General features: G+C 48.4%; 55 protein-coding genes, 1 tRNA gene and 1 pseudogene (1 of these 57 only partly in view). 28 read left to right on the top strand and 29 right to left on the bottom strand.

The window, feature by feature from the left end:
- Positions 1 to 924, bottom strand: partial view of an AbrB family transcriptional regulator gene (locus ACOI06_RS08000; protein WP_420661998.1) — the 5' portion only. It extends 120 nt beyond the left edge of the window; the window shows 924 of its 1044 coding nt (coding positions 1-924); its start codon is at positions 922 to 924; its stop codon lies off the left edge, out of view.
- 59 nt (positions 925 to 983) lie between these two features.
- On the opposite strand from ACOI06_RS08000, the gene ACOI06_RS07995 reads away from it, so the two are divergent.
- Positions 984 to 2153, top strand: coding sequence for a methionine aminotransferase (locus ACOI06_RS07995; RefSeq protein WP_420661997.1), 1170 nt, complete (start codon positions 984 to 986; stop codon positions 2151 to 2153).
- A 1175-nt stretch (positions 2154 to 3328) separates the two neighbouring features.
- Here ACOI06_RS07995 and mnmE read toward each other — a convergent pair.
- The 5 genes from mnmE to rpmH all read right to left on the bottom strand — a co-directional run bounded on the left by mnmE (position 3329) and on the right by rpmH (position 7274).
- The gene (gene mnmE, locus ACOI06_RS07990) at positions 3329 to 4696 is read right to left on the bottom strand and encodes a tRNA uridine-5-carboxymethylaminomethyl(34) synthesis GTPase MnmE (RefSeq protein WP_420661996.1); all 1368 of its coding nucleotides are present in this window, start codon (positions 4694 to 4696) and stop codon (positions 3329 to 3331) included.
- Between the two features lie 29 nt (positions 4697 to 4725).
- Positions 4726 to 6387 (bottom strand): membrane protein insertase YidC, encoded by a 1662-nt coding sequence (gene yidC / locus ACOI06_RS07985; RefSeq protein WP_420661995.1) that lies wholly within the window; start codon positions 6385 to 6387, stop codon positions 4726 to 4728.
- A gap of 59 nt (positions 6388 to 6446) precedes the next feature.
- Positions 6447 to 6677 (bottom strand): membrane protein insertion efficiency factor YidD, encoded by a 231-nt coding sequence (gene yidD, locus ACOI06_RS07980; protein ID WP_420661994.1) that lies wholly within the window; start codon positions 6675 to 6677, stop codon positions 6447 to 6449.
- Complete coding sequence (locus ACOI06_RS07975) at positions 6674 to 7057, bottom strand: ribonuclease P protein component (protein WP_420661993.1); 384 nt, start codon at positions 7055 to 7057, stop codon at positions 6674 to 6676. The genes yidD and ACOI06_RS07975 overlap by 4 nt, the downstream gene beginning before the upstream one ends.
- Positions 7058 to 7139: 82 nt before the next feature.
- Positions 7140 to 7274, bottom strand: coding sequence for a 50S ribosomal protein L34 (rpmH, locus tag ACOI06_RS07970; RefSeq protein WP_420661992.1), 135 nt, complete (start codon positions 7272 to 7274; stop codon positions 7140 to 7142).
- 183 nt (positions 7275 to 7457) lie between these two features.
- Between rpmH and dnaA the strand changes: the two genes are divergently transcribed.
- From dnaA to ACOI06_RS07945, 5 genes are all read left to right on the top strand, one after another.
- The gene (gene dnaA, locus ACOI06_RS07965; protein ID WP_420661991.1) at positions 7458 to 8852 is read left to right on the top strand and encodes a chromosomal replication initiator protein DnaA; all 1395 of its coding nucleotides are present in this window, start codon (positions 7458 to 7460) and stop codon (positions 8850 to 8852) included.
- A 4-nt stretch (positions 8853 to 8856) separates the two neighbouring features.
- A complete protein-coding gene (gene dnaN / locus ACOI06_RS07960) occupies positions 8857 to 10014 on the top strand; it encodes a DNA polymerase III subunit beta (protein ID WP_420661990.1) in 1158 nt (385 codons plus the stop codon).
- 5 nt (positions 10015 to 10019) lie between these two features.
- Positions 10020 to 12473 (top strand): DNA topoisomerase (ATP-hydrolyzing) subunit B, encoded by a 2454-nt coding sequence (gyrB, locus tag ACOI06_RS07955; RefSeq protein ID WP_420661989.1) that lies wholly within the window; start codon positions 10020 to 10022, stop codon positions 12471 to 12473.
- A gap of 181 nt (positions 12474 to 12654) precedes the next feature.
- Complete coding sequence (locus ACOI06_RS07950) at positions 12655 to 13008, top strand: hypothetical protein (RefSeq protein WP_420662011.1); 354 nt, start codon at positions 12655 to 12657, stop codon at positions 13006 to 13008.
- An 87-nt stretch (positions 13009 to 13095) separates the two neighbouring features.
- On the top strand, positions 13096 to 14190 hold the full coding sequence (locus tag ACOI06_RS07945; protein WP_420661988.1) for a DEAD/DEAH box helicase: 1095 nt from the start codon (positions 13096 to 13098) through the stop codon (positions 14188 to 14190).
- 49 nt (positions 14191 to 14239) lie between these two features.
- On the opposite strand, the gene tnpC is transcribed toward ACOI06_RS07945, so the two are convergent.
- The 3 genes from tnpC to tnpA all read right to left on the bottom strand — a co-directional run bounded on the left by tnpC (position 14240) and on the right by tnpA (position 16595).
- Complete coding sequence (gene tnpC / locus ACOI06_RS07940) at positions 14240 to 15844, bottom strand: IS66 family transposase (protein WP_420661987.1); 1605 nt, start codon at positions 15842 to 15844, stop codon at positions 14240 to 14242.
- A gap of 77 nt (positions 15845 to 15921) precedes the next feature.
- Positions 15922 to 16266 (bottom strand): IS66 family insertion sequence element accessory protein TnpB, encoded by a 345-nt coding sequence (gene tnpB, locus ACOI06_RS07935; RefSeq protein WP_420661986.1) that lies wholly within the window; start codon positions 16264 to 16266, stop codon positions 15922 to 15924.
- Positions 16266 to 16595, bottom strand: coding sequence for an IS66 family insertion sequence element accessory protein TnpA (gene tnpA / locus ACOI06_RS07930; protein ID WP_420661985.1), 330 nt, complete (start codon positions 16593 to 16595; stop codon positions 16266 to 16268). Before tnpA ends, tnpB begins: the two co-directional genes overlap by 1 nt.
- A 646-nt stretch (positions 16596 to 17241) precedes the next feature.
- Between tnpA and ACOI06_RS07925 the strand changes: the two genes are divergently transcribed.
- The 3 genes from ACOI06_RS07925 to ACOI06_RS07915 all read left to right on the top strand — a co-directional run bounded on the left by ACOI06_RS07925 (position 17242) and on the right by ACOI06_RS07915 (position 18371).
- The gene (locus ACOI06_RS07925; RefSeq protein ID WP_420661984.1) at positions 17242 to 17652 is read left to right on the top strand and encodes a hypothetical protein; all 411 of its coding nucleotides are present in this window, start codon (positions 17242 to 17244) and stop codon (positions 17650 to 17652) included.
- Positions 17649 to 18002, top strand: coding sequence for a hypothetical protein (locus tag ACOI06_RS07920; RefSeq protein WP_420661983.1), 354 nt, complete (start codon positions 17649 to 17651; stop codon positions 18000 to 18002). Before ACOI06_RS07925 ends, ACOI06_RS07920 begins: the two co-directional genes overlap by 4 nt.
- 120 nt (positions 18003 to 18122) lie before the next feature.
- Complete coding sequence (locus ACOI06_RS07915) at positions 18123 to 18371, top strand: type II toxin-antitoxin system Phd/YefM family antitoxin (protein WP_420662010.1); 249 nt, start codon at positions 18123 to 18125, stop codon at positions 18369 to 18371.
- Here ACOI06_RS07915 and ACOI06_RS07910 read toward each other — a convergent pair.
- The 3 genes from ACOI06_RS07910 to ACOI06_RS07900 form a co-directional block, all read right to left on the bottom strand.
- Positions 18352 to 18738, bottom strand: coding sequence for a hypothetical protein (locus tag ACOI06_RS07910; RefSeq protein WP_420661982.1), 387 nt, complete (start codon positions 18736 to 18738; stop codon positions 18352 to 18354). The genes ACOI06_RS07915 and ACOI06_RS07910 overlap by 20 nt on opposite strands.
- A 78-nt stretch (positions 18739 to 18816) precedes the next feature.
- The gene (locus ACOI06_RS07905) at positions 18817 to 19362 is read right to left on the bottom strand and encodes a hypothetical protein (protein ID WP_420661981.1); all 546 of its coding nucleotides are present in this window, start codon (positions 19360 to 19362) and stop codon (positions 18817 to 18819) included.
- Positions 19363 to 19718: 356 nt separating this feature from the next.
- Positions 19719 to 21085, bottom strand: a protein-coding gene (locus tag ACOI06_RS07900; RefSeq protein ID WP_420661980.1) for an IS3 family transposase whose coding sequence is annotated in 2 segments (ribosomal slippage) — positions 19719 to 20573 and positions 20576 to 21085 — 1365 coding nt in all. Because the reading frame shifts where the segments join, the coding sequence is not laid out codon by codon here.
- Between the two features lie 64 nt (positions 21086 to 21149).
- On the opposite strand from ACOI06_RS07900, the gene ACOI06_RS07895 reads away from it, so the two are divergent.
- Positions 21150 to 21320 carry a hypothetical protein gene (locus tag ACOI06_RS07895; protein ID WP_420661979.1) on the top strand — a complete coding sequence of 57 codons (171 nt, stop codon included), beginning with the start codon at positions 21150 to 21152 and terminating at the stop codon, positions 21318 to 21320.
- 741 nt (positions 21321 to 22061) lie between these two features.
- Here ACOI06_RS07895 and ACOI06_RS07890 read toward each other — a convergent pair.
- The 3 genes from ACOI06_RS07890 to ACOI06_RS07880 all read right to left on the bottom strand — a co-directional run bounded on the left by ACOI06_RS07890 (position 22062) and on the right by ACOI06_RS07880 (position 23121).
- The gene (locus tag ACOI06_RS07890; RefSeq protein WP_420661978.1) at positions 22062 to 22331 is read right to left on the bottom strand and encodes an antitoxin of toxin-antitoxin stability system; all 270 of its coding nucleotides are present in this window, start codon (positions 22329 to 22331) and stop codon (positions 22062 to 22064) included.
- Positions 22332 to 22495: 164 nt separating this feature from the next.
- Positions 22496 to 22756, bottom strand: coding sequence for a YkgJ family cysteine cluster protein (locus tag ACOI06_RS07885; protein ID WP_420661977.1), 261 nt, complete (start codon positions 22754 to 22756; stop codon positions 22496 to 22498).
- An 11-nt stretch (positions 22757 to 22767) separates the two neighbouring features.
- Positions 22768 to 23121, bottom strand: a complete 354-nt coding sequence (locus tag ACOI06_RS07880; protein ID WP_420661976.1) for a DUF1840 domain-containing protein — start codon at positions 23119 to 23121, stop codon at positions 22768 to 22770.
- Positions 23122 to 23231: 110 nt separating this feature from the next.
- Between ACOI06_RS07880 and argS the strand changes: the two genes are divergently transcribed.
- The 3 genes from argS to ACOI06_RS07865 all read left to right on the top strand — a co-directional run bounded on the left by argS (position 23232) and on the right by ACOI06_RS07865 (position 26189).
- Positions 23232 to 24920, top strand: a complete 1689-nt coding sequence (gene argS / locus ACOI06_RS07875) for an arginine--tRNA ligase (RefSeq protein ID WP_420661975.1) — start codon at positions 23232 to 23234, stop codon at positions 24918 to 24920.
- A gap of 12 nt (positions 24921 to 24932) precedes the next feature.
- Positions 24933 to 25532: an SPOR domain-containing protein gene (locus tag ACOI06_RS07870; RefSeq protein ID WP_420661974.1), complete on the top strand. Its 600-nt coding sequence runs from the start codon at positions 24933 to 24935 to the stop codon at positions 25530 to 25532.
- A 108-nt stretch (positions 25533 to 25640) separates the two neighbouring features.
- Positions 25641 to 26189, top strand: a complete 549-nt coding sequence (locus ACOI06_RS07865; protein ID WP_420662009.1) for a thiol:disulfide interchange protein DsbA/DsbL — start codon at positions 25641 to 25643, stop codon at positions 26187 to 26189.
- A 180-nt stretch (positions 26190 to 26369) separates the two neighbouring features.
- Here ACOI06_RS07865 and metC read toward each other — a convergent pair whose 3' ends face one another.
- Positions 26370 to 27560 carry a cystathionine beta-lyase gene (metC, locus tag ACOI06_RS07860; protein WP_420661973.1) on the bottom strand — a complete coding sequence of 397 codons (1191 nt, stop codon included), beginning with the start codon at positions 27558 to 27560 and terminating at the stop codon, positions 26370 to 26372.
- Positions 27557 to 28615, bottom strand: coding sequence for an MBL fold metallo-hydrolase (locus ACOI06_RS07855; RefSeq protein ID WP_420661972.1), 1059 nt, complete (start codon positions 28613 to 28615; stop codon positions 27557 to 27559). Before ACOI06_RS07855 ends, metC begins: the two co-directional genes overlap by 4 nt.
- Before the next feature lie 337 nt (positions 28616 to 28952).
- Here ACOI06_RS07855 and ACOI06_RS07850 point away from each other — a divergent pair, with 337 nt between their 5' ends.
- The 5 genes and pseudogenes from ACOI06_RS07850 (at position 28953) to ACOI06_RS07830 (ending at position 34130) form a co-directional block, all read left to right on the top strand.
- Positions 28953 to 29414, top strand: a complete 462-nt coding sequence (locus ACOI06_RS07850) for a DUF494 family protein (RefSeq protein WP_420661971.1) — start codon at positions 28953 to 28955, stop codon at positions 29412 to 29414.
- Between the two features lie 212 nt (positions 29415 to 29626).
- Complete coding sequence (locus ACOI06_RS07845; RefSeq protein ID WP_420661970.1) at positions 29627 to 32227, top strand: DNA topoisomerase III; 2601 nt, start codon at positions 29627 to 29629, stop codon at positions 32225 to 32227.
- 114 nt (positions 32228 to 32341) lie between these two features.
- The gene (gene panB / locus ACOI06_RS07840; protein WP_420661969.1) at positions 32342 to 33169 is read left to right on the top strand and encodes a 3-methyl-2-oxobutanoate hydroxymethyltransferase; all 828 of its coding nucleotides are present in this window, start codon (positions 32342 to 32344) and stop codon (positions 33167 to 33169) included.
- Positions 33162 to 33659 (top strand): annotated as a pseudogene (locus tag ACOI06_RS07835) (SET domain-containing protein); the annotation flags it as partial. The gene panB and the pseudogene ACOI06_RS07835, both read left to right, overlap by 8 nt.
- A gap of 48 nt (positions 33660 to 33707) precedes the next feature.
- Positions 33708 to 34130 (top strand): SET domain-containing protein, encoded by a 423-nt coding sequence (locus ACOI06_RS07830; RefSeq protein ID WP_420662008.1) that lies wholly within the window; start codon positions 33708 to 33710, stop codon positions 34128 to 34130.
- A gap of 48 nt (positions 34131 to 34178) precedes the next feature.
- Here the strand turns inward: ACOI06_RS07830 and ACOI06_RS07825 are convergent, their stop codons facing one another.
- Positions 34179 to 34670 (bottom strand): hypothetical protein, encoded by a 492-nt coding sequence (locus ACOI06_RS07825; RefSeq protein WP_420661968.1) that lies wholly within the window; start codon positions 34668 to 34670, stop codon positions 34179 to 34181.
- 163 nt (positions 34671 to 34833) lie between these two features.
- On the opposite strand from ACOI06_RS07825, the gene ACOI06_RS07820 reads away from it, so the two are divergent.
- The gene (locus ACOI06_RS07820) at positions 34834 to 35652 is read left to right on the top strand and encodes a ferritin-like domain-containing protein (RefSeq protein ID WP_420661967.1); all 819 of its coding nucleotides are present in this window, start codon (positions 34834 to 34836) and stop codon (positions 35650 to 35652) included.
- A 27-nt stretch (positions 35653 to 35679) separates the two neighbouring features.
- On the opposite strand, the gene leuA is transcribed toward ACOI06_RS07820, so the two are convergent.
- The 4 genes from leuA to ACOI06_RS07800 all read right to left on the bottom strand — a co-directional run bounded on the left by leuA (position 35680) and on the right by ACOI06_RS07800 (position 40853).
- Positions 35680 to 37392, bottom strand: a complete 1713-nt coding sequence (gene leuA / locus ACOI06_RS07815; RefSeq protein WP_420661966.1) for a 2-isopropylmalate synthase — start codon at positions 37390 to 37392, stop codon at positions 35680 to 35682.
- Between the two features lie 402 nt (positions 37393 to 37794).
- On the bottom strand, positions 37795 to 38460 hold the full coding sequence (locus ACOI06_RS07810; protein WP_420661965.1) for a hypothetical protein: 666 nt from the start codon (positions 38458 to 38460) through the stop codon (positions 37795 to 37797).
- 87 nt (positions 38461 to 38547) lie between these two features.
- Positions 38548 to 39177 (bottom strand): hypothetical protein, encoded by a 630-nt coding sequence (locus ACOI06_RS07805; RefSeq protein ID WP_420661964.1) that lies wholly within the window; start codon positions 39175 to 39177, stop codon positions 38548 to 38550.
- 59 nt (positions 39178 to 39236) lie between these two features.
- Positions 39237 to 40853 carry a peptide chain release factor 3 gene (locus ACOI06_RS07800; protein WP_420661963.1) on the bottom strand — a complete coding sequence of 539 codons (1617 nt, stop codon included), beginning with the start codon at positions 40851 to 40853 and terminating at the stop codon, positions 39237 to 39239.
- Between the two features lie 429 nt (positions 40854 to 41282).
- Between ACOI06_RS07800 and ACOI06_RS07795 the strand changes: the two genes are divergently transcribed.
- From ACOI06_RS07795 to ACOI06_RS07780, 4 genes are all read left to right on the top strand, one after another.
- The gene (locus tag ACOI06_RS07795) at positions 41283 to 44528 is read left to right on the top strand and encodes an EAL domain-containing protein (protein WP_420661962.1); all 3246 of its coding nucleotides are present in this window, start codon (positions 41283 to 41285) and stop codon (positions 44526 to 44528) included.
- An 86-nt stretch (positions 44529 to 44614) separates the two neighbouring features.
- Positions 44615 to 45472, top strand: a complete 858-nt coding sequence (locus ACOI06_RS07790; RefSeq protein WP_420661961.1) for a sulfurtransferase — start codon at positions 44615 to 44617, stop codon at positions 45470 to 45472.
- Between the two features lie 28 nt (positions 45473 to 45500).
- The gene (gene hutG / locus ACOI06_RS07785; protein ID WP_420661960.1) at positions 45501 to 46295 is read left to right on the top strand and encodes an N-formylglutamate deformylase; all 795 of its coding nucleotides are present in this window, start codon (positions 45501 to 45503) and stop codon (positions 46293 to 46295) included.
- Between the two features lie 11 nt (positions 46296 to 46306).
- Positions 46307 to 47284, top strand: a complete 978-nt coding sequence (locus tag ACOI06_RS07780; protein ID WP_420661959.1) for an NAD(P)-dependent oxidoreductase — start codon at positions 46307 to 46309, stop codon at positions 47282 to 47284.
- 10 nt (positions 47285 to 47294) lie between these two features.
- On the opposite strand, the gene ACOI06_RS07775 is transcribed toward ACOI06_RS07780, so the two are convergent.
- Positions 47295 to 47603, bottom strand: coding sequence for an ATPase with chaperone activity (locus tag ACOI06_RS07775; RefSeq protein WP_420661958.1), 309 nt, complete (start codon positions 47601 to 47603; stop codon positions 47295 to 47297).
- 176 nt (positions 47604 to 47779) lie between these two features.
- Between ACOI06_RS07775 and ACOI06_RS07770 the strand changes: the two genes are divergently transcribed.
- Positions 47780 to 48751: an NAD(P)H-dependent flavin oxidoreductase gene (locus ACOI06_RS07770; RefSeq protein ID WP_420661956.1), complete on the top strand. Its 972-nt coding sequence runs from the start codon at positions 47780 to 47782 to the stop codon at positions 48749 to 48751.
- Positions 48752 to 48815: 64 nt separating this feature from the next.
- Here the strand turns inward: ACOI06_RS07770 and ACOI06_RS07765 are convergent, their stop codons facing one another.
- Positions 48816 to 49154 carry a hypothetical protein gene (locus ACOI06_RS07765; protein ID WP_420661955.1) on the bottom strand — a complete coding sequence of 113 codons (339 nt, stop codon included), beginning with the start codon at positions 49152 to 49154 and terminating at the stop codon, positions 48816 to 48818.
- A gap of 102 nt (positions 49155 to 49256) precedes the next feature.
- Here ACOI06_RS07765 and ACOI06_RS07760 point away from each other — a divergent pair, with 102 nt between their 5' ends.
- The 3 genes from ACOI06_RS07760 (at position 49257) to ACOI06_RS07750 (ending at position 53578) form a co-directional block, all read left to right on the top strand.
- Positions 49257 to 50618: a DUF2868 domain-containing protein gene (locus tag ACOI06_RS07760; protein ID WP_420661954.1), complete on the top strand. Its 1362-nt coding sequence runs from the start codon at positions 49257 to 49259 to the stop codon at positions 50616 to 50618.
- Positions 50615 to 52078: a GTPase/DUF3482 domain-containing protein gene (locus tag ACOI06_RS07755; RefSeq protein ID WP_420661953.1), complete on the top strand. Its 1464-nt coding sequence runs from the start codon at positions 50615 to 50617 to the stop codon at positions 52076 to 52078. Before ACOI06_RS07760 ends, ACOI06_RS07755 begins: the two co-directional genes overlap by 4 nt.
- A 159-nt stretch (positions 52079 to 52237) precedes the next feature.
- Positions 52238 to 53578, top strand: a complete 1341-nt coding sequence (locus ACOI06_RS07750) for a DEAD/DEAH box helicase (RefSeq protein ID WP_420661952.1) — start codon at positions 52238 to 52240, stop codon at positions 53576 to 53578.
- 69 nt (positions 53579 to 53647) lie between these two features.
- On the opposite strand, the gene ACOI06_RS07745 is transcribed toward ACOI06_RS07750, so the two are convergent.
- Positions 53648 to 55030, bottom strand: a complete 1383-nt coding sequence (locus ACOI06_RS07745; RefSeq protein WP_420661950.1) for a diguanylate cyclase domain-containing protein — start codon at positions 55028 to 55030, stop codon at positions 53648 to 53650.
- A 183-nt stretch (positions 55031 to 55213) separates the two neighbouring features.
- Here ACOI06_RS07745 and ACOI06_RS07740 point away from each other — a divergent pair, with 183 nt between their 5' ends.
- A complete protein-coding gene (locus ACOI06_RS07740) occupies positions 55214 to 55795 on the top strand; it encodes a transferase hexapeptide repeat family protein (RefSeq protein ID WP_420661949.1) in 582 nt (193 codons plus the stop codon).
- Between the two features lie 80 nt (positions 55796 to 55875).
- Here ACOI06_RS07740 and ACOI06_RS07735 read toward each other — a convergent pair whose 3' ends face one another.
- The 4 genes from ACOI06_RS07735 to ACOI06_RS07720 form a co-directional block, all read right to left on the bottom strand.
- Positions 55876 to 56004 (bottom strand): hypothetical protein, encoded by a 129-nt coding sequence (locus tag ACOI06_RS07735; protein ID WP_420661948.1) that lies wholly within the window; start codon positions 56002 to 56004, stop codon positions 55876 to 55878.
- Positions 56005 to 56336: 332 nt separating this feature from the next.
- A tRNA-Thr gene (locus tag ACOI06_RS07730) sits at positions 56337 to 56412 on the bottom strand.
- Between the two features lie 33 nt (positions 56413 to 56445).
- On the bottom strand, positions 56446 to 56841 hold the full coding sequence (locus ACOI06_RS07725; protein ID WP_420662007.1) for a ClpXP protease specificity-enhancing factor: 396 nt from the start codon (positions 56839 to 56841) through the stop codon (positions 56446 to 56448).
- A 59-nt stretch (positions 56842 to 56900) separates the two neighbouring features.
- A complete protein-coding gene (locus ACOI06_RS07720; RefSeq protein WP_420661947.1) occupies positions 56901 to 57512 on the bottom strand; it encodes a glutathione S-transferase N-terminal domain-containing protein in 612 nt (203 codons plus the stop codon).
- Positions 57513 to 57535: the final 23 nt, after the last annotated feature.

Below are 57535 nucleotides of genomic sequence, written 5' to 3'. Positions count from 1 at the left end.
GGCTGTAATTGTCATTTCTGCCAAACCACCCGGTGCCATACCTAGCCAGATTGTCGCAAGTGGAATATCCGTGACCAATGTGATGACGTAGCCTACCAGCATCGCCAATAACAATGAAATCACCGAGAAGATAACCACACCGAGTAAAAACCTAGGTGCCGCTTTAAAAAAATCTGGTCGATACTTGTCACCTAAGTTCCAGCCAATTAATAGCTGCCCAAGGTTTACCATGTAATTTGGCATCGATGTAAAAGTTACGCCAGACAAAGTCAATCCAGCCGCTGCAGCCAAAGGTCCGAGTACCCAGGCATTGGGAATTCGTAGAAGCGCAAATACAGCGCCGGCTGCTACTGTCGCCAATATCAATATAGGGAACTGATCATAATCTACCAGTCGTTGTGTTAGAGCACTCGAATCTGAACCCGTAATTCCCCAAAGCATATAACCAAAGGGGATGAGCACGACAACAGTCAACACCCTCACACTATGTGCACTGGCTACTAAATCAGCTCTAGCGTCGTATCTTTCAGCTAGCGTACTCATTTCACTAGCTCCACCAATTGCAGCTGCAAACCAGGCAGTTTTGAAATCAGTACGACCCACCCTTTGAATGATCTTTGATCCAAAAAAACTTAGTACAACAGGAACAACCATTCCTATGGCAATCGCAATCCAATACCTAGCGACTAAATCGAGGATTTCGGTTGAGAAGTATAAACCTAAAGATGCGCCAATGACCCATTGCCCAGCCGACCTAAAGGGTCCATAAGCTGAAATGGGTCCATTGAGTAAGCGAACTGCAGCAACTGCTGTTAGAGGCCCTAACAGCCAAGGCAGAGGCATATTCAAGTACTGAGCAATCAAAGCGCCTAGAAATGCAGTTAACGCACCTATTAAGCGTTGAATCAACACATTATCTAACATTAGGTTACAAACTTATCTATTATCGAGTTAATAAAAACTTATTCTGAACAGGAACAAACATGCATCTCACATCAAAATTACCTGAAATCGGTACAACGATTTTTACTGTGATGAGCAAAATGGCAGCTGATCATCAAGCGATCAACTTAGGTCAGGGATTTCCAGATTTCGACCCTGATCCTAAATTGATCAATATGGTTTCTGAAGCCATGAAAAATGGGCATAACCAGTACCCCTTTATGCCTGGTATTGAACCCTTGCGAGACGTCATCGCCGATAAAGTCAATACGTTGTATGGACATCAATACAACAAAGACACCGAAATCACGATCACCAGTGGGGCAACGCAGGCCATTATGGCTGCCATCATGGCTGTTGTTCATGCGGGTGATGAAGTGATCGTTGTTGAGCCGAGTTATGACAGCTACGTACCTGCAATTCGTTTATCTGGTGGTATCCCTGTTTTTGTTCAAATGATTCCACCTGAAAATCAGGATCAAGCTTTCCGCATTGACTGGAACATGATTGCCGATGCAATCACTGAAAAAACAAAATTATTGATTCTGAATTTTCCTCACAATCCTACTGGCGCTGTACTGACAGCCTCTGATTTTGATGCTCTTGAGGAAATCATTGAAAACACAAATATCTTTCTGTTATCCGATGAAGTCTACGAGCACATTGTATTCGAACCGCAGGGTCATCTCAGTCTTTCAAGCCGAGAATCTTTAGCAAAGAGAACATTTGTCATTTCATCATTTGGGAAAACAACACATACAACCGGTTGGAAGGTTGGCTATTGCTGTGCACCAGCCAATATGACGACTGAGCTTAGAAAAGTTCATCAATTTATGGTGTTTACAGTGCCCTCACCTTTTCAGCATGCTTTAGCTCATTACACAAAAGACGCAAGCACATATGAAAACTTACCTGATTTTTATAGAGAAAAAAGAAATCGTCTGTATGAAGGTTTGTTGAAGACGCGCTTCAAACCGTATGTTTGCCCAAGCACTTTCTTTTTATTAGCAGATTATTCAGAAATCTCAGATCTCAATGAAGCTAAATTTTCTCAATGGTTAACCAAGACACACGGTGTTGCTGTGATCCCTGTCAGCGCTTTTTACAAAGATCCTGATGATCCCCTCTCTAACCATCAACTGGTTCGTTTCTGTTTTGCTAAAAAAAATGAAACCCTTGATATGGCTTTAGAACGTTTGTCTTCAGTTTAGTTTTTAATAAATATCTTTATATAAAAATAGTAGTAATAATAAATGCTGTGGATAACTCGTATAGTTGTCAAAAATCCTTTTAAAACAGACAACTATACGAATATTCTATTGTGAAGAACATCTGTTGATCTATGTGGATGAAGTTGAATAAGTTTGAGGTTATCCTTCAAAATGACTTTTATGCACAAGATATGCACAACTTATCCACAGAGTTATTCAAAAAATCCAGACATTCATATGATTTTATGTATGAACTTTTGATTAACGATGCCTTCTTCTAGTCACAAGTAACAATTGAATCGATTGTTCACAACTCTTCTCAATGCCGTACAACTGACTTCGTTGTTTTTGTAACTCACAAACACTAATCGCTGTGATTTTTACGTTCAGCTACTTCACAGTGATCGGAACGTATTCTTGAATTCAAAGTCAGCAGTTGAAAATAAATTTTGTATCCATTCATTATTTGGTACCAGAAGTTGCATTGACAATAAGCAAAGCATTATCAGCTTGGTTTAAAGATTTGTGAATTTGGAACTACATGACTTGTTTTTTGGTTTGACATCCAGATTAAAAAAACAGAGATAAAGCTTGTTGTTCACAGTCAGAAAAGTTTTTAGATTTCCACAATCTTTATACTAATTCTTTTATATATAAATAGTAGTAATAATAAGAGACTGTGGATAAGTAGAACTATTCATTTTTTCGGTTATAAAACAGATAGTTGTGAGTGATTTTGGTTGTGTAAAAGATGTGACATGCGCTGTGGATGAATGTGAACAACAATTCAGACTTATGAGAATTGTGTACTTATCCAGATTTGAATCACAGCTTATCCACAAAGTTATCCACAGGCTATTTTTCTGTTTGACGAGCAAAAGATCTGCGTGAAGAATCAGTTCTGATCAGCAAAGTAAATTGAAAATCAAATTTCTTGTCAAAGTGTAGACTTAACTAACAGGCGTTTCAGAATTGTGTTCGTTAAGAATCGATAGTACGCACTTTACCCATCGATTGAAGTGGCTGTGAGTATGAACTTAATTTGGATGAGTATTTCGGTGATTGTGACTACTGATTCTGATATCGTCACCATCAATTCTGATGATTGTGACCACTACACTTATGCGTTTGATGAGATTAAGCGTATTTTTAATGGCAGCGGTTGTTATAGGACTTTACTTTCCAATGCAGAAGCTTGAGAAAATCCGACCTAATAAGTCATCAGAAGTCATTTTTCCTGTGATTTCTCCCAGGGCATCATGACTTAAACGCAATTCCTCAGCCAATAGATCCAGTGCTGAATCATCAAGCTGTGCGTATTCATTTGCGATCTCAAGATGCTCGATTGCAATCACCATAGCTTCGATATGCCGTTTTCGACCAAGCCACGGGGAAGCTTCTCCTAAAGTCCGACCACAAGCGCTCAGAATGGCTTGTTTAAGGACGTCTAGACCGAGCCCGGTCTTTGCGGATACTGAGATTGAATCCCTCGGTTGTTTTGTTTGATGATCGTCATCAGAATGCTTGAACGATGAATCAGATGGGGTGACCAAATCTGATTTGTTATAGACCCTGAGTACGACTTTGTCTTCCAGATTTTTGATGTCTTCGTGCGTGGCAAGCATTGAGTGCGGGTTTCTGCTATCCATGACGTCTAGGATGACGTCTGCTTCGGTAATCTCTTTGAGGCTACGTTGGATGCCCATTTGCTCAATTTGATCGCTGGTGTCGCGTAAACCTGCTGTATCTGCAACTGTGATGGGAACACCATCAAGATCTAGCGTGTCTCGGATTGCATCTCGAGTTGTTCCTGGGATGTCTGTCACGATGGCGACATCACGATGAAACAACGCGTTCATCAAGCTGGATTTTCCGACATTGGGTTCACCGGCTAGAACAACTTTCAGGCCTTCATTGAGAAAGCTGCTTTGTCTGGCGATTTGAACTGTCTCTTGTAATGAAGTCAGTACCTTTAGTAAGCGTGGTCGGATTTCATATTTTTCAATAAAATCGATTTCTTCTTCGGGAAAATCCAATGTCGCTTCAACCAGAACTCGAAGCGTAATCAGTTCTTCGGTTAATGCATTGATCTGTTCAGAAAAAACGCCACTAAGGGATGCTGCAGCAGCCTTTGCAGCCGCACCTGAATTGGCATTAATGAGATCAGCAATCGCTTCAGCTTGTGCGAGGTCGATCTTGTCATTGAGAAAAGCACGGAGTGTGAATTCACCGGCATTGGCCAGTCTCATGCCATAAGGACGTCCAACCTCTAGGCAACGATCCAGAAGAAGGCGTAAAACAGCAGGACCACCATGTCCCTGAAGTTCTAGAACATCTTCCCCCGTGTAGGCATTGGGAGCCACAAAATATAAGGCAATGCCGTAATCAAGTGCGATACCGTTTTTGTCATGAAAGGGGAGATAGTGCGCGTGACGTGGAGTTAATGCTTGCCCAAAAAAATCCATGATGAAAGATTTTAGATTGGGACCGGATACGCGCACAATGCCAACCCCCCCTCTTCCCATTGCTGTTGCAATGGCCACAATTGGGGGGGTATCAGTGTACTCAGTGTTTAGCGTTTCGCTTGCTGACTGAGATCCTTCATTCGTTTGGTGATAAGCCACTGTTGTGCAATCGAGAGAATGTTGTTAACGCACCAGTACAAAACCAGACCGGCAGGGAAGAAGAACATCATTCCACCAAACACGAGTGGCATGATCATCATGACTTTTGCCTGTGTTGGATCTGGTGGCGTTGGGTTGAGTTTAATTTGCAAGAACATGGTGGCCATCATGACGGCAGGCAAGATGAACAGCGGATCTCTGACGGACAAGTCATCAACCCAAAGCACCCAAGGCGCACCACGCATTTCCACGCTAGCCAGAAGCACCCAATAAAGCGAAATAAAGACCGGAATCTGAATCAGCATTGGCAGACATCCACCCAGCGGGTTGATTTTCTCTGTCCGATACATTTCCATCATCGCTGCGTTCATCTTTTGACGATCATCGCCATATTGCTCTTTGAGTGCTTGCAAACGAGGAGCGACCTGCTTCATCTTCGCCATAGAACGATAACTGGCTGAAGACAAGGGATAGAACACGATCTTGATGAGAACGGTAAGGGCCACAATAGTCCAACCCCAGTTCCCCAAAAGGGAATGAATCCAGGTCATCAGCACAAAAAGTGGTCTGGCAATAATGGTGAGCCAGCCATAGTCAACAACCAAGCCCAGTTCGGGGGCAAGCTCGTTAAGTTGATCCTGATCCTGGGGACCCACCCATAGTTTGGCAGGAACGGTCTGAGATTGTTGAGGAGCAATGGAACCGACAGACTCAATACTACGAATGGCAAAGAGATCAGAATTTCCAATATTGGCCATGTCGTAGCTACGTTCTGTGCCTTGACGGGGTACCCATGCGGTCACAAAGTAGTGCTGAATCATTGCAAACCAACCATTGTTGGTTTCTTTGATGTAATCCGCTTTCTTTTTAGCAATGTCAGAAAAGTCGACTTTCTGAAACTTATCTTCTTCAGAATAGACAGCCGCACCGGTAAAGGTGCTGTAGAAACCGGATGTTGTTTCTGGAGTGCTGTCGTCACGTGTGATTTGCAGATAGAGTGACGGCGTGACAGGGTTATCAGTTAGGTTTTCAATCTGGTGATCGACATCAATTGCATAAGATCCCTTCTTGAAAGTGAAGCTTTTGGTGACACGAACACCGTCTGATTCTGCCTCAAAACGAACTGTGAGCGTATCCCCTTGCATGGAAGTGGGACCTTCAAGTAAGCGGAATGGAATCAGATGAGTAGGATAGTTTTGTCCATCAGGCGCACCCACAATCCCTGTTTGCACGATATAGGTGTGCTCGTCATTGTTGTCGAGCAGGACAAATGGAACAGCGCGATTATTTGTTTCAGGGAACTTCAGAAGCTCTGCCTTGACCAGTTGTGCCCCAATTAAATCGAATTCCATGCGCAATACATCAGTAGTGATGGTCACAATTTCAGATTGGGTTGCTTGGGCAGGGATGGGCGCTACTGCAGGTTGTCCATTGGCTTGTGCGGCATTAGGCACACCAGGTTGGCTTTTGTCAGTAGTTTGTGATTGCGAAGCTTGCTGGGGTTCCACTCCAATAAGAGGTGTACCACCTTGATGCACTTGCCAGTTGTTCCACAGCATGAACAACGAGAAAGCAAAGATCACCAGTAATATTGTGCGACGAATGTCCATTCTAGATCTGCTGCCTGTGAGAAATTCATGAAAACATGCCAGTGTAGCCTTAATGAGCGCTAATGATCGTGATGTTCGTGATCAGGGACTGGATCATGTCCGCCTTCATGCCATGGATTACATCGGAAAATGCGTTTGATCATCAACCAACTCCCCTTCAAAGTGCCGTGCTTCTTTAATGCTTCAATGGCATAGTTTGAACAGGAGGGGGTAAAACGACATTGTGAACCGATCCATGGACTTAAGAAAAACTGATAGACACGGATCAATTTGATAAGAAGCCAGTTCAAGACGACCTCAGCACATGTCTGATGAGTTTTTCACAGTCCTGTCTGACACTTTCCTTAAGGAGAGTGAGTGACTGTTCTTGTGGTTTTTTGTATAACCGAAAGACGTAAAAACCAGGAGCAAGGTCATGTCGGTGATGACGAAAGCATTCGCGGATAACGCGTTTGGCCGCATTACGACTAACCGCTTTTTTTAGTAAACGCTTTGGAATGATAAGACCAAGCTTTGCGATAGGCGCAAGAGTGCCTTGGGATGGATCTGTTTCAGAAATCAGCTTTTGATTCAGAATCAGGATCAACCCTTTTGCTTTAGGTCTGGTTTTTAATGATGCGCCAAACTCTTCCGGACACAACATTCTTGCGGCACGCGGGAAATCTTGCATGACGCGATCTTTATTGCTATTCAACGTCGATAGACTGTCTGGTTTGCCTGGTTAGACAAATTGATTGACAGCCCCCGAGTCTTTAAACTGCCAGACGCTTACGACCTTTGGCGCGACGGGCTCTGATGACAGCACGGCCACCGCGTGTTTTCATGCGGACCAGAAATCCGTGGGTACGCTTACGGCGTGTAACTGATGGTTGAAATGTTCTTTTCATGACATTACTCGAAAAAAATAATTCCCGATCATGGGAAAGCCCGACATTTCAACACATTCCCATTAGATAGTCAACTAATACACAGTACTATGAAAACACCCCATCGAAAGTTCGCTTAAGCTGGTGGGCTGTGGATAACTTTTCTCCAACAGGGTAAAATCGAGGTTTAATCGGGCAAAAGTAATGGAAGAATTTTGGCAATCCTGTCTGGATTTGTTTGCGCAGGAACTCCCCCCTCAACAGATGAACGCGTGGATCAAGTCGTTGACGCCTGTTGAATTTGATCAGTCAGAGTTAACTGCGCGCTTTGCTGTGCCAAATCGCTTCAAGCTTGAGTGGATTAAAAAGAATTTTACAGGACGTATTGAAGAGATGGCCGTTGATTTTTACGGCCAGCCGATCACGATTGTGTTGGAACTCGCGACTCAAAACAATGTCAGACCGATCGACCGGCGTACCCCTTTGGCCGCGAAAATTCAAGCAGCCGAAACAACCCGAGTCGAAAAAACAGAATCACCAGCCAAACCCGTTGTGCCAGAGCGTCCTGCGCTTGACCCTTCACGTCTGAATGCCAACCTGACCTTTGAGACGTTGGTGACAGGTAAAGCCAACCAGCTCGCTCGAGCAGCTGCACTTCAGGTTTCAGAAAACCCAGGTCGCTCTTACAACCCGTTATTTCTGTACGGTGGTGTTGGACTGGGCAAGACTCACTTGATCCATGCGATTGGGAATTATCTGGTTCAAACACGTGCTGATGTCCGTGTTCGATATGTACATGCAGAACAGTATGTTTCAGACGTTGTGAAGGCCTACCAGAGAAAGGCTTTTGAAGACTTTAAGCGTTACTATCATTCGCTAGACCTTTTGCTGATTGATGATATTCAGTTTTTTTCCGGTAAAAACCGCACTCAAGAAGAGTTTTTCTATGCGTTTGAAGCGATGGTTGCGCAACATAAGCAGATCATCATTACCAGTGATACCTATCCAAGAGAGTTAGCTGGAATTGATGAGCGTTTGAAGTCGCGTTTTGATTCAGGTTTGACGGTTGCCATTGAGCCGCCTGAGTTGGAAATGCGGGTTGCAATTCTATTGAGAAAGGCAGAAGTTGAAGGCGTTGAAATGCCGGAAGAAGTGGCATTTTTTATTGCTAAAAACTTGCGCAGTAACGTGCGGGAGCTCGAAGGTGCTTTGCATAAAGTCCTGGCTTATAGCCGCTTTCATGGCAGCAATGCGCTGACTGTTGAGCTCTGTCGTGAGGCGCTTAAGGATTTGCTGTCTGTTTTTAACGGACAAATTACCGTTGAAAACATTCAAAAAACAGTTGCAGATTTTTACAAGATCAAAGTGGCGGATATGTATTCCAAACGGCGCCCTGCCAATATTGCCGTTCCAAGACAAATTGCGATGTATCTGGCCAAGGAACTGACTCAGAAGAGTTTGCCAGAAATTGGTGATTTATTTGGAGGACGGGATCACACAACGGTCTTGCATGCAGTAAAAAAAATTTCGGACTTGCGACTTAAGCAAACAGAGTTGAATCATGAGTTGCACGTTCTTGAACAAACATTGAAAGGATAATTGAATGCAATTATTAACAGCTGAGAGAGACGATCTTCTTAAACCGTTGTTAATGGGATCAGGTATTGTCGAAAGACGTCACACTATGCCGATTCTTGCAAACGTGTTGATTAGTCGAAATGGCTCGAACGTGACGTTTACAACGACTGATCTGGAAGTCCAGATTCAGTCTGAAACACAAATTGACAACGCAGAACCGATCGAAGCATCGGTGACCGTCAATATTCGTAAACTACTAGACATTCTGAGAGCGTTGCCCAGCAGCGGTGCGGTTAATTTTGTGCTCGATGGATCCCGCTTGAATATTCAAAGTGGACGAAGCCGTTTTGTCTTGCAGACTGTGGAAGCTGAAGCATTTCCGAAACTCAAAGAGCTGCAAGACGTTGTTCACGAGTTTACGGTTCCATCGAATCGCTTAAAGCATCTGATTAACATGACGCACTATGCGATGGCACATCAGGACATTCGTTACTATTTGAATGGTACTTTGCTGGCATTGGAAGGCAATGTGTTGCATGTTGTCGCCACAGACGCACACCGTCTGGCTCACCACGCTACAGAAGTTACACCCGTTGAAGTGGTTCAAACTGAAACGCTAGGTGAGTTAAATGCAGGACCTGCACCCGCAGAAATCATCTTGCCCAGAAAAACGATTCTGGAGTTACAGCGCATGCTGCCAGATTCCGATGAAATCATTCGTGTGCAGATAGGTCTGGGTCAGATTCGTTTCTTGTTTGGTTCGGTTGAGCTGATTTCTAAACTGGTCGAAGGCAAATTCCCAGAATATAAACGTGTCATTGATGTTCAGCACGAGCACCACTTTGAAATGGATCGAGAGCGTCTGCTCGCCAGTCTGGTGCGTGTGGCGATCGTGAATGCCCATGAAAAATTGCGTAGTGCAAAGATTCAAATTCAAAACAATCAAATGAGTGTGTCTACCTTTAACTCTGAGCAAGAAAATGCACAAGAAGAGCTCGAAGTTGACTATGCACATGAACTGGTCGACTTAGGTTTGAACGTGACCTATCTCCAGGAATTCCTACAAAACGCGAAGTCTCACACAGTTCGTTGGTCGGTCAGCCCTCAGATGAACACCCCCCTTCTCCTCGGTGTACCTGGTGAAGATTCCTTTCAGTACATCGTTATGCCAATGCGGATCTAGTCAATATGTCAGAAACTGAAAACACACAAATGAGCCAACCCGATTACGGTGCCGAATCTATCAAAGTCCTCAAAGGACTTGAGGCCGTTCGAAAAAGACCCGGGATGTATATTGGCGATACGTCCGATGGCACGGGTCTTCACCACATGGTTTTTGAGGTGGTCGATAACGCAATTGACGAAGCTTTGGCAGGTCATTGCGATGAAATTGTCGTGACCATCCATGCAGATAATTCTATTTCCGTGACAGATAATGGCCGTGGTATTCCGACGGACATTCATAAGGATGATGAGTTTCAGCGCAGCGCCGCTGAAATCGTGATGACAGAGCTGCACGCTGGCGGTAAGTTTGACCAAAACTCTTATAAAGTGTCTGGCGGCTTGCACGGTGTGGGGGTTTCTTGCGTTAACGCCTTGTCTTCTTGGTTGCGTTTGAAAATTCGCCGTCAGGGCAAAGTTCATGAGCTTGAGTTTCGCCGTGGTGAACGCGTTGAGCCGTTGAAGGTCACGGGCGAGACAGATCGTCAGGGTACAGAAGTCCGGTTTCTGGCCGATGATCAGATTTTTAACAACATTGATTACCACTACGAAATTCTTTCAAAACGATTGCGTGAGCTGTCGTTCTTGAATAATGGCGTCAACATTAAGTTGGTAGATGAAAGACAGGGTAAGGAAGAGGATTTTGCGTTTTCTGGTGGTGTGAAAGGATTTGTTCAATACATCAACCGCAACAAAACAGTTTTGCATCCTGATGTCTTTAACGTCTCCACAGAGTCTGAGGCGGGGGGCACACTGGTGGGTGTTGAAGTCGCCATGCAGTGGAATGATAGTTATGGTGAGCAGGTTCTTTGCTTTACAAATAACATTCCACAAAGAGACGGTGGGTCACACTTAACTGGCTTGCGTGCAGCCATGACCCGCGTGATCAATAAATACATTAATGATCACGATTTGGCAAAAAGAGCCAAGGTGGATACGTCGGGTGATGACATGCGCGAAGGTCTTTCTTGCGTGTTGTCCGTTAAGGTTCCTGAGCCTAAGTTTAGTAGTCAAACCAAAGATAAGCTGGTTTCGAGTGAAGTTCGACCTGCTGTTGAAGAAGCTGTTTCCAGAACTTTAGAAACTTGGCTTTTAGAAAACCCAGCCGATGCACGTGCGGTTTGCGCCAAGGTTGTGGAAGCAGCTAGAGCTCGTGAGGCCGCCAGACGTGCACGTGAAATGACACGTCGTAAAAGCGTTCTGGAAGGTGCAGGTTTGCCTGGAAAACTGGCGGATTGCCAAGAAAAAGATCCAGCACTATGTGAAATTTATATTGTTGAGGGTGACTCGGCTGGTGGTTCCGCAAAACAAGGACGTGATCGTAAGTTCCAGGCCATTCTCCCATTGCGCGGCAAGGTACTGAACGTTGAAAAAGCGCGTTTTGATCGCTTGATTGCCAGTGAGCAGATTGCTACATTGATTCAAGCGCTTGGAACCAGCATTGGAACGGACTTTGATATTTCACGACTGCGTTATCACCGCATCATCATCATGACTGACGCGGACGTGGATGGTGCACATATTCGTACCCTCTTGCTGACATTGTTCTACCGTCAGATGCCAGAACTGGTCGAGCGTGGACATATCTATATCGCCCAGCCCCCGCTGTATCGTGTGAAGGCAGGTCGCGATGAGCGCTATCTGAAGGATGAAGCTGAAGAAATGCAGTTCATGCTGCAACTGGCTGTTAAAGATGCAGGCATTTTGCCGGCTGAGGGTCAGGAAGAGCTTGTGGGCGAAACCTTTGAAGAACTGACACGTCAGTATGTGCTGGCTGAGACAGTCATTGGACGCTTAAGCCGATTCATGGATGCATCGGTTTTGTGGGCCATGATGGAAGGTGTTGAACTTGATTTGACCAATGAATCGACAGCCCAACAAAGTGCAGTCAACCTACAAGCTGCCTTGCACGATGAAAGCGATCCTGATGTATTGACTGCTCGTGCTGAATATGACGCAGTGTCAGAAGGCTGGCGTCTGGTGGTGGAGCGTATGCACCACGGCAATATCAAACAGTCTTTTGTCACACCTGAGTTCATGCAGGGTGCGGATTACAAAGTGCTTGAAAACGCCGCATTGACGTTTAAAGGCCTGATTGGCAAGGGCGCGATTGTTTTCCGGGGTGTTGGTGATAAACGCAAAGAGAAAGCAGTCGAAAGCTTTGATGAAGCGATGGCATGGTTGCATACAGAAGCAGAACGTGGCGTCTCTAAACAGCGCTACAAAGGTCTGGGTGAGATGAACCCGGATCAGCTGTGGGATACCACCATGAACCCTGAAGTTCGTCGTCTCTGGCGCGTTCAGATTGAAGATGCCATTGCGGCTGATGAAATCTTTACAACCTTGATGGGTGACGATGTAGAACCCAGAAGAGCTTTTATTGAAACGAACGCCCTACAGGCCTCGAACATCGACATCTAAAATCGCTGTAGAAACACTCATAAGGTGAGAATCTGGGCGCCATAAGTTGAGAAACTTATGGCGCCCGTTTTTTGATAGCTTACGTTAATGGGTGTGGAAGCAGGATCGAAACTGAAAGAATGGGAGAGTAATTTTCGGAGGTTTCTGGTTCGAGGGGCGGAGTCAGTCTGGAGGCTTTTGAATGAGCCGCAGTGTGAGGCTGGCAAAGAATCTTCAAGTCCGCGCCAGTCCAAGTTTTTGTCCACCTCCCGTGGCTCATTATTACTTTGCGTCCAAGGCCGGACGTTATGCCCACGCGCGCCAGTTCAAGCTTATGCGCCGCGCCATCAAGCACCAACGCACCATTGTGGGGCGGGTTGCTCGCGAGATTGACCGCAAAGCCGGTGCGATGGGTCAGGCGGCAGTGCTCATGTTGATGACCTTTTTGCCAATACAGAAGCTGCCCCGTCCAGTGAATCGCCAGAAACGCAAGGCTTCAGCGACGGACTCGCCTTGGGGCGCCTCGACATGCAAAACCTTGGTAGACTCGATGTAACCTGTGGATACAGAGTTTTTGGTAGACAGTCCCCTTTGTTCTACTCGACGGGATATTAACTTTATGGCCAGGGAGGCACCAAGGCTAATGGACGTTTTTGAATTCAGGAACAAGTTAGTCGGAGACTACCAAAACTTTACGCGCTCCTTCATTCAGCCCAAAGCTGATGACATCCGTGCTTTTCTAGATGCAGAATACGATGCAGGCCGCTACTGGCCCTCTCCACTTATTCAGATTAATCCATCTTACGTCACGATGGGCACTGTGGATTCCCTTGCTTCAGAGGGCATACTGCATCCGAAGACAGCTGCCATTTTTCGCTTCGGCAAGAGCGCTACTTCCACGGGCGTACCGGCAACACTATACAAACATCAGCGTGAGGCAATTGACTGCTGCCAGCGGCATGAGCCCTATGTGCTGACGACTGGAACTGGATCCGGAAAGTCGTTTTCGTATTTCATTCCCATGATCGATGCGATCATCCGGGAAAAACATTCCGATCCCACGCCACGCATCAGAGCAATCGTCATTTATCCGATGAACGCTTTGGCTAATAGTCAGAAGGAAGAGCTGGAAAAATTCCTTTCTGACTTCTCTGATGATGCCCGCCCGGTCACGTATGCCCGTTACACCGGTCAGGAAGGTCAGGATGAGCGTGACCGCATCATGCAGAATCCGCCAGATATCATTTTGACAAACTATATGATGCTGGAACTCCTGATGACCCGACAGAACGAACGGGACAAGGCCGTTATCCGCCATTCTCGGGGGCTCCAGTTTCTTGTTCTCGACGAAATACATACCTACCGCGGCCGTCAGGGTGCCGATGTGGCCATGCTTGTGCGTCGCGTGCGGGAGCGCATGAATCTCGATCTGATCTGTATTGGTACCTCCGCCACCATGGCAACCGAGGGCACACGGGAAGTGCGCCAAGCCAGGGTAGCAGAGGTAGTCTCCAAGATGTTCGGTCAGAAGGTGCCTTCCGCAAACGTCATTGGCGAAACGTTGCAGCGGCAGATCCCCAACGATATGCCAGATGCAGCAGAGCTTGCGCAAGTTTTGCGGCAACAACTCCCCGACGAAGTGGATTTCGATACGTTGCGACAACATCCCGTGTCTGCTTGGGTCGAGCTCACCTTGGGTATTGTCAAACAGGAGGTAAGCGCCACCGCATCGGCGTGATGACACCGCACGTCAGATGATGCATACTTGCTGAGCAGGATATTGTCTGTCAGATTATTGTGACTTGCGAGGTTAAGGGCTGGTCAGCGAAGTGCTGCTTCCACAGCCTTGGTGTGAGGGTGTGAACCTGGCTGTCTGGCTGCATTGAAACGCGTTGCAGCACATCGACCAGATAGGTGTACGGGTCAATACCGTGCAAACGGCATGTGGAGATCAGGCTCTGCATGATGCCGATGTGCTTTGCGCCGAGTTCGGTCCAAGCGAACATCCAATTGCGCCTGCCTATTGCGATTGGCCTGATGGCGCGCTCAATGTGGTTCGTGTCCAATGGGACAGCCGCATCCGTCAGGAAGACACTCAAGGACGTTTTGCGTGGATGGGTATAGCCCAGTGCTTTGGCAAAGGGGCTGCTGGGCAAGAGCGTGACATCCGACAGACATTCCTCGACCCATTTGAAGAACGCTTTCACGACGGGTTGTGCGTGTTCGATTCTGAAGTCGAGTTTCTGTTGTCCTTGCAAGTCTTCTTTGGCAATGCGTTCTTCCACAGCATAGAGGGCACGGATATAACTCAAGGCGATTGCCGCCAAGTCTGGCTCAACCTCTTCGGCTTTAATGAACTCGCGCCGACAGTGAGCCCAACACTGAGCATGGGTCATACTGGTGCTGGCGGCATAGGTCGCATAGGCGCCATAGCCATCGCTGAGCATGACAGATCCAGAACGAGATCCTCGCCCAAGGACGGCCTCAACGTTCTCATGGTTGCGATTGCCAAAGTATTCAAAGCAGATCTCATCCTGGTCACCATAAATGGGCCAGAAGAAACCACTCCTCATTTTTTGCGGAGCCTCCCGACCCGCTTTGATATGTGTCTCGTCCATGGTGATGACGTGACTTTGACTGATGGACTTGAGCTGTGCCGCATAGATGGGGCTGAGTAGTTCACTCGCCTTGGCACATAGGTTCGTCAACCAGCCTCGACTAACTTTGATGCCTGCTGCCGTCATGCGTTGTTGTTGACGGTACAAAGGCAGATGCCAAGCGATCTTGTCAATTAACAACCCAGCAATAAAGCTCACATCCGCTCGGCTTTTATCCAACACGCCACCGGGAGCCGGTGGGCAGTGAATGGCTTGCGTATGACGAACCTTAATCACAGGACGGATGTATTTCAGGATGACGTAGCTACCTGGTCGTTGCGCTAGTTTGTGTGTGGTCTTGTGCCCAATGACCTCATAGTCTTCAGGAGCCAAACCTTTGATTTCTGGGTTGGGTAATTCAATGACTTCAACAGGGACCCGGTCTTCATCAAAGAACAAAGCGGGCTCTTCATTGGTCTCATCTTTAAAGCGCACGCGACGTTTGTGCTGAGCGACGACCTTAACGGGCACTTCAGGTTCTGTAGTTGGTTCAAGATCAGCAAACAAGTTCAGTTGCAACGTGTCATCTTGTTCGATGCGCCGCTCACTCTTAGAGCCGAAGATTTGTTGTTTGAACCATGCGACCTGTGCGGTCAGTGCCTCAATCTGCTGCTGTAAAAGCTGATTATTCTGTTGCAGTAGTTGGTTTGATTTTGCGAGTTCAGCCACCTGTTCCTGGGTCACGAATGTGCCGGAAACTAAATCGGTTGGGACGGTATTTTGCGCTGAACTCATGAGTCAAATTATACCATTATCTCCTTGTTTTTGAAAGAGTTTTATGCGTATTTTTCAGCTATTTTGAACATTATTTTCTAGACCTTTGGGAGTTGAAATCGCAACTTCTGACGCTTGGGCTCAATGCCTTCCAGAAGTAGCTTTAAAGCCGTCCAATCAATCTCCCTGGACGTGATCTCGTTCCAGTTTGAAATAAATCGACCACGCTCCAAACGCTTGGCCCAGATACAGAAACCTGTTCGATCCCAGTACAGAACCTTCATCTGATTGGCACGTCGATTGATAAATACAAACAATGCGCCAGACAGCGGATTCAACTGCATCGCATGTCGGACCGTGGCGTATAAACCATCAAAGGACTTACGCATATCGACAGGCTGACCATAAAGGTGAACCTGGATGTTGCCTTCAGGGAAAAACATCAGCGGCGTGACAGCGTGAGAACCACGCCATCTCCAAGATCCAGTCGTAACTCCAGACTCGATGACTGGTTTAAATTAATAGCACCAATGTCTAAAAAATCAGATGACTTGGGCGGTACTTCAGACTGAACGGCATTGCTCTGACTAGGCTGTGAGATCACCCCGTCATTACGCAGCACGGATAGCCATCTGTAGAAGGTTGATTCTACGATCTTCCTTTGCTGGCAAAAGGCTTTGATGGTGGTGTTTTCAGCTTCGTACTGGCGCATCAACGTGCACCACTCGTCGTAGCTGCGGACTTGAGGGGTTTGTGGTTTCTTTATGGACATGTTCTAAAACTAATAAAAGTTGATCATGCCCAACAGTTTGATACTTTCTAACGCGTAGCACCATCACGCCGATCTCGTACCGCTTACGTTGCATTGAGCGTTCCTCTATAGAGTTAGAAGTCACGAAGATACCCAGCGAACAGCCTTGGAGCGCTCTGCAAGGCAAGAACCACGGAAATTTTCAATCCGATACGAGCGAAAGCGGGTCGTCACCACGTTACGGCAACCATGAATTCCGCCAACATCTAGTAAAACGCTCCGCAGGACAATATGATTTGTCTCGCACATTGCTTCCTACGACTGTCGTCGTCTGCCATCTTACTCCCACATCCTCACCTGTAGATACAAGTCATAGAGCACTGCCGCCACCTGCTCCTCGACGTACGCGGTGAGCATCAATGCATTCGCTCACTTGCCAGAAAAGGGGTCACGAAACCCGATTTTCGTCGCTTTTGTGCAACGTTCGATTGATTTCCGAAATTTATTTTTCAAAAAACATCTAGGTTTATTGCACAGTTCGTTTTTCGTCAAATAATTGCGCTACATTTTTCTTAAGGTGTCTGCGTACGTAGGTACGCACAACATCTTCACACACGTCGTGCGCACGGCGCTTTATTTCCTCGTTATTTTTTAATCGGAGACCGATATGTCCGAGGATCGCGCTCGTTTGTGTGCTTTACCCAGTCGCTATCCCCGAGTCTTCGCGGCAGGCCCTTTGCCGTGGGGATTTGAGCACGGGGACGGTTGGTGTGCACTCCTGGAAGATCTGTGCGAAACGATAAACACGCTGCTGCTTGAAGAGCCGGATGCCAGCGTCAGCACATTGCAGGTCAAAGAAAAATTTGGTGCGTTACGTTTTTACTGTCGGTACGCCAGCATGAGCCAGGCGCTCGCTACTCGCATCACTACAGCGATCCGCTCGGCTGAAGACGCGAGCTCCCAAATATGCGAACAATGCGGACAACCCGCGCAGCGTCACGCCATACGAAATGTGATGACCGCGCTATGCGCATCATGTCTTGCGCAACGAGCGCTCCTGGAGGACGAGTCATTATGAGCCAAGAAAACCCCTTCGATACCGCCACCAACGACATGCGTAGGCGCAGACGAATGGCACGTAGTGTATCTGCAGAGGATATCGAAGAACTGGATATGCCCCTTAATAATTTTTTCGGTGACGACCTGTTGATGATTTTGTATCAGAGCGAAAGTACCAACTTTGCATCTGCGCGGGTTCGCACAAGTTTGCAAACCGTTAGCGACAAAAGCGAGCCCCGCCATATTCGTGCGGCAGCGGCTCTGCAAATCGGTCGGTTCGTCAAGCAGCGTGCTGACAATTCACACGACTTCGACACAAGTGATCCGAAGGAGTCGGTGATTGTCAACCTACTTGTCGCCTGTAAGTAAAACTAAAGCCGCCCGCTTGAGTTTTGTTTCAGACATGTGGGGCGTTGTGTGCCCCCTTTCAGGATTGAGATGCACCACGTCCATTCGGGACCCGTTGCGTATCGAGCCTGACATAGAAGTATTTGGAGAACCGCCATAACTGCAACTGAGGCGCGGGCAAACCTGTACCGCCTCATTGACCAAACCGTCGAGTCTCATCAGCCGATTCGAATTGCTGGCAAGCGTACAAGCGCCGTGCTGATCTCGGAAACCGATTGGGATGCCATCCAAGAGACGCTGTATCTGACCTCTGTGCCGGGTATGCGCGAATCCATTAAAGAGGGAATGGCAGAGCCCCTGGAAAAGAGTACTAAGGAACTGGACTGGTGACTTGGGAAGTTGTCTTTGCAAAAGCGGCGCTCAAAGATGCGAAAAGGTTGCCGCGGCTGGCTTCAAACCCAAAGTGCAAACGCTGATTGCGATCCTGGAGATTGACCCGTTCCAGAATCCACCGTCTTTCGAAAAATTGGTCGGTGATCTTTCCGGGGCCTATTCCCGCCGTATCAATATTCAGCGTCGTCATGATGACCGTGCTGGGACCGAGACTACCCTCTGCTATCGCATCGCTGAATTCGACGAAGAAATCCGCCTCCGCGAGGATTACGTTCTCGCGCCCATTCAAGGGTTCGGTTTCGACCACATGAACGACATCCGGCTCCTCGCACATCATCCGATGAGCGCGCACCGCTTCAACCACGTCGTCACCGTCCGATTGCCTACCATACATCCCCTTTCCAGAGCGCCCGATACCGACGTGTCGGCAAAGTTCTCCGGCTCAATCGGCCTTGCGTAATGGGGTATCGAACGTGCCCTCGACCTGCCGGCAATCGCTCGTATCAGCCTCCGCAAACATGCTGTCCTTGCGGCAGACAATAGCCGAAAAACTGCCCTGAGCAGTGGAAGCCCCGTCTTCCAGAGACAGTGCATCAAAGACGACCTCGGGGGCCGTCCCGCTATCCTCACTGAGATAGAAGGGCTTGCTCATACCATCCGGCCACCAGGAAACGGACGCATCCATGATGGAGGCCGAGGCGTCACTGCCCATCAGCGAAATCTTGATCGATAGGACGTTGCGCATAATGCTCTCGGCCTCAGGGTCGTGAGCCTGAATAGAGAGGGACGCTGTCGGACCGAAGGATCGGAATTCGGCCGTCGACGTTCCCTCGGACGGCACATCGAGCGTTTCGCCTGCATAGGGTGTGCCATCGATGGTGGCGTTGACCGCACCAACCGGCGTTCTTGCGATTTGAGCCAGCGCAGGCTGCGCCATGCAAAACGCAAGTCCGAATGCTGCAAGGATAGGCGCTTGATTCAGTTTCATCGCGTAAGTCCTTTTATGTGCTTATGAAATTTCTTCAATCCCTGATTTTATTGGCTTTCAGGACGTTGGTGGATACCCGTTGACATCACTCAATATTCTGCGCTTGAATAGCGAGTAAGAATATTAATTATGCATAATCAATAGGTTATGCTGGGTAGGCATATTTTTTAATATTATACCCACCAATATACCCACCGTTTGGTTTTGGAACCTTGCTATGGGTCGGTGGGTGGTTATGTTTTTTGCGCAAGGAACTAGTGTTTCATGAAACTTGTTCTTGCTCAACGTCTACGCTTGTGACTGCATTGAATCACACCGGGAATGAACTGACCCCCAGAAGTTGGACGTTTTTGTTTTTACATTTCAGTATTCTGAAGCCGAAACTGAACCGGACTGAGCCCATTTAATTTCAGCTTGATCCGCTCCTGATTATAGTAATGGATATAGTCACGTAAACCGTCTTCCAGTTGTTTAAGCGTCTCACATTTGGCCAGGCGGAAGAACTCCTCTTTCACCGTTCCGAAGAAGCTCTCAATCACTGCGTTGTCAAAGCAGTTGCCTTTCCGGGACATACTTTGGGTAATCCCGGACTGGGCGATTAGTGCACGAAACGGGCGCATTTTATAGTGCCACCCCTGATCCGAATGCAAGACGGGGCGCTCCCCCGAGTTGAGCCGCTCAAGAGCATCTTCAAGGGTCATCATCGCTAATTCAAACATAGGTCTTGTGCTGGTACGCCACGCGATGACCTCTCCGCCATACAAGTCCATGCACGCCGACAGATGTAGCTTCTGTCCCTTCACATTGAATTCAGTCATATCGGTGACCCACTTCTCATTGGGTGCAAGGGCGCTGAAATCTTGTTGGAGAAGATTGGGCACGCTCCCCTCTTCTTGCCCTGAGGGCACACAGCGCTTTTTTACACGAATCAATGCTTTGAGCCCCAGTTCGTGCATAAGGCGTTGTACCGTCTTAAGATTGACGCGTCGCCCCGACTTGCACAGGTCGGCCGTGACGCGGCGATACCCATATCGTCCTTTGTGCTTCTCATAAACGGCACGGATATCCTGCTTAAGCGCTGAATGCCTCTCAGGATTCGAGAGGATCTGGCATTGATAATAGAAGGTGCTGCGCGACAGACCTGCGACCTGAAGCAAAAGTGACAACTTATGATCGTGCCTTAATCTACGAATGAGGGATGCTTTCTCAGCGCGGCTGACTTCCTCTCCAGGATTAAGGCGTGCAACTTTTTTAAATAAGCCACCTCGGCACGCAGTCGTTCATTCTCTTCCTGCAACGACAGCACAGAACTCAGGGCCTGCGCCTCTGAATGCCGAGGTAATAGGCCTGATGGCGGTTGTTCTTCAGCCATGTCAGAATGCCTCCGGTTTGGGTTCTGAAGCGCCGCAAAGCCACCTTGCTCAAAGGCCTTTCGCCAGACAACAACCTGATTGGGATTACGAATATCGTAGATGGCAGCCACCTGCCGACTCGACAATTGCTCACGCTCCTGCCGATACAGTACATCAAGCTTGAACTGAGCGCTATAAGAACTGCGTTTAGGGCTTAATCCGTTCAACCCGTGAAACTGGTACCGACTCGTCCATGTGCGTATTTTTTCTTCTGGTATTCCATACTCCTTTGCCAGTCGCTTGTGTCCCCCACCTTCTGATAGAAAGTGCTGAACGACCTTCAGTTTGAAGGCAACGTCATATTTTGACATGTATCTCTCCCAGGTTAGTGTGTCCAACTTCTGGGGGTCAGTTCAAACCCGGGGTGATTCAGATTTGGCAAAAGCCCTGGACACCAGAGCCTCAGCCCTTGCACGAAACTTGGGTGAGGCGGTAGAAGTGGTCGGTGCTTTACCCCTTCCAAACGGTTTGCGTCGGGGCGGTCTGTTACGAGTGTCTGATCTGGGAAGGCTGGTGGTGGCGCAGGCCAAGGCTAACCGGAGGTGATCACCGATCCTGACGATCCCGGACGAACCCGTCCTCAGGGCTCTTTTTGATTCTGGAGTTTTATATCCTGGTAAGAAATTTCATGGGTGACAGGATGAGACAGTGAATGTTAATGAAATTCACCTTCAGAATCTGGGCAACGCCTTTTAGAGTAAGGTCTTCACCCCAGGGGCGTTGGAATACAGAAAATTTGATCGGCTAATGGGAGCTCCTTGGAGAGGTGCTTTCCATGCAAGGATCAGAGGTCAGGCGGGAGAGGATTCTCAGCTTATGAGGACAACGGAGTCCATTCATGGTTATTAGAATTCTATAAGTCATTGTTTTTAAAGAGTGAGAATTCTCATCTTATGGGTGCCTCTACAATCGCGTGTAGCTGTTGGTATAAGTTGATCCAAATGACGGCATAAGTTGTTCAATCGATGACTTATGCTGTTTCAATAGATCAGAAAAATTCACACATCTGCTGAAATTATTTCATCGGGGGCCACAGCCTTACCGTGTGCATTAGAGTGATCACCCAAGCTTTTTCGTCGTGAATTTCATATACAAGACGAAAGTTTTATAAGGAATTAATTCGCGAATTCCAATGATCTTTTCTGATTTTCCGAGCTTTGGATGCTTAGCCGCATTACTGAAAAACTGCATCCATACGAGACACTGCGTGTGGATTGTTTGTTGCGATGTGGTTCCAAATCTCCATCCGGTCTTTCTTAGCGCTCGGTGTCTAGATAATCAGCAAGATCAACCTATCGCTTTACGTTTGGCAGCAAAGATAGCTTCAACCTCATCATTTGAACGACCTAATCCTGCACGCATTGAGGCACGCCCCAACTCCACCTTTTCACGGAGATAATCATCGTATTCACGGGCTTCTTGACGCTGTGCGATGTAGTTGCGCATCAGTTCGTGCATGATCTGGGACGCTGATCGGTCTTCATTGGCGGCTTCGGCCATGAAGTTTTCGCATAACTCTGATTCTAATTTCATTGTGAAAACAACCTGTTTAGACATTTCGTTCTCCTGATTTCGATATTGATCAAGTGTATACCTCGTTAGTCTTAATAGATGATGTTCTATTTTATGACTAAAAATTACTGAGGTTTTGATTGGCTGTGACAAAATAGATCGGCAATGGGCGTTCAAAATACTGATGTGTGTAAGCTGTGTCTTTGTGTTTACGCTGACGGCATCGTCTCAATCTCAGCCCATGTGAGCCATTGCATCGCTTGTTCGCGGCTTGTGCCGCACATGTCAGGACTGGGTTTCAGAGATGCACAGACTTCGGGTCGTTCAGGATGATCAAAAATCTTGCAACGCAATTGCTCATCAAGCTGTATACAGGGTTGCCCAGCCTTCTTCCCATCTGGCATTCCAGGAATAGGACTCGAGATCGAAGGTGCAATACAACAGGCTGCACAAGCTGGGCGGCATTCCATGGTGTATATAATTACCAACCGGATCCAGTTTCCCAGAGAACCGGGGTGTTTTGAGCTTTGGCTTTGCGCAGCATTTGTAAGAGTGGTGTTGCACGCTGGCCTAGATGAACATGCTCTTTGATGGATGGTGGTAATTCATCGTCAATTTGATCGAGAATCTTTTGTCGAGAGGCGTCATAATCCTTTTCGCGTGCAATGGTATCCTCTAGACGCTGGATGGCATCATCGATTTGTTCAACAGAAAACACACCGCGTTCAGGGATTTCAGGGCCCTCTAACTTACCTGCCGCAACTAAGACGGCAAGTGCATGTTTTTCCAGCATCAGAATGTCCATATCGGCTTTGCTGCTGAAAGTGACTAACATAGGGAACTCCTTAAACAAGATTGATGTCTTGACGACGTGATTGCAGTCTGCGGCTTGCAGATAGGTATATCACGTTATTATTTGAAACTTTACTACTAGATGGTCTGACTATGCTCCCCGAGCAGGCACATATTCTCAAACAACGATTAACAGAGATCGTCCAAACGCTAACTGGCCAGGACGTACCTCAAGTGACGCTTGAGCGCCCCAAAGTGGCTGCGCACGGCGATGTCGCAACCAATATTGCATTACAAACGGCTAAAAAAGCTGGTAAAAATCCCCGAGAACTGGCCCAAAGCATTGTGGATCAGATTCTGGCTGATGAGCAGACGTCGGCAATTATTGCCAGTGCAGAGATTGCAGGTCCGGGTTTTATCAACTTCCGTTTGAGCCCTCAGGCGGTTACGGCTGTTTTGGATCTGATCGAAACGCAGGGGCAACGCTATGGCTATAAAGCACCAGGCGCTGGCAAGGTTTTAGTCGAGTTTGTATCAGCCAACCCGACGGGGCCATTGCACGTTGGGCATGCGCGACAAGCGGCGTTAGGTGATGCGTTGTGTCGTTTGTTTGAAGCCGGCGGTTACGATGTCAGCCGCGAGTTCTATTACAACGATGCAGGCAATCAGATCGATAACCTGGCTTTGAGTGTGCAAGCGCGCCTCAAGGGTCTGACACCCGACAGTGATGATTACCCGCAAGATGGGTATCGGGGTGATTACATTGTTGAAATTGCGAATGATTATTCCGCTGGTAAAACCGTCCAAGCGAGTGACGGGATTGCTGTGACAGGCTCAGGTGATGCGGATGATCTGGAAGCCATTCGTCGTTTTGCGGTGACTTATCTTCGCCACGAACAAGATTTGGATCTCAAAGCATTTGGACTTGCTTTTGATCGGTATTACCTAGAAAGCTCTTTGTATGAAGATGGGCGTGTTCAGGCTGTGGTGGATCGTCTGACGGCCAATGGCCATACTTTCGAAGAAGATGGCGCACTCTGGCTTCGCACCACAGAGCTGGGTACGGGTGACGACAAAGATCGTGTGATGCGTAAAACCGAAGGTGGTTATACATATTTTGTGCCTGATGTGGCGTATCACGTGACGAAATGGGAACGTGGTTTTGAGAAGGCGATCAATATTCAGGGTAGTGACCATCATGGCACCGTAGCCCGTGTGCGTGCAGGCCTTCAAGGCTTAGACATGGGCATCCCTGCGACTTATCCGGATTATGTGTTGCATAAGATGGTGAAGGTTGTACGCGATGGTCAAGAAGTCAAAATCTCTAAACGCGCCGGTAGTTATGTCACTTTGAGAGATTTGATTGATTGGGTGGGTCGGGATGCGGTTCGCTTTTTCTTGATCCAACGCCGTGCAGATACAGAATTTGTCTTTGATGTGGATCTGGCCAGATCGCAAACAGAAGAAAACCCGGTTTACTATGTGCAATATGCGCATGCGCGGATTTGTTCGGTGTTGGTGCAGGCAGATGAAACCATCCGTCAACAGCTGAATCAGGCTGATGCAGGATTGTTAACGGCACCCTCAGAGCAAGTGCTGCTTAAGCGTCTTGCCGAGTTCTCTGATGTGATTGAGCAGGCGATGCAGGATTTAGCGCCTCATTTGATTGCATTCTGGCTTAGAGATTGTGCATCAGACTTTCATGCTTGGTACAACGCAGAACGTTTGCGGGTTGACGACCCAGCACTGCAAGCAGCACGTCTGAGACTCGCGGATGCAACGCGTCAGGTGCTGGCCAATGGTCTGGCACTACTTGGGGTCGATGCACCCGAACGTATGTAATGTCTTGGTTATATGGCAACTAGAAAAAAGAAATCCGACCGTCGAGGCAGTACCTTTTACGGTATTTTGATTGGTCTGTTATTGGGGTTGAGCGCGGCAGCGGCTGTGGCCTATTTTGTGATGTCATCACCCATGCCTTTCGTGGATAAAGCCACTCGAGAGCCAGCAAGCACTCGCGTTGATCGCGTGAGCCCCGTGGATCCCAATCGTGGCTTGAATGCAGCGTCTCGACCTACAGCGCCTGTACAAGAGCCTAAAAAAGATGAATTAGCGGCTTTGATATCAACATTACCGGTGGATGCGGATAAACCGGCGCCGCCCTTGCCTAAGCCACCCGTGGTGAAACCTGAACCAGAAAAAAGCGCACCAAGTGCTCAAGACAAACATGTGTATTTTCTGCAGGTGGGCGCATTCCGAGTTGTGGAGGATGCAGAAACATTGCAAGCGCGGATGATCATGATGGGCTTACCGGTTCAGATCCAACGGGCTGATGTTAATGGTGTTTTGTTAAATCGTGTGCGTGTGGGTCCATTTTCAAAGTTAGATGATATGAACAAAGTGCGCGCACGGTTGTCACAAGAAAAGATCGAATCGAACGTGATTCGACAATAAGTAACGAAGACTGCGGCATTTGCCGTGTTTTGACAGATTGAAAGGAGTGCAATCTTGAAGTTTTTAACAAAAATATTGGCAACGGTGACGTTGGGTCTGATCGGAACGATGGCAAGTGCCCAGCAAACGTATGTCAACGTCAACCCGCCTCAGCCAACGGATCCCGATAAAATCGAAGTGTTGGAGTTCTTCTCCTACGGATGTCCACACTGTGCTGTTTTGGATCCAATGGTGACGGAATGGCGTAAAACTTTATCCAGTGATGTCAGTTTTCAGCATGTGCCAGTGGCATTCAATGCGGGAATGAAGCCAGCACAGCAGCTGTATTTTGCGCTCGAAGCGATTGGTCGTGACGATCTGCACGCCAAAGTGTTTGAGGCTATCCATCAACAAGGCAAACGTTTGTTCAAAGAAGAAGATATTGTGGCTTGGGTCGAGAATCAGGGTGTCGATAAAGCTCAGTTTCAGGCAGCCATGAAATCTTTTGGTGTGGACTCGAAGATGAAACGTGCTGATCAGCTCGTTGAAGGTTACGGAATTCGCGGAACACCTTCGATTGCGGTGGGTGGTCGTTTTTTAACGTCACCCGCTGAGGCAGGTGGTTATCAGGAAACGATTGACGTTGCCAATGAGCTCCTGAAAATGGTGCCGCGCTAACCGTTTGCTAATTTCCCATTGTATTGGGATGCATAAAAAATAAAAACCGATATAAAAAACCGATCTGATGACTTTGATAATCAAGTCAAAAGATCGGTTTTTTTACGTTTGCGTTTATGTTTGCATTTGCGCGTTTATGTGCTTATGCTGACTGCCTGAGATCTAGACTGATGCTCGGAGTCATTTGGTTTCGATCGCGTCGAGTGCCTGCGTGAGATCTTCAATCAGATCAGTCACATCTTCAAGACCGATGTGCAATCGCACCAGTGCTTTGCCCTGCTCTGTCCAGTAGCTGTGGGCTTCTAAGACCGTTGGACTCACCCACTGAACGAGACTTTCATAACCACCCCAAGAGAACCCAATCCCAAACAACTCCAAGGCATCTACGAATCGTTTAGCCGCTTCAGGTGAGCAATTCAAAGAAATGCTGATCAAACCATTGGTGCCATGACAATCACGCTGCCACAGCTCGTAACCGGGGTCTTTGTGCCATGCTGGGTAGTAGATGCGGCTGACCATGGGGTGTTGATCCAGAAACTCGCACACGGTTTGGGTGTTACGAGTATGTTGTTCCAAACGAACCGCCATAGTTTTAAGGCCACGCAAGGTTAGCCAGACATCATCGGCACTCACACTGTTGCCAAGGGCATATTGCGTTGCGTGAATTTGTTCTGCTAGATCTTCCCGATTGGTCACCACTGCACCGAGCATGACATCGGAGTGACCGTTTAGATATTTCGTGCCAGCGATGACAGAAATATCAGCACCCAGATTCAAGGGTTGATACAGAAGCCCAGCGCCCCAAGTGTTGTCTGTGGCAAGGACCAGATCGTGTGCTTTCGCGAACTTTGAAAGTGCTGGCATATCCAGCATTTCCATCAGCAAAGAACCTGGAGACTCGACATAAAGCAAACGGGTGTTGGGTTTGACGAGTTTCTCCAGATTGTCTTGTTTGCTAAAAAAACTTACCTCGATACCCAGTTTTTTCAGCAAAGTGTCATGTAAAACGCGAACTGGGCCATAAATGTTGTCACTGACTAAAACGTGATCACCGGTTTTGAGCACGCTCATAAAGGCCAGGTGAATGGAAGCTAAGCCAGAGCTGTTTATGACGCAGTAAGTCCCACCTTCAAGCGCATTAATGGCATCTTCTAGCGCACGATGCGTATCCAGTCCACTGATGCCGTAGGTCGTGACCCGTTCACCCCGGGCGCGTTTTTCTTGCAACGCATCCAGAATGTCCAGGTTTTTAAAACGCAGGGTGCTGGTGCGCACACTTGGTAAATTGACTGGCGCTGTGCCAGTCGCTTCATCAAATGGTGCGCTACCTATACGGAGTAATTGGGTATGAAGGTGGTGTTTTGATTTCATAGGGTCTTAAATCGATAAATGTTGTCATCACCCAAACGACGCTCTAACTTGCCATCTAAGTACAATGCATTGAGGTGGGCGATGGCTTCACCCATGGCGAAAGTCGTCTGGTGCGTGTCGAGTTTGCGTCTAAACATAATAGGCAGCAAATCAAAAGCTGAAAGCGGTGTTACACAGGCCTCCAGTACTTCATCAAAGCGTTCCTGATGGTGGGTGTGTTGCTGACCAATGCGTACATGGAGTCCTTTAAAAGGTCTGCCGTGTGAAGGTAATACCAGAACATCTTCGGGTACATGACCGTAGTTTGCCAGAGAGTCCAGATAAAGCTTAAGGGGATTGCCTTCGGGCTCAGAGTTTTGAACGCTGACGTTGGTTGAAATACGTGGCAACACCATGTCGCCGGAGATGAGCACTTTGTGGTGTGGGCTAAAAAATGACATGTGTTCGGGTGAGTGGCCGTATCCAACGATGGCTTGCCAGTCGTGATCGCCAATCCGAATCTGGTCATGATGCATGACGCGCACAAAACTGTCTGGAATGCGGGGTACGAGTCCTGTGTAGTAGTTAGACCGTGCACGAACGCCATCGAGCGTTTCTTCGTTTTGTAGACCATGTTTCGCAAAATGCTGCGCAGCGGCCTCACCCCCATTGGAAGAGCCTTTTTCAGCGGTGGTCCAATGACGACCGGTGATGTAATCGGTCATGCTCATCCACATCGGTGCATCCCAACGTTCGCACAACCAATGAGCCAAACCAACGTGGTCTGGGTGGACGTGGGTGACAATGACGCGCAGGACTGGCAATCCGCCTAGAACATTGTCAAAGACTTTTTCCCAAAGTTCTTTAACCTCATCGCGGGTGACACCACAGTCAACAACTGTCCAGCCTTCGCGGCCATCGATTTTGTCACGCAATAGCCAGAGATTGATGTGATCGAGCGCAAAAGGTAATGGCATCTGAATCCAATGGACGCCAGGTGCGACTTCAATGCTGTAGCCAGGTTCTGGTTTTTTCTCATCAAATGGATAGGTCAATTCACGTTCAAGCGGATTCATAATGTTCGTCTAGCTCCATTGTCATAATGATTTGTTGTGGATTTCATCATATACGAGCGCGACGGTCGGTGCGTGCAAGGAGTTTGTTTTCTGATGAAGAAGCAATGTCTGGTATTTTAAATAGACCAAAGTAACAACTTTGGAGGACAAATTGACTCTCTATCGTTATGGGCTGACAGGGTGGTTCTTCGTCTTTAGGCTTGTGTGGAGTATCAATGCAGTATGATGCCTGTAATTAGAGGCTGGTGAAGTCTTGTAGTTACAGACATAGAACATAGAAAACAGTGTTCCCCAGAGTTTTTCTGGTTTTAGCAAGTTCTTCAGACAGGGAGGCTAGATGTTTGAGGTTCTGGTTTACCTTTACCACAACTACTACACGCCGCAGGCTTGCCCTGCCGCGGACGTTTTGGCTCGCCGGTTGGCCGCCGCAGGCTTTGAGCATGACGATATTGATGATGCCTTGAGTTGGTTGATGGGCTTGGCGCAATCGACAGAAACGTTTGGTGAATTCCCACTGACAGAGCTGTCGAATGGTCAGCGTTTTTATACGGATGAAGAGCAGCAGCGGTTGGGTGTGGAGGCCATCGGGCTTATTATGTTCCTCGAAGAAGGTCAGGCTTTGTCCGCACCCTTACGGGAGATATTGATTGAGCGAGCCATGGCCAGTCAAGAATCGCCTGTGAGTCTTGAGACCATGAAAATCATTGCACTGTTAGTACTCTGGAGTCAGGAAATTGAAGTCGATCATCTAATCATGGAAGAACTTATTCTGGGAGAGGGTGATCGGCAGACGCATTGATGTTTTTACGCACTGATTAAGCAAAGACATTGCGGTTGCGCAATTGATGTGCGCATAAGACACTGTTGAAACTTGTTGGATTGCAATCAGACGCGCAGGATTCGTTTCTGTCTCGTGTTCAATACCAAACAGAAGTACGATTTATCTTGCAAGCCCTTGTGTTGTAAACGTAATATTCTCCGCTGAAGCAATTTAGCGAAGTCAGGATTTGAATGACCAAAGCACTTATCATTGCTGAAAAGCCATCCGTGGCTCTTGATATCTCCCGCGCATTGGGTGGGTTTACCCGTGAGGGCGATTACTTTGAAAGCGACCAGTATGTCCTCGCATCCAGTATTGGACATCTGCTGAGTCTGATCGCGCCTAATGATCCGGTTCGAGGCAAGTGGACTTTTACCCATTTGCCGGTGATTCCGGAGCAGTTTGGATTAAATCCCTCGGATAAAAAATCGACCGAACGCTTGAAGCTGTTGGTCAAACTCATCAAACGTAAAGATGTCGATCGACTCATCAACGCATGTGACGCGGGACGTGAAGGTGAGCTGATTTTCCGATACATTCAACAATACGCGAATGTAAAAAAACCCGTCTCAAGATTGTGGCTGCAATCGATGACGCGCGATGCGATTCGTGAAGCCTTTGACAATCTCAGACCAGACGAAATGCTCAAACCGTTAGAGCAGGCAGCGCGCTCTAGAGCCGAAGCAGACTGGCTTGTGGGGATTAATGGCACACGGGCAATGACGGCCTTTAATAGTAAGGATGGCGGTTTCTTCAAGACCCCGGTGGGTCGCGTGCAAACACCCACGTTGTATATCGTGAGTGAGCGTGAGAACCGTATTCGTGAGTTTGTGCCGCGCGATTATTGGGAGATTCATGCCACGTTTGGTGCCCAGGCAGGTCAGTACGCGGCCAAATGGTTTGATCCTGAGTTTAAAAAAGATCCTCAGGATGCAGAAAAGCGTGACATTCGTCTCTGGGATGCTGCTGCGGCACAAGCTATTGTTCAGGCTTGCCAAGATCAACCAGGTGTTGTCACGGAACAATCAAAGCCGAGTAGTCAGGCATCTCCCCTGCTGTTTGATTTGACGTCTTTACAGCGTGAAGCCAACAGCCGTTTTGGGTTCTCCGCTAAAACCACCCTGTCGCTTGCGCAAACTCTGTATGAGCGTCACAAGGCCTTGACCTATCCACGTACCGACTCTCGCTATTTGCCAGAAGATTATTTGCCGACTGTTAAAAATGCGTTTTCTGCAATTGCGCAATCTGAGGGGTTGGTGACAAAGAATCTAGCCGTGTTTGCCAGTCAGGCACTTGAACAAGATTGGGTGCGTAAAAACCGCCGAGTGTTCGATAACAAAAAAGTGTCGGATCACTTTGCGATTATCCCCACCACACAAATTCCGAAGGATTTGAGTGATGCCGAATTTAAGTTGTATGACCTTGTGGTCAAGCGCTTCCTAGCGATCTTTTTCCCAGCTGCGCAATTCAAAGTCACGACCCGCATTACTGATGTGTTGAATCACAAGTTCCGCACTGAAGGTAAGGTGCTGACATCACCCGGTTGGTTGGCGATTTATGGACGTGATGCACAGGGTGACGATGAAACGCTTGTGCCGGTGACTGAAGGCGAGACGGTGCAAACTGATGAGATTGAGACAGTCGATCTGGCCACCAAACCACCACCACGGTATACGGAAGCCACTTTACTATCTGCCATGGAAGGCGCTGGCAAGCTGATTGATGATGAAGAGCTGCGTGAAGCCATGGTGGAGCGCGGATTGGGTACACCTGCAACGCGCGCTGCCATTATTGAAGGTTTGCTCAATGAGGCTTACCTACGCCGAGAAGGCAGAGAGCTGGTGCCCACTGCCAAAGCCCGTCAATTGATGACCTTGTTGCAAGGTTTGGACGTGAAAGAACTCACATCCCCTGAATTGACAGGCGGTTGGGAGCATAAACTCAAACAAATTGAGCAAGGACAGCTTGACCGTCAAACGTTTATGCAAGAAATTGCCACGATGACACAAAACATCGTGCGTCGAGCCAAAGAGTTTGAGCGCGATACGGTGCCTGGTGATTATGTGACTCTGAAGACACCTTGCCCTAAGTGTGGTGCTGTCGTTAAAGAAAACTACCGTCGTTATGCATGCACGCAGTGTGATTTCTCAGTGGGTAAACACCCGGGTGGTCGCACGTTTGAGCCGTCTGAAGTGGAATCACTCATTCAAACGCGCGAACTCGGTCCCTTGCAAGGCTTTGTCAGCAAAATGGGACGCCCGTTTGCGGCCATTCTGAAGCTGGATGATGAGCACAAACTGATCTTTGACTTTGGGCAGAAGGACGACGAGGACAACGAGCCTGTCGACTTCTCAGGACGCACTGCGCTAGGAAATTGTCCGAAATGCCAGCATAAGGTTTATGAACATGGCATGAGCTATGTGTGTGAGAAAGCGGTCGGACCCGACAAAACGTGTGACTTCCGTTCAGGTAAGGTGATTCTGCAGCAGGAAATTGATCCGAGCCAGATGACCAAACTACTTGAAACAGGCAAAACAGACTTGTTTGAAGGGTTTATCTCGAGCCGAACCAATCGCAAGTTCAAGGCGTTTTTGGTGCTGGATGCGAAAGGCAAGGTTGGTTTTGAGTTTGAAGCGAAAAAACCAACGGCTAAAAAGGCAGCCAAAAAAGCGGCGAAGAAAGTCGCAAAGAAAGCAACAAAAACTGCAGCAGCTAAAACCACGGCTGTTAAGAAAACGGCTAAGAAAGCTGCCAAGAAAGCGGCTAAAAAAGCAGCGAAAAAGACTGTTTAGAGGATTACGATCTAGACCCAGACGCTTAAAAAGTTTAGAGAAACACCCGCGATAGATCCGTTCAGCGGGTTTGATGTTTAAAGTTCTATTTATTTAATTCAGCAGGAAACGCCCGTGAGTGTTCATACAACAATCAGACGAATCACCGTACCGCAATTGCGTTCTTTTAAAGGACACCGAAAAATTGCGGCGCTAACCGCCTATAGCAGTGTGATGGCGTCATTGATGGACGAGTATCTCGATTTTATTTTGATCGGCGATTCGACAGCGATGGTCGCTTATGGCCAACCTAACACGCTGGCCTTCACAGTCGAGCAAGTGGCAGCGCATACCGCAGCAGTCGTGCGTGCCACACAGCGCGTATGTGTCATTGCAGACATGCCCTTTGCAAGCTATCACGAATCACCTGAGCAAGCCTTTCGCAATGCGGCATATCTGCTTGCCCAAGGTGGTGCAGATGCAGTCAAGCTAGAAGGTGGGTCTGTGATGGCACCGACGATCGAATTTCTTGTGCAGCGCGGTATTCCCGTTTTAGCGCACGTTGGCTTGATGCCACAGCATGTCAATACCATGGGTGGCTATAAAGCACAGGGTCTTGATGAAGAAACAGCACGCATTGTTATGCAAGATGCCAAAGCGGTTGAAGCCGCGGGTGCGTTTGGTGTCGTGCTCGAAGGCGTTGCCCACACGGTGGGTACGGATGTAACCCAAGCGGTGTCAATTCCAACCATTGGGATTGGGGCTTCCGCTTCATGCGATGGTCAGATTCTGGTGACTGAAGACATGCTGGGTATGAATGGAACCCGTGTGCCTCGATTTGTGAAGCGCTACACTGATCTAGATGCACAGATTAAGCGCTCTGTGGAACGCTACGCAGATGAAGTGCGGACCGGTGTCTTTCCAGACATGAGTCATTGCTTTGGCGTAAAACGCGATGCCTGAGCTCGAAGGCCAGACTCGATCTGATCCGGTCTGGCATCGTGTCAAAAAATCCAGCCTCCATGGTCGGGGTGTGTTTGCGCGCAGAAAGATTCCCGCAGGGACACGAATTTTCGAGTATGAAGGCAAACGCATTACCAACGAAGAAGCTGATGCCCTAGAGTCGGCTGATCCAGACAATCCCTATCACACCTTCTTTTTTATGATCAGCGCCGGCATGATCATTGATGGCAATCAGGGCGGTAATGATGCGCGCTGGATCAACCATTCATGTGCGCCCAACTGTGAAACCGAAGAAGATGAAAACGGTGAGCGTGTCTTTGTGTTGGCCATGCGTGATATTGAGCGGGGCGAAGAGCTCACCTTTGACTATGGTTTGGTTATTGATGAGCCACTGACGGTTGAACTCAAAGCGCAATACGCTTGTTTATGTGGAGCACCCAATTGCCGCGGCACGATGCTGGCACTGCCCCCTGCCAAGAAAACACCCGCAGAACCGATTTGGCATCGAGTTAAAAAATCCAGTTTGCACGGCCAGGGTGTGTTTGCACGTAAGAAGATTCCTGCCGGAACACAAATCCTAGAGTACGAAGGCAAACGCATTACCAATGAAGAGGCCGATGAGCTGGAATCAGCTGATCCGGACAATCCGTACCACACCTTCTTTTTTATGATCAGCGCGGGCATGATCATTGACGGTAATCAAGATGGCAATGATGCGCGCTGGATCAACCATTCATGCGAACCGAACTGTGAAACTGAAGAAGACGAAAACGGTGAGCGCGTCTTTGTGTTGGCCATGCGCGATATTGCGCGGGGCGAAGAATTAACTTTTGATTATGGCCTGGTCATCGAAGGTCGCAAGACCGCAAAGCTCAAAGCGCAATACGCTTGTTTTTGTGGAGCACCGAGTTGCCGTGGCACGATGCTGGCGTTAACTCGTCGGTCCAAGAAAACATCTTAAACTTGGTCTTTAACAATCACTAAATTCCTCTGCATCAACACACCACCATCAGACCAGAATCCACCAGGCCAGTGCCAGACTGAGTAAGGTGCTTAATGTCATTACAGTGCGCAATTGCAATAAGCCGCTAATCCGAGCTTGTCCAAGACTCATCAGCACATCAAAAAACCATTGCAGCGCCAAAACCGTCATCAGAATGATCAGATTGAGATCTGCCTGTAGGATCGGAATCGCTGCAAATGCCGCAAACAACACAAACACCACATTGACGAAGACGATCAAGCCGCGGTGTTTGGCGGATGGTGAGAGGATGGCAATGGCCCAACCTGTTGCAGCAAAAAAACCGATCAGAATCGCACTGTAAATGTTGAGTGAGAACAACGCCATGACAGGTGTCAGGACTGTTTCAAAGAGAACTGAAAGGGTGAGTAGCCAAGAGGGCAAGATCAACAAAACACCGGCCAGAATTGCCGTTTTAGGGATTGAAGGGGTTGAGGCAGAAACGGGACTTGTGTTCATGAGTTTGGGATTTGTATCCATGGGTTTTGGCTGGATGGTTTATACATGGCCTGAATCGCATAGAATCGGCACTTAGGCTGTCCAGTGACAGCAGCATTATGAACCTATCAGTATAAGACGATTGCTTCAGAACAGCAGTCGACAGGATGTTTAAACCATGTCGCAGCGCGAATCGAGCTCTAAAATGAGTCCTACAACTATTCAAACCGAGACGACGGGTTTGTCTGAACTCCGTGCCCTTGCATTACAAGCGTTGTTACAGTCGGATGTGGATCGCAAGTGTGAGTTGGTTGTTGCAATTGCGGATGATCTGCAGGTGAATCCGGTGGTTTTATATGTGCCCGGTGCGACCTTACCCGGTCGACCAGACTTGCCAGTTTTAGTGTCACCCAGAGAAGTACCGTCCCGAGGTGTTCACACGCTGGAAGGGCGCGTCATTCTGTTGCACGCCATTGCACATATCGAGTTCAATGCGATTAATCTTGCGTTAGACATTATCTGGCGTTTTGATGGTTTGCCTGAACAGTTTTACCGTGACTGGTTGCAAGTCGCCAAAGAAGAAGTAAAGCATTTTTTGCTTTTACGCACTTACTTGCGAGACTTGGGATTCGAGTACGGTGATTTTGCAGCTCACAATGGTTTGTGGGAGATGGCGATAAAAACCCAATCAGATTTGCTAGCGCGCCTGGCATTGGTGCCCCGTGTGTTGGAGGCGCGTGGGCTGGATGTGTCACCGGCAATCCGCGAGCGTTTGATCCAAGCAGGCGATACACGTGGTGCGCAGATCCTCGATGTCATTCTGGAAGATGAGATCGGTCACGTCCGGTTTGGTAATGACTGGTACGACTGGGTTTGCCGGCAGCAAGGATTAGATCCGGTGGAAACGGACAGACGTCTGGAGATTCAGTACCAGGCTCCCAAACAGCGAGGTCCGTTTAATCTGGAAGCTCGCCGTGCCGCCGGCTTTACACAAACCGACTTGGCACGGTTACTTGAGCAATAGCCTGAGTTGCAGGCTATTTAAGCGTCATTAGGCGGTGGCAGTGCTCTCAGTCGTCAATGCTTCGGGGACACCATGCTCATCGATGTAGCGGTTCAAGGCGCATAAGACGGCCTTAAATGAAGCAGTGACGATGTCGACGTCTACACCGACACCAAAGCCAGGCAAGTTGTCACCGATCTTCACTTCCACATAGCAAGCGGCGCGGCTGTCTGTGCCTGTACCAATGGCGTGCTCGTGATAGTCCGCGATGCGGATGGGCAAGTTCAAGCTATTCACAAACGCTGAAATAGCGCCATCGCCGGCACCGATCAGGGCTTTTTGTTCACCGTTGACGGTAAATTCGTTTTCAATGACGAACTGCTGACCAGCTGGTGCACTAGGGTCACCGGTAATGCGGTGTTTGATCAATGCCCAAGGTGTGTTGCGCTCAAGATATTCTTCAGAAAAGATCCGATAAACATCGTTGGCCGTGACTTCTTGACCTGTTTCGTCAGTGACGCGCTGGATGGCACGGCTGAATTCAATTTGCAAGCGTCTTGGCAAGACCAACCCGTGCTCGCTTTCGAGTAAGTACGAAACACCACCCTTGCCTGACTGACTGTTCACGCGAATGACGGCATCATACGTGCGTCCCAAGTCAGCGGGGTCAATGGGCAGATAAGGGACTTCCCAAACGCCATTGGGATCTTGTTGGGCCAACCCTTTCTTAATGGCATCTTGGTGTGAGCCAGAGAAAGCGGTAAAGACCAGGTCGCCCGCGTATGGGTGACGTGGGTGCACGGGCAACTGGTTGCAGTATTCAGCGCACTGACGGATTTCATCAATGTCAGAGAAATCCAAACCGGGATGAATCCCTTGAGTGTAGAGGTTCAATGCGAGAGTAACGAGGTCAACGTTACCGGTTCGCTCACCACTGCCAAACAAGCAACCTTCAACACGGTCCGCACCGGCCATGACAGCAAATTCGGCAGCAGCAACCGCGGTGCCGCGGTCGTTGTGAGGGTGTACGCTCAAGACAATCGAATCACGCTGATCGAGGTTGTTGTGCATGTATTCAATCTGATCAGCGTACAAGTTTGGCGTTGTTGCTTCGACGGTTGCTGGCAGGTTAAAGACAATCTTTTTCTCGGGCGTGGGTTTCCACAGGGCTGTGACCGCATTACAGACTTCCAATGCAAATTCAGGCTCTGTCGTGCTAAAGACTTCCGGTGAATACTCGTAATACCAATCGGTCTCAGGGTGTTTGGCCATCTCATCCATGACCCATTGTGTGCCATCGAGTGCGATTTGTTTGATCTCGGCTTGTGACATGTTGAACACAATCTTGCGAAATGCGGGGGCACAGGCGTTGTACAGGTGAATCATAGCCTGACGCGCACCAGCAGCAGCCTCAACCGTTTTTTCGATCAGCTCAGGGCGAGACTGTGTCAAAACGATAATCATGACGTCGTCCGGAATCCGATCTTCGTCAATCAGTTTACGTACAAAATCAAAGTCCGTTTGTGATGCGGATGGAAAGCCAACCTCAATTTCTTTAAATCCGATTTTGACGAGCATTTCAAAAAAGCGCAGTTTGCGTTCCACGCTCATGGGCTCGATCAGTGACTGGTTGCCATCGCGCAAGTCTGTACTCATCCAGATCGGAGCTTGTGTAATGCGCTTGGACGGCCAGGTGCGTTCAGAGAAGTCACGTTCAAATGGACGGAATGGGATGTATTTTTGAGAAGGATTGGCGTGCATTTTGAGTCCTCTTTACCCAAAGGTTGTTGGGTCAAATTCCTACGGTCTTTTTACTTAGAAAATATAGATTGTGTCGGCTTGGACACGCAAACTAGAAAGTTTGGGGTGGCACTGTGGGCTGCCGGACTGCCACGGGGCACTAGGCCCGGCAACCGATCGCTAGTAGTAGAGATAGAGAGGTAGATTGGCCTGCAGAGGAGGCGTTGAACGAAATCACTCCGATCGCGCCGAACTGAGCGGCACAATCTGACACCAACGACCCAATTGGGGTCGAAAAAGTGCGAGTTGAAGGCGTGATATTCGTATCCATGCCTAAAGCTGAACACATCTAAAATAAAAAATCAAGCGTTTTCTCTTGCTGATACATCATTTTTAAGCAGAAAAGCCTGGTTTTTGTTGAAATCACAACACAGGTTCAATTTTTTCGGATGTTTCAGGTTTCTTGTCTGCAATGATAACGGGCTCAGGTTCGGGCGCGATCGGTGCGGCAGCGACGCGAGTTTCGAGCTTAGGATCAGCTGGACGAACTGGTGTTTCAGACAAGGCATCTTGGATTGCTTTTTTCTGTGCCTGTACCATGGCCAGCTTACGAATTCTGCCTGAACGGATTTCGTTGCGCGTTGAGAGCAAGTCACCGACAGTGACGGGCTCTAGCGTCGCATCCCAGACCCATTGCAGCACCTGAACACTTTCAGGTGACAGTGTGGCGGTTAGTTTTTGAACTTCACCGACAGGAACGAGTTTGCGTCTTAAGCGTCGGCTGCTCAGAATGAACCAGCTGCGGACAATTGAGAACACAATTAAAGAAACAATGACGACCACACCCCACCAAACGTACGGATTGATACGGGTGAGAATTTTAACGACCTCAGGTCCTAAAGACTCAAGACCTTCGTAAGTGATTTGACCACCCAAAACCAGGATGGTCTGGCAGATCCAGAGCCAGATCAGAAAAACAATGGCCAACACAATGGCGCGCCACAACCAGCCGGTTGTTCTGAGTTTCAACAGAACAGCATTTAAGGCACGAATATCCTGACGTTGATTTTTTGCAGATGAAGTTTGCATAAGTTTTTTTATCTCGTGTGTCTGATAGAACGTTTGCATATTGCACACACACTATCAGGCTAATCATTTATACGTTAGGAGAGAATATTAAGCACCGTATGTGTGGTTTGGATCGTTCGATGGGCACAAACGGTGTTTTCCCCAGGCGTTGTTGGGTCCGCAGTATTGTTTTTGCGCCCTGTCGATACATCCTGGGCGACTGAAAAACCCCACATTGTCGCAAGCACTCACTGCGGCTTCTAAAGCTTGTTGCCATGAACCGTCACCCGTCCCAGAATGGGTGTTTTGATTGGACGTCTCATCGGACTGATCAGATTGTTCTTGAGTGATATCAACGGTACCGACATCGCCTTCACCAGTGGCTAATCCAAAGCCAGCATCGGCGAGTACATCCCCAATCGTGAAGATGCGTGAGCCGATTGCTAGAGACACCATGGGGTCCAGATTGCCGTCATAAAGGGAAATGTGACGAATTTCCCAATCGGGTTGAGGATGCAAGACGGGCATGCCTAGCGTGCCGTCAGAAAGAGGCTGAGGGGACAAGCCATTGCGGGAACGACCTTGTGCATCGATCAATGAGGCCGCATCGTCTGTGTGTGCAATTTCTTCTGGAAATACAGGGGCGGCGTTCACGAGCCATTGACCCAAGCCTGCGCCTGCAGCAGCTGCGGCACCCATGCAGATCACTATGAAAATAATTAAGAATCGCCAGGACATGTCAATGCATCGTGAATAGTTTGGTCCGGTCTGCCCGAATAAGAAGGCGCAGATCCTATTTAGTTGAATACCTTACCACTGTGCTCACGCATCGTGTGAAAGGACACATCAGGATGTCTCTCCTGTACAACCCTTAATTGCGCCTGTGAACTCGCTAGAAAAGCGGGTGCATCGACCACATCGTACGCGATATTAGCTGCGTTTTGCTCCACGAACTTGCGTAGCGTTGCAGAATCTTTGGCGCTGACCCAGCGCGCTAGATTGTAACGTGATGGGATCATTTGGGCATCGACACCGTATTCTGTTTTAAGACGATGTGCCACAACTTCGAACTGGAGAACACCGACAGCGCCCAGTAATAGGGCACCTCCAGCCGCTTGCGGACGAAAGACTTGGATAGCACCCTCCTCACCGAGTTGGGTCAAACCCATACGCAATTGTTTGCTTTTGAGTGGATCGCGGACTTCAACTGCCTGAAACAACTCCGGCGCAAAAAATGGTAATCCGGTGAACTGAAGGGATTCGCCTTCAGTGAGTACATCACCCAAATGCAGTACGCCATGGTTTGGAATCCCAATAATGTCGCCAGCAACCGCATCTTCAACGAGATCGCGACGTTGGGATAAGAAAGAAACCACGTTGTTGGGGCGAATCTCTTTGCCTGTACGACTGATGCGTAGTTTCATGCCACGGCTGAAACGTCCGGAGCTTACGCGTACAAAGGCAACGCGGTCTCGGTGGGCTGGATCCATATTGGCTTGGACTTTGAAAACCATGCCAGTGAATTTGGGTTCATCGGGTTCAACGGTGCGCTCTAAGGCGTCGCGTGCACCCGGTGGTGGAGCCAGCTCGACCAGAGTGTCTAATACATCTTGAATGCCAAAGCTATGAATTGCAGATCCAAACAGAATGGGGGTTTGCTGTGCGCTCAGAAACGCCTGCCGATCTAGATCGGGTGTGGCGGCTTGAATGAGCTCGATTTCTTCATGGGCTTGTGGCCAAGTGTCGGGGAATTTCTCGAGCAGCTCGGGATTGTCGATGCCTTCAATAAAGTGACCTGTACTCGCATCCACATCACGCCGGCTCTGTATCGTTTCAAAGAGGCGCAAGCGGTTTTTGCGGGTATTAAATACACCCGCAAAGTTTTTACCCATACCCACTGGCCAATTTAAGGGGATAGCTTCCATCTGGAGTTGCTCTTCGATTTCAGCGATGAGATCCAGTGGTTGCTGACTCTCTCGGTCCAGCTTGTTGATAAAAGTGATGACGGGAGTCTTACGGGCTGCACAAACTTCGAGCAGGCGACGTGTCTGAGGTTCAATCCCGTTAGCCGCATCAATAACCATCAGTGCGGCATCCACCGCTGTCAGAACGCGATAGGTGTCTTCAGAGAAGTCTTGGTGCCCTGGTGTGTCTAATAGGTTGATGACACAGTTCTGATACTCGACTTGCATGACCGAGGAAGCGACTGAAATACCGCGTTGTTTTTCAATTTCCATCCAGTCAGAGGCGGCGTGACGCTCGGCTTTACGCGACTTGACGCTCCCGGCAATCTGAATAGCACCCGCAAAAAGCAGGATTTTTTCGGTGATTGTGGTCTTACCCGCGTCTGGGTGAGAAATAATGGCAAACGTGCGTCTGCGGCTGACTTCCTTGGCAATTGAATGGGACGACATGTCGAGCTGAATCCTGACCCGAGGTAGGTGGGTTTCCGGTGTGAAATGAGTGAAAGGTGTCTTGATAGGTGCTGTTAGATTGCAACGTTATCAAGTGCACATAAAACATCTTGCGTTTGAAGCGCCAAGCCGACTTTTTAATCAGTCACTTGGTTTGTTGGCGAATTCTACCATTGCTTAACCTAACTCGCGCTGGTCACAGATGATCGAGGCTTGCAATCATTCTAAATCTGGGTCAATTTTTTTATGTGCTTTATTGTACAAACGATTAAACTAGGTAAGAAAACTGGGTCGCATAAAGAACCCAGAAAAAACCTCTGAGGATTATTAAACGTTTTGTTACGACTACGTACCATTAGCCGATCTGCGGCATTTTGGATAGCGGTTCTGTTGCTGGCTCTTTTAGGAATTGCTGTTTTTTCAGAGCAGATGTTCCAAACTACACTGGGTCAGCATTACTTGCCTATTCATGCAGGACTTGAGATTTTGTCGATCTCAATGGGAGCTGCTGTCTTTGGCATTATCTGGAGTCTTCGAACAACCTTAAAAGATGCCCGCTTGAAGATCTTGGGCGTTGTCGCCTTAGGTGTCGCTGTTCTTGATTTCCTGCACATGTTCTCGTACCCGGGCATGCCGCGCATGTTCACCTCGAGCAATACAGAAAAAGCGATTGTTTTTTGGTTGCAAGCTCGATTATTGCTAGCCGTTGGCTTATTGCTGATGGCTTGGTTGCCGATGAGCTGGCAAGACAACCTAGAAAAACACGACTTACGCATAATTTCTCGCATCACCATTTGGACGGTGGGTTTGATCGTGTTTGTTACTGCGTTAGTGACCTTTCGTTATTTGGAATGGTTGCCTCGCACCTATTTACCAGACACCGGCCTAACCCCTTTTAAGATCTGGTTTGATGTGGTTTTGGTGGTGTTGTTCGTTGTTGCTGCACTGAGTTTTTATTTGCGCGGCTCAATGTGGTCACAGAAAATCAGAGACAACCTCATCAGTGCAGCGTTTGTTTTTGCGGTTGGTGAGGTATTTTTTACGATCTATGGGGATGTCACAGATCTCTATAACTTGTTCGGTCATATTTGTAAGATCATCGGGTTTTATTATCTGTACCGCGCAGTTTTTGTGCAATTGATTCAGTATCCTTATGATGCCCTGAAGGTAGCTCGAGCCAATCTGGAAGCTACGCTTGAGACGCTGCCGGATCGTTTAATTGAAGTGACACCTCAAGGGCATTTAGTTGCAATCCATGTGGGTTTGGTAGGTCAGATTTATCCGCAATTGAAATGGTTTCCGGGTGCTTATATTTACGACTTTTTGCCTAGACCTGCTTGTGATGCACTCATGGCGGCCATTGACCGAATCAGTGATCAAAATCCGATTGCTAATACACGTGTGATATTGGCTGATGAGCGTAGAGAAAGATTTTATGATTTGTCGGTCTCTAAAAAAGTCGTCGAAGGTGCGGGACATACTTTTCTCGTTCTGATTCGCGATGTGACACAAAAGGTCTTTCACGAGAAAAAACTGGAATATGACGTTGGCACCAACTTGATGCTGCTAAATCTAGAAGAAAAAACGCATGGTCTGGATGAAACGCATTATGCCCGTACGGCTTTGGAAGACATTTCTAGACTCATGGAGAGTCCGCAGGTTTGTCTGATTTATTCTATTGCCGATGCAGAAAAAGAGCCCCAAGTCGTTTGTTTAAACGAGTTCGAGGATCAGTCCTTGATGACTCGATTATGGGCGTGGTCTGAGCAGAATCGATCTCGAGTGTTGTGTAATGATGTTGCGAGTGGCGAGTTTCAGGGTTTGCCTGTTGATGAAGTGACGTTTCAACGCTTGTTGACGTCGTCTGTTTATGAAGATAACCAGACACGGCTGACGATTGTTGTGGCGAATAAGGCTCAATCTTATGGTGTGCTGGATGCCGATGCATTGGATCGAATTGCAGAGACGCTGTGGCGCGGAATCAAGCAACGTCGCCAAGAGGTATTGATTGGCACCTTGTCACAAGCACTGGGTCAGAGTCCCTACCCTGTTATCATCACGAACACAGAGTTGGCCATTGAGTATGTCAATGATGCGTTTGTGGCATTGAGTGGTTACACACCCTCAGAAATTCTGGGTCGAACCCCACGGGTTTTGAAATCAGGTCAAACGCCCAAAACCGTTTACGAAGAGATGTGGGGCAAGCTCAATCATGGTCAGACGTGGCATGGTGAGCTGACGAATCGGCGTAAAGACGGACAAATCTATACCGAACAATCAACGATCTATCCTGTCCGAAATCAGCAGAATGAAATCACACACTATGTTGCGCATAAAGAAGACATCACGTTAGAGCGACAGACGCAGGCACGTATTCACCAGCTTTCTAACTATGACCAATTGACGGGCTTAGTGAACCGAGATGTGTTTGAAGGCATGCTGACACAGTTGTTGTCACGGACATCTCAGGGAAATTGGCCCCTGACTGTGTTGTGGCTGGATATTGATAACTTTAAAAATGTGAATGACTCTTTGGGTCATGATGCTGGCAACCTGCTGTTGATTGAAATCTCCAACCGTTTACGCCATGCGGCCGGAACGCAAACCACAGTGGCTCGGGTGTCTGGTAATGGTTTTGTGGTGCTGTTGACGCGTAGCGATCAGCAAGCCACTGCGTTACTCGCGCATCGACTGTTAGATATTGTTCAGGAGCCGACAACGCTGATGGGCCGGCGAGTGGTGGTGAGTGCTTCGATCGGTATTTCACAATTCCCTGGTGATGCAGAAACGGCGAGTGGATTGTTGTTGAATGCAGAAACCGCCATGTATCGGGTTAAGAATGAAGGTCGCAATAATATGCGCTTTTTCTCACCCGATATGCAAGCAGATTCGGTGCGTGCGCTCGAACTCGCTAGCGCACTTAAGCAAGTCAAGATGGATGAAGAGTTCCATCTGGTTTATCAACCTCAATTGTCGTTGAAAGATAATCGACTTGTGGGTGCGGAGGCTTTATTGCGCTGGACGCATCCACAGTGGGGGGCCATCTCGCCAGCTGAATTTATTCCGATTGCAGAACAAAGTGGACGTATTCTTGAGATTAGTAACTGGGTTTTGCGCAGTGTGGCGCATCAACTGGCTGCTTGGCAAGCGCAGGGGCTACCGAAACTGAAGGTGGCCGTCAACATGTCAGCCTTACAGTTCCTTCAAGACAACTTATCGTCTCACATCATTGAAATCGTGAACGAAAGCGGGATTCAAACCTCACAGATTGAAATCGAGCTGACTGAGTCCGTTGCATTGGGTGATCCGACGGGCGCTGGTGAACGGATTGATGAGTTACGTAAAGCCGGATTTACGGTTGCCATTGATGACTTTGGAACGGGTTACTCCTCCATGAGCTATCTGAAACGTTTTGCTGTCGATAAGCTCAAAATTGATCAGTCATTTATTGATGAGTTGGCGTCTAATCCAGATGACCAAGCCATCGTGCTGGGCATTATTCAAATGGCGCACACGCTTGGCATGAAGACGATTGCCGAAGGCGTTGAAACTGCGGATCAACTAGAAATACTCAGAGCGAAAGGGTGTGATGCGATCCAGGGCTACCATTACAGTCGACCGTTGGATGTTCAGGCGATGGAAGCCTTTTTATGCGATGAGAATCATTCAGCCTGAAGTCGTGCTGAATCTGTGGAAATGACTGCATGCAAGAGGTTTCATGCAGTACGCTTTGTTTTGTACCGAAACATATTGAGATCACTATGACCTATACCAAACTGATAACTGTTTCAGAGCTGAAATCCCTGCTGGCTGATCAGAACGGCGATGTCTTACTACTGGACAGCAGCCACGACCTTCACGATGCGCAAGCCGGGCGACGTGCCTATCAGGAAGGGCATATACCGAATGCCTATTTCATCTCCATGGATTCGGATATGAGTGGCGTGGCGACCGGTCAAAACGGTCGTCACCCCTTACCAACCCGAGAGGCTGTGGTGGAGCTCATGCAAAACTTGGGCGCGCATGATGACACTCAGATTGTGATTTGTGATCGTAGCTTTGGGTCCCACGCATCACGTGTCTGGTGGACGTTACGTTGGTTAGGTCACACTGATGTTGCCGTGCTTGATGGTGGTGTTCAGGCTTGGGAGGCAGCGGGTGGTGAGTTGACGCAAGTGGTGCCTGAACTGGGACATGCTGGTAATTTTAGCGATCGCCCTTCTCAAGTCACAGAAGTGCTCTTTGATGACGTGCTGGCGAATATAGAATCGGCACAAAAACTCGTCGTGGATGCGCGTTCTGAGTCACGTTTCCGTGGTGAGAATGAAACGGTGGATCCTGTTGGCGGTCACATCCCAGGCGCGATTTGTCGTTACTACCATCACAACTTACAAGCCGATGGAACCTATAAGCCGGCTGATGTTCTAGCGAAAGAGTTTACCGAGTTGTTTGGTGGGCGACGGGCTGAAGATTTGATTATGCAGTGTGGGTCTGGTGTATCGGCTTGCCACAACTTATTGGCGCTTGAAGTGGCCGGGTTTGGCACGGCGCCCCTTTATATTGGTTCTTGGAGTGAGTGGTGTTCGCGTGCGAATGCCCCGATTGCCACAGGTGATTGAACATTTACAACGTCAGAGAGAATAATTCATGTCCACACCCTATCAGTTTACGCAAGGCCGAATTCCTTTATTGATTTCGATCCCGCACATGGGTCAGGAGATTCCTGAGGCTTTGCAGGCCAGAATGACCCAGGCGGGTTTGCAAATTCCAGATACCGATTGGCATATGGATCGTCTCTATACGTTCGCCAATGAAATGGGTGCGAGTGTGTTGCAAGCCACTTACTCCCGTTATGTGGTGGATTTAAACCGATCCCCAACCGATGAGCACCTATATCCTGGACAAACTAAAACAGGTTTGTGCCCAGAGCACACATTTCGAGGGGATGCTATTTATCAGGCAGGCGACAGCGTCAGTGATGAAGAAAAAGCGCAACGTGTGACGCAATACTGGCAGCCTTATCACCAGAAACTGCAAGAAACACTTGAACAGTTGCGTTCAGAACATGGTCAGGTTCTGTTGTGGGACGCACACTCGATTGCGAGTGTTTTACCTAGACTATTTCCAGGTAAGTTGCCGGATCTGAACATTGGCACATCCGGTGGTGCATCGTGTGATCAAGCCTTACTGAATGCGGTTGAAGCTTCATTGGTTGGCTGTCCGTTTGAGTGGGTTTCGAATGGCCGTTTTAAAGGCGGCTACATCACCCGTCAGTATGGCAATCCAGCGCAAGGGATTCACACTATTCAGCTTGAAATGTGTCAGAGCCTGTATATGAATGAAAGCCATCCGTTTGAGTACCGAGACGATCTGGCGCAACAGGTGGCACCCACTGTGCGTCAGATGGTTCAAGCAGCCTATGGTGCTTTAGAAACTTTGTAAGGGGTTTATCCATGCGTGCACGTGTCTTGTTGACCAATCCAATTCATCCTGAACATCAGGCCAATCTGGCTAAACACGTTGAGGTTGTACTGGCGGACGATGTTTCGCCGCAAACTTTGCGCAAGGCTGCAGCAGACTGTGATGCCATGATTGTGCGTACACATTTGCCCGAGGATGTGTTTGAGGATGCGCCACGCATGAAGTATGTGGTGCGACACGGTGTGGGCGTGGATATGATCCCAGTTGATCGGGCGACAGAGCTGGGCATTGTTGTGGCGAACCTGCCAGGCGCCAACACGGCAGCTGTGACCGAGTATGCGTTAGCTGCGATTTTTCAGGTGAACCGCCCGATTGTTGCGTATGACCAAGCGTTGCGAGCGCAAAGCTGGGATGTGGCCAAATCACTCTCCACCAAAAACAATGAGATTGCCGGTAGTGTGTGCGGCATTATTGGTGTGGGCGCAATTGGTCAAAGACTAGCCGGTATTCTGATGGCAATGGGTGTGACGGTGTTGGGGCATACACGCCGTCCTGAGACGCTTCCTGAAGGTGTTGAGGCGGTTAGCTTTGAAGAGTTGCTTAAACGCAGTGACACAATCGTCTTGGCTTGTCCATTAAATGATCAGACTTACCATCTGATCAATGCACAGGCGATTGCTGCCATGAAACCGGGTGTGACACTGATTAACGTTGCGCGTGGGGCTGTGATTGATCACACAGCCTTGGTGCCTGCGTTGCAGAGTGGACAGGTTGGTGCGGCGGTTTTGGATGTGCATGAACCTGCGATCCTGACGGGACAGGAAGCCATTCTGTCATGTCCAAATACTTTGCTGACAGCTCACCAAGCTGGGATTACAGCAACGACGCTGGAGCGACTGAGTCGGGAAGCGGTGAATTCGTTGCTGTCACTCATCAATGGTGAAAACCAAGCCAATGTGGTGAATCCTGCCGCTTGGGAAATGTTTCATGTGAAACATTCGAAGTCGTGATGGCAGGCTTTTAAAACGACGCATGCTGCAGCAACTCTTGAATTCGCAGACGAATCCATTCAATTTCATTTTCGGCTAAGTCGAGTGGGCTGGGTTTGACGTAAAGACCCCGATCGACACGTTCGAGCGCATCGGCTTGGGTGATTTGCAACTCAAACATTTTTTGTTGCGTCTGTTGCGCTAGTAACTGCGCAAAATCTTCACAAAGTTCGTAACGTGCCTGTAACCAAGGTCGTGTGGCCTGTAGCTTGCCTGTGATGGGATGCTTATGCAATTCAATAAAACTTGGTGAGACGTAAATTTGATTTTCTGAGTACATAGTCGCCTCAAAAGAATAAATGTCTATTCTGACGGACAAGGCCGTGTGCTGGCAAGTTTCTTGGTCTGAATTCAACCTAGTCAGCATTGGGCGCCAAACTGGTATTCTTAGTCAGATCGCATGACGTCACATGGATTTGTTTAGTTTCACTGTCCCCTATTTGAGAGAAAAACCCCATGCACAATAAGAAATTGCCTGCAGTCTTACAGAATTTGTCGGTTCCCGTGATTTCCGCGCCCATGTTCACTGTCAGTTACCCAGAGCTGGTTTTAGCACAGTGTAAAGCGGGGATTGTGGGCTCGTTCCCAGCGTTAAACGCTCGACCGGCGGAGTTGCTGGATGATTGGTTGAGCATGATGAACGAGACATTAGAGTCGTACAAAGCACAAAATCCTGAGGCAATTGTCGGTCCCTTGGCGGTTAACCAGATCGTACACAATACCAATGCCCGTTTAGAGCAAGACGTGGCCACCTGTGTGAAACATCGTGTGCCCATCTTTATTACATCATTGCGTGCACCTGTAAAAGAAATTATCGATGAGGTTCATTCCTACGGTGGAATTGTTCTACATGACGTCATTAATATGCGTCACGCTGCCAAAGCCCTTGAAGCGGGTGTGGATGGTCTGATTGTTGTGGCAGCTGGTGCGGGTGGACATGCGGGAACACAGTCCCCATTTGCACTGATTGGTGAATTGCGCCGGAACTTTGATGGCCCAGTGATACTGTCTGGTTCCATGACTTCGGGTGACCATGTGTTGGCTGCTCAGGTGATGGGCGCGGATCTGGCTTATATCGGCACACGATTCATTGCTTGCCAGGAAGCCAATGCGGATGAGGCTTATAAACGTGCGATTGTGAATGCGGGTGCCTCAGACATTATCTACACCAACTTCTTTACGGGTGTGCACGGTAACTACATTCGTGAAAGTATTGAAAAAGCCGGATTGGATCCAGATAACCTACCCATCCGTGAAAAAGGCAGCATGAAGATTTCGGAGGACTCCTCAAAAGCCAAGGCTTGGCGTGATGTTTGGGGCGCAGGTCAAGGCGTGGGTCAGATTGATGACATTCCCACGGTTGCTGAGTACGTTGAGCGCTTGAAGCAGGAGTATGCCGCCGCTAAACAGCGCGTGCAGACACTCTAATTGCATAGGCGATACGTTTACTGTCCTGAGTAATGGGGTGTTCACCGGGCTCAGGACGGTGCGTTTAATCAGCCTTAATTGTGCCGACTGAGTCCTGACAATCGACGCTGGCATCCAGTTGGCGTGCGTCGTCTGGATTTTGAGTGCTTTGAATGACGCGGCAGCCAGAGACGAGTTCGATGGCTTTGAGTTGTCGATTCAGTTGTGACGGATCGCTTTCGTTGTGGCGTGCACTGCCACCACCCCAGGCGCGCCATTGATCGGTTCCCGTGGAGACAACACTGATTGGTTTCCCATCGAGCGTGATGATGTGGCGATTAGGATCGGTGTCGTGATAGACGGGCGATGAGCAGCCGACCAAGACGCCACTGAGGATCAGTGTGTGAATAAGCAAAGGTTTCATAAGTCAGATTCTAAGTGCATTGGGCTGATTTTTCCACGGCTGTGTCGTAATCGCATTGCAAAATGCTAATCTTTCGTCAGAGTTTTGCGTGGATGCCGCATCTTGGATAAGAACTGGTGTTATCAATTTGTTGCGCGGATTGAGCAGCGTGACGGTTTTTTAGACAGTCGGACACTTGAGTCTGGGTCTGCTGACGCCTTGCCGTCGCAGATTTTATGGGCGCGCGCTGAGATTTTAGCTAAAAACCTGCATTTTAAAAAACAGTCTGAAGATGTTCGACTGATTTTAAGATGGAGTTTGTGGTTGCTTCTACTTGTGGCAGCGGCTGGGGGTGTCAGTGCGGGATTGGCCGCATTGGGGACATCCGGTGAGCCTGTGAATGTCATTTGGAGTCTGGCTGGGCTGTTACTGGTGCCAACCCTGATGTGGTTGCTCTGGTTGGTTTCTTTGCGAATGCAAACCAATCCGTGGTGGGGGCATCTTTGGCAAACCCTTTCGATGCGATGGTTGCGTCGATTTGAAGCGCTTGATGCTTGGCAGGCGTGGTTACAAACAAACCGTGAAAGTGGTGCTTTACGTTGGCGTTTGGGCTGGGTGTCCAATCTTGTTTGGCTGGTTTTTCTAATGAGTGTGCTACTGAGTTGGGTTTTTGCCTTTAGCTTGCGACATTACACATTTATCTGGGAAACCACTTGGTTATCAACTGAGACTTTTGTCAGTATCGCACTGCAACTGGGGAAATTGTCCGCTTGGATGGGGTTGTCGATGCCCGATTCGAACACGATTGCTGCCAGCGGACATGTGCCCGTCGAGTTGCCTGAAATCAGGCGACAGTGGGCCAACTGGTTAGTTGGTTCTGTGGTCATGATCGGTGTGGTGCCGCGGGTTATTTCAGTTGTGCTTTGCTGGAGCATGGTGCGTGTTTTACAGCGTCGGGCGTTGCCAGACGTACAAACACCTTACGCAAAGACAGTACTTGCGAAATGGCGCCGTGAACACGCTTTAGACATCCATGATGGACCACCTGGAGCACGTGATGCCTGGGAGCAATCTCATTCGTCTCTTTCACCTCATTCTTCTCAACCGCAAATCAGTGGTGCGCAGGGCGCTTCATCCGCTGTGATCGGGCTGGATTTAGTTGCATTACCAGACTGGGCGCAAGCGTATTCAGGACCTGGTTTGGTGAATGATCGTGAATCACGAGCGCAGGCTCTAATCTGGTTAGATGAGCAGGCACCTGCCCGTTTATTGTTGATTTTGGATGGTGGTCAAACGCCAGATCGTGGGACTATGGGGTATGCAATTGAATTGATCAGTCGGGTTGATGTATTGCAGACAGTGCTTGTGCAACGGGTGACAGGCCCAGATCGGCAATCACTTTGGCAAGAGAGTTTGCGTAAAGCCGGACTGGCAGAACCAATCACCCAAGATGAGGCGATGAAATGGTTGGAGGCTTCGGCATGATCCCTAAGATTCTTTCTGATGTGCTTCCTGAGGCTCATTTAATTCGCGTGGCTGTGGTTGGCCACACCAATACGGGTAAAACGTCTTTGCTGCGAACGCTGACTCGTGATCGGGGATTTGGTGAGGTGGCCGATGCGCCAGGTACAACACGACAAGTTAGCCGATCATTGTGCTGGTTAGAAGGTCGTCCAGTGCTGGCCTGGTATGACACACCGGGTCTAGAAGACAGCATGGCTTTGCGTGACTGGATTGAAGCGTATGAACCTGTGGCTGGCCAGGATCGGCTGGAGCCTTATGATCGATTGGCACGTTTTGTGGAGGATACGCAAGGAAAACTGCGGTTTGAGCAGGAGTTTCGTGTCATCAAACAAGTGTTGAATAGTGATGCGGCGTTATATGTGATTGATGTCCGTGAGCCGGTTTTAGCCAAATATCGTGATGAATTACAGTTATTGGCGGCTAGTGGCAAACCTGTCGTGCCTGTTCTGAATTTCTTGGTGAGTCCGGGTGCTGAACCCCAAGCTTGGCATCAGGCGTTATCGCGGTTAGGTATTCATGTCACATTGACCTTTGATACCGTTAGTCCGCCACTTGAGGGTGAAGCGCTGGTGTTTAACGCACTTGGGCAAGTTTTAAGAGATGCACAGCCTGTGTTGTCAGCCCTTGCCCAAGAAGCCATTGCTTCTCGAATCAAACGACGAGATGAAGCCCTTAATCGGGTGGCGCAACTGGTGGTGAATGTGGCCAGTGCGCAATGGTATGGTGAGCCCACCGAGCAAGCAACCGATGGGTTAACGCAGGTTTTACAGAAATCTGTGCGTCAAGCTGAACGAGATTGTACCGATCAGATTTTGCGGGATTATGCATTTGAGGCTGATGAATATTTGCCGCACGCCCTACCCTGGCGTTCGGGCCGTTGGGATAGTGATCTGTTTAGTGTCGATGCCATGAAAGAGATGGGTTTGCACTTGAGCAAAGGGGCGATGACGGGTGCGATTGCCGGGGCTGCAGTGGACTTAATGACTGCGGGTCTGACGCTTGGTACCGGGACGGTGGTTGGCGCGGCGACTGGCACATTATGGCAAAGTGCCAGACGTTGGGGGTCTGATGTGGTGGCACGGGTGCGTGGTCAACAGGAAATGCGTGTGTCTGATGAAATCCTCGTTTTGCTGGCAACCCGACAGTTACAACTCATTGTGGCGCTGGAGCGTCGCGGACATGCGTCTAAACAGCCATTACAGATCGATCATTTGCAAACAATTGCACAGCTAGTTCAACAGAATTTGCCAAAGCACTTGGGTGCGGCTCGTCGCCATCCGCAATGGAGTGATTTGACAGCAGAGCCTGTCATGGAGAGTTCAGGTCGGCAGGTGTCACAAACTGCGATAGATACCGTTTTGAAGTCGGTTTTATTTGAATTTGACGCTTTAGACGAGCAGGAAGTCGCAGAAAACAGTTAAACTGGTTGGATCGCTGCTTGCTACCAGTCCCCGCAGCGCTGTATTTGATGCACCGTGCATCAGATCTTCCTCAGATGTTTTCACATCATCACAGATGTCGCATGTCCCGATTGGTGTTCATTCTCAAAATGAACCGACGTGTTGACCGGAGCGATTAAATTGTCCACACAAACCACGTTTGCCAGCCTTGGGCTGGACGATCGTATTGTCCGTGCATTGCATGAAGAGCAGTATGAAACACCCACACCGATTCAGGCGCAATCCATCCCTGTTGTTTTAAGCGGTCGAGATTTACTCGCTGCAGCCCAGACAGGAACTGGAAAAACAGCCGGCTTTACGTTGCCAATCTTACAAAAATTGATAGAAAAACCACGCACCGCTAAAGTTGCGGGTGCGCCCCGTGTGTTGGTACTGACACCAACCCGCGAATTGGCAGCTCAAGTGCATGAGTCAGTCGTCACTTACAGCCGACACCTCACTTGTGTGGCCCAGGTGATGTTTGGTGGTGTCAATATCAATCCTCAAATTCGGGCACTGAAGGGACGTGTTGATATTCTGGTGGCTACGCCCGGGCGTTTGCTGGATCACGTCGGTCAGAAAACAGTTGATTTGAGCCAGGTTGAAATTCTAGTTCTGGATGAAGCCGATCGCATGCTCGATATGGGCTTTATCCATGACATTCGCCGAGTTTTAAAGTATTTGCCAAAGACACGCCAGAATCTGTTGTTTTCTGCAACGTTCAGCGATGAAATTCGCGATTTGGCCAAACGTACATTGGGTAACCCTGTTGAAGTCAGCGTTGCCCCTAAAAATGTCACAGCAGATCGCGTTGAGCAAGTGGTCTATCACGTGGATCAGTCCCAAAAGCGTGATTTGCTTAGTCATATTATCCGTGGCCATGGTTGGCATCAGGTACTGGTGTTTACACGCACCAAACACGGTGCAAACCGTCTGGCTGAAAAGCTCGTTAAAGATGGTCTGTCGGCTGCGGCAATTCATGGCAATAAGAGTCAGAACGCACGCACCCGGGCATTAGATGGTTTCAAAAACGGCAAGCTCTCTGTTCTGGTTGCGACTGACATTGCAGCTCGAGGTTTGGACATTGAAGATTTGCCCCAAGTTGTGAACTTTGAATTGCCGAACGTGGCTGAAGATTATGTTCACCGGATTGGGCGTACAGGTCGTGCAGGTGCTGAGGGTGAAGCCATGTCTTTAGTCGACAAAGCAGAAGTGAAGCATTTAAAAGCCATTGAACGACTGATTGGACGCACGATTCCGATGCGTGATTTGCCCACCGACTGGGTCCCATCCGCTAAACCCGATGCAGATCGTCCTGAGCGTGGATCGTCACTGCGTCCTCAACACCGCTCGGGCGCGGGTCGATCCGGCGCACCTAGTAACCGCCCTCGCCGTTCAGGTTCACGACCAGGCGGGTCTACAACCTCGCCTGCAAGACGTGGTGGTGATCGCCGTACCGGACGTGGTGCCCGGCCTTCATAAGGCTCTCAAAACGTGCGTTAACGGCTTTAAGCTAGCCCAAATCAGCTGAGTTTAGACATCTGTCACAACTCAGCTGGTTGCAGGCAATGACATGTCATTGCCTGAAGAATGCATGGTCTTAAGTTGCGCTTTGTTCATGTACATTCGTTGATCTGCTTCTTGATAGAGCGACGAATAGGTGCTGCTGTTGTCTGCTTTAGATTGAGCCCAACCAATTGCTAGATTGATTTGGAAGGTGTGCCCTTCGACGACCATGGGTGACATGACATTGATTCTGATTTGTTGAGCCAGTGTCTCGATATCATCTTGATTCGTGGTGATGGTGGCAATGTATTCATCGCCGCCGAATCGAGACAGTCGGTCTTCTTTGCTTAGTGTGTTTTGGATACGTTGGGTAATCTCAATCAAAACCAGATCACCGATGTAATGGCCGTATTGATCGTTGACTTGTTTGAAACTATTCAAATCCATGACCAGCAAGGTAAAAGGTTTACGTCGGTTAAGCAATGCGTTGACATGCGTAAAAATAGAGTTTTTATTTAAAGACCCAGTAAGAGGGTCGATGCGCGACTGCCGTCGATTCTTCAGATAGCTTGATGTGCTGGCAAATGCGAGTACAAACACAAGCGCAGTGATTAATAAATCAAACTGTGCGGTTTTAAATACCGTTTCATCTGTTTCGCCCCAGTTTGTTCTTGGGTAGATCTTGAGATCCCAGGTTGCATGTGGAAGCACGATGCTTTGCTGAATCGTGTTTGATGAGCTGGTTTGTGCGTCTCCCCAGAGGAGAACGGGTTTGTCGTTGTCATCACGCACACTCAATGAAAATAGGTACTGTTCGTCATGGAACGTTTTTTGGTAAACGTCCATGAGTCGATCAAAATCGACCGCCACCACACTCAAACCCCAGAATTTCTGACCCGTCTCGGTTGGGGTGAAAATGGCTTTTCTGTTAAACAGGAAATACCCACCCTGAATCGCTTGAACCGGTCCTTGTAAAACCGCTTTCCCGGTTTCAATCGCCTGAAGTGCATATTGTTTCCGCTGAGGATCTTTTAAGAGATCGTGCCCAATCGCCACTTTGTGTTGCTCGTAGGGGTAGACCATCTGGACAATGCCATCCGGTGCAACCTGAATCCCGACAATACTGTCGTTTTGTTCCAGAACAAGCTGCGCATATCCATCGAGCTCTTCTTGAGTGATGTCTGGATTGTGCGAAACAATCAAGCTTAAAAAATCAGAATATTTAATTGTTTCATTGAGTTCTGATTCAAGAGCGCTGGCGATTGAAAACAATTTGGTTAAAGCGGCGTATTTAGTTGCATTGACTGCCGCTGTCATTTGCTCTTGCTGTAAGAGCCGAAAGCTTTGCCACACGAATCCTGCAATGACGCTTGCCATGATGAATGAAATGAGCAGATTTTTGAGTGTGAGCTGACGGAGTTTGTGCATCGTTCAGAATCCTACGCAAAGACACATGCCGCATGAGGTGTAAGACCTTTGATTGTACGTATATGATTCGGCGGATGGGCGCTTTCTGGTGCGAGTTCAAATTCGAAGGTAATGCTGAAATCAGCCAGTCGAGGTGCGAGAACATGCTAATTTGTGTTCAGTTCAGCGTGCATGGAGGCACAGATGGCAAATATTTATTCGTTTGATGGGTTGATCCCTGTCGTTCATCCCAGCAGTTTTATACATCCGACAGCGACATTGATTGGTGACGTCATCATTGGACCGGGTTGTTACATCGGTCCAGGCGCTTCTTTGCGCGGAGACTTCGGACGCATCGAAATGAGAACGGGCTCCAATATTCAAGATAATTGCGTGGCGCATTGCACAAAGGGTGGTGAAGTAATCGTTGAGGAAGATGGTCACGTGGGTCATGGTGCCATTTTGCATGGCTGTACCGTGGGTAGAAACGTGATGGTGGGCATGAATTCAGTGGTGATGGATTTGACGGTGATTGGCGAAAACACCGTGATCGGTGCCATGGCTTTTGTGAAATCACGCCAAGACATTCCAGCCGGCCACCTGGTGATGGGTGCACCGGCTAAGGTGATTCGACCATTGACTGAAGCTGAATTAAACCGCAAAGCTAGAGGCACTCGAGCGTACCAATGGCTGGCTCAGCAATGCCCAGAGCTCTTAAAGCAGGTTGATCAGCCTTTGACTGAAGTGAATGCAGATCGTCAACGAGTCACTATCAGGCCTGATTAAGCATTTTGCTGTCAGGCTTTCGGGTCTAGATTGAAGACAGGGTTGTGTACGGGGGCAGTCAAAATAAAGAAAGCCCCCTATCAACGCGCTCCATCTTCAAAGAATGTTGCTTCGATGAATACATCATCCTTGGTTTCAGTCAGTTTTGCCGTGTACTGTGTATCCATGCCAGAGTAAGCCGTGCCGTCATACATTGAGAAGTTCTTCATCACAGGTTGGCATGATGGATGAAGCCCAGCTATTTGTTGCAATCAGCGTACTACATACAACACAGAGAAAGAAAGTTTTTTCACCTTTGACTGCTTTGCTTTCGATCAGCAAAATTCAGACGTCGTTCATCGATCATTGAAAACAAAGGCAACTCGCAATGAATGAAGGGGACTGTGTTAAATACAGTTCACTGTACCGTAGTTTTAAGATTGGAGCGAATTGAGGTGGTTTGAGTTGAAATTTGGATGCGCAACCTAGAAACTCAGAAAAATGAGTGCCTGTAATCTTCACGCAAAAAAATACCCCAACGCTTGAATTCGTTGAGGTAAATTGGTGCCGGTGAAAGGAGTTGAACCCTCGACCTTCGCATTACAAGTGCGCTGCTCTACCAACTGAGCTACACCGGCTTAATCCGAGATTATAGCGGATATTTAAAAAAATTACTTCACAATCTTCAAATGCGAACCTTTTTTAGGTGGTTGCACGGTTTCAGTCTCAATTTCTGTTGCATTTTGTTCGTCAAATTCTTCGACTTCAAATCCCATGCCCTCACCGGTTTCCCGGGAGAACATGGCAGCAATGGCACCGAGAGGGACAGACAGACTCTCTGTCTTTCCCCCAAAACGAGCTTGAAACTCAATAAAGTCATTGCCCAAAACGAGCTTATTGGTTGCATCAAACGCCACATTCAATGTGATTTGCCCGTCTTGTACGAATGCTTTGGGAACTCGTACACCAGGTCCGTCCTGAACGACCAGATAAGGCGTATAGCCATTATCTGTGCACCATTCGTGAATTGCCCGAATGTAGTAAGCCTTAAGCGGCATGTTTGGCATGGTCATGACAGTGTTGTCTCCGGGTCAGTATGATGTATACCGTGAACGTTTTGCAGTGATTAACGACGCATCACCTTTTCTGAAGGCGTCAGTGCTTCAATATATGCAGGGCGTGAGAAAACACGCTCAGCATACTTCTGAATTGGTGCAGCCGTTCTTGGGAGATCCACGCCGTAATGTTCCAGACGCCACAACAAGGGAGCCATGGCCACATCCAGCATTGAGAATTCATCACCCAACAAGTATTTGTTCTTCGCTAACAAGGGTGCCAGTTGTGACAAACGATCACGAATGGCAGAACGTGCAGCTGCGCAACGCTTCTCATCGGCACGTGCAACTTGGTCTTCCAGCACTGAGACGTGAACAAAAAGTTCTTTCTCGAAGTTGTAGAGGAACAAGCGAGTACGTGCGCGCATGACAGGGTCAGCAGGCATTAACTGAGGGTGAGGAAAACGCTCATCAATGTATTCATTGATGATGTTGGACTCATAAAGAATCAGGTCACGTTCGACAAGAATCGGTACCTGACCGTATGGGTTCATGACACTAATATCGTCGGGTTTGTTGTAAAGATCGATGTCACGGATTTCAAAATCCATGCCTTTCTCATACAACACAAATCGGCAACGGTGCGAAAAAGGGCAAGTCGTGCCGGAGTAAAGAATCATCATATGTGTTAACCGTCCTGATTTGA

This window comes from Orrella sp. 11846, assembly GCF_048820935.1.
Classification (GTDB): Bacteria; Pseudomonadota; Gammaproteobacteria; order Burkholderiales; family Burkholderiaceae_B; genus Algicoccus.
This window is presented reverse-complemented; position numbering and strand designations above follow the sequence as displayed.

Bases quoted from the DNA above. Each gene is read 5' to 3' on its own strand.
- tnpA (WP_420661985.1), bottom strand. From the start codon at position 16,595: ATGTCCATAAAGAAACCACAAACCCCTCAAGTCCGCAGCTACGACGAG.
- tnpC (WP_420661987.1), bottom strand. From the start codon at position 15,844: ATGAGTTCAGCGCAAAATACCGTCCCAACCGATTTAGTTTCCGGCACA.
- argS (WP_420661975.1), top strand. From the start codon at position 23,232: ATGCTCCCCGAGCAGGCACATATTCTCAAACAACGATTAACAGAGATC.
- ACOI06_RS07765 (WP_420661955.1), bottom strand. From the start codon at position 49,154: ATGAAACCTTTGCTTATTCACACACTGATCCTCAGTGGCGTCTTGGTC.
- ACOI06_RS07755 (WP_420661953.1), top strand. From the start codon at position 50,615: ATGATCCCTAAGATTCTTTCTGATGTGCTTCCTGAGGCTCATTTAATT.
- ACOI06_RS07810 (WP_420661965.1), bottom strand. From the start codon at position 38,460: ATGCAAACTTCATCTGCAAAAAATCAACGTCAGGATATTCGTGCCTTA.
- ACOI06_RS07795 (WP_420661962.1), top strand. From the start codon at position 41,283: ATGTTCCAAACTACACTGGGTCAGCATTACTTGCCTATTCATGCAGGA.
- ACOI06_RS07995 (WP_420661997.1), top strand. From the start codon at position 984: ATGCATCTCACATCAAAATTACCTGAAATCGGTACAACGATTTTTACT.
- gyrB (WP_420661989.1), top strand. From the start codon at position 10,020: ATGTCAGAAACTGAAAACACACAAATGAGCCAACCCGATTACGGTGCC.
- dnaA (WP_420661991.1), top strand. From the start codon at position 7,458: ATGGAAGAATTTTGGCAATCCTGTCTGGATTTGTTTGCGCAGGAACTC.
- leuA (WP_420661966.1), bottom strand. From the start codon at position 37,392: ATGCACGCCAATCCTTCTCAAAAATACATCCCATTCCGTCCATTTGAA.
- ACOI06_RS07855 (WP_420661972.1), bottom strand. From the start codon at position 28,615: ATGAATCCGCTTGAACGTGAATTGACCTATCCATTTGATGAGAAAAAA.
- ACOI06_RS07775 (WP_420661958.1), bottom strand. From the start codon at position 47,603: ATGTACTCAGAAAATCAAATTTACGTCTCACCAAGTTTTATTGAATTG.
- ACOI06_RS07880 (WP_420661976.1), bottom strand. From the start codon at position 23,121: ATGTTAGTCACTTTCAGCAGCAAAGCCGATATGGACATTCTGATGCTG.
- ACOI06_RS07870 (WP_420661974.1), top strand. From the start codon at position 24,933: ATGGCAACTAGAAAAAAGAAATCCGACCGTCGAGGCAGTACCTTTTAC.
- ACOI06_RS07920 (WP_420661983.1), top strand. From the start codon at position 17,649: ATGAGCCAAGAAAACCCCTTCGATACCGCCACCAACGACATGCGTAGG.
- ACOI06_RS07745 (WP_420661950.1), bottom strand. From the start codon at position 55,030: ATGCACAAACTCCGTCAGCTCACACTCAAAAATCTGCTCATTTCATTC.
- ACOI06_RS07790 (WP_420661961.1), top strand. From the start codon at position 44,615: ATGACCTATACCAAACTGATAACTGTTTCAGAGCTGAAATCCCTGCTG.
- dnaN (WP_420661990.1), top strand. From the start codon at position 8,857: ATGCAATTATTAACAGCTGAGAGAGACGATCTTCTTAAACCGTTGTTA.
- metC (WP_420661973.1), bottom strand. From the start codon at position 27,560: ATGAAATCAAAACACCACCTTCATACCCAATTACTCCGTATAGGTAGC.
- yidC (WP_420661995.1), bottom strand. From the start codon at position 6,387: ATGGACATTCGTCGCACAATATTACTGGTGATCTTTGCTTTCTCGTTG.
- ACOI06_RS07805 (WP_420661964.1), bottom strand. From the start codon at position 39,177: ATGTCCTGGCGATTCTTAATTATTTTCATAGTGATCTGCATGGGTGCC.
- ACOI06_RS07925 (WP_420661984.1), top strand. From the start codon at position 17,242: ATGTCCGAGGATCGCGCTCGTTTGTGTGCTTTACCCAGTCGCTATCCC.
- ACOI06_RS07945 (WP_420661988.1), top strand. From the start codon at position 13,096: ATGGACGTTTTTGAATTCAGGAACAAGTTAGTCGGAGACTACCAAAAC.
- ACOI06_RS07780 (WP_420661959.1), top strand. From the start codon at position 46,307: ATGCGTGCACGTGTCTTGTTGACCAATCCAATTCATCCTGAACATCAG.
- ACOI06_RS07825 (WP_420661968.1), bottom strand. From the start codon at position 34,670: ATGGATACAAATCCCAAACTCATGAACACAAGTCCCGTTTCTGCCTCA.
- ACOI06_RS07850 (WP_420661971.1), top strand. From the start codon at position 28,953: ATGTTTGAGGTTCTGGTTTACCTTTACCACAACTACTACACGCCGCAG.
- ACOI06_RS07885 (WP_420661977.1), bottom strand. From the start codon at position 22,756: ATGGAATGCCGCCCAGCTTGTGCAGCCTGTTGTATTGCACCTTCGATC.
- ACOI06_RS07800 (WP_420661963.1), bottom strand. From the start codon at position 40,853: ATGTCGTCCCATTCAATTGCCAAGGAAGTCAGCCGCAGACGCACGTTT.
- hutG (WP_420661960.1), top strand. From the start codon at position 45,501: ATGTCCACACCCTATCAGTTTACGCAAGGCCGAATTCCTTTATTGATT.
- ACOI06_RS07905 (WP_420661981.1), bottom strand. From the start codon at position 19,362: ATGAAACTGAATCAAGCGCCTATCCTTGCAGCATTCGGACTTGCGTTT.
- ACOI06_RS07735 (WP_420661948.1), bottom strand. From the start codon at position 56,004: ATGAAGAACTTCTCAATGTATGACGGCACGGCTTACTCTGGCATGGAT.
- ACOI06_RS07770 (WP_420661956.1), top strand. From the start codon at position 47,780: ATGCACAATAAGAAATTGCCTGCAGTCTTACAGAATTTGTCGGTTCCC.
- ACOI06_RS07890 (WP_420661978.1), bottom strand. From the start codon at position 22,331: ATGTCTAAACAGGTTGTTTTCACAATGAAATTAGAATCAGAGTTATGC.
- ACOI06_RS07865 (WP_420662009.1), top strand. From the start codon at position 25,641: ATGGCAAGTGCCCAGCAAACGTATGTCAACGTCAACCCGCCTCAGCCA.
- ACOI06_RS07975 (WP_420661993.1), bottom strand. From the start codon at position 7,057: ATGCAAGATTTCCCGCGTGCCGCAAGAATGTTGTGTCCGGAAGAGTTT.
- ACOI06_RS07950 (WP_420662011.1), top strand. From the start codon at position 12,655: ATGAGCCGCAGTGTGAGGCTGGCAAAGAATCTTCAAGTCCGCGCCAGT.
- ACOI06_RS07820 (WP_420661967.1), top strand. From the start codon at position 34,834: ATGAGTCCTACAACTATTCAAACCGAGACGACGGGTTTGTCTGAACTC.
- rpmH (WP_420661992.1), bottom strand. From the start codon at position 7,274: ATGAAAAGAACATTTCAACCATCAGTTACACGCCGTAAGCGTACCCAC.
- ACOI06_RS07720 (WP_420661947.1), bottom strand. From the start codon at position 57,512: ATGATGATTCTTTACTCCGGCACGACTTGCCCTTTTTCGCACCGTTGC.
- ACOI06_RS07725 (WP_420662007.1), bottom strand. From the start codon at position 56,841: ATGCCAAACATGCCGCTTAAGGCTTACTACATTCGGGCAATTCACGAA.
- tnpB (WP_420661986.1), bottom strand. From the start codon at position 16,266: ATGTTTTTCCCTGAAGGCAACATCCAGGTTCACCTTTATGGTCAGCCT.
- ACOI06_RS07740 (WP_420661949.1), top strand. From the start codon at position 55,214: ATGGCAAATATTTATTCGTTTGATGGGTTGATCCCTGTCGTTCATCCC.
- ACOI06_RS07845 (WP_420661970.1), top strand. From the start codon at position 29,627: ATGACCAAAGCACTTATCATTGCTGAAAAGCCATCCGTGGCTCTTGAT.